This is a genomic window from Ruegeria sp. R14_0 (assembly GCF_017743975.1).
Classification (GTDB): Bacteria; Pseudomonadota; Alphaproteobacteria; order Rhodobacterales; family Rhodobacteraceae; genus Ruegeria.
In genome coordinates, this window is record NZ_JAGHRC010000011.1 from 1 (window position 1) to 57671 (window position 57671).

A 57671-nucleotide genomic window follows, 5' to 3' on the forward strand; every position below is an offset into this window, starting at 1 on the left:
ACTGCTTATGCTCACCCATAATCCCCAAAGGATACTGAACAGGCATCTCCCACCCAGCAAAATCAACCAGCTTACCGCCCAACTCAACATGCAAGTCGTACAATGGCGTGCGTTTCAATTCGGTCATAATTCTAGCCTTTCAATCAGCGAGACTGGTCGCGAACGACCATGACGGTGCAATGCGCGTTACGCACGACACGGGCGAGGTTCGGGCCAATCTCATAGTTCGGGAAATCGCCCTTGGTCGACGCCATAACGATCAGATCGAAGCCGTCCTTATAGGCGAGCTTCAGGATTTCGCGGTAAACGCTGCCTTCTTCGACATGCACAGGAACGTCGGAGGCATTGGCGTGATCCAGAATGGCCTGCACTGCATTGCGCACGTGGTCTTTCGCGCCTGCGCCATAGTTGGCGGGCAGGTTCGGCAGCTGGATAATCTCGGGGATGACGGCGACCGTGTGCAGCTCCGCGCCATAGAACTTGGCCTGTTCCAGCGCGAGCGGCAGGGCGTTCTTCCACGAGCGGTCGTCAGTGTGGTCAATCGGCAGCAGAATTTTCGTGGCCATCTCGTCTCTCCTAGAGATATGAAATTTGTTTCTAAGCAGGGGGGCCGAGTCGGCCCCCCGTTTGTCTCAGGACCGGATCATTCGGCGGGCTTGCCGCCGGGTTCTTCGGACTGACCGTTCGATGCAAAGAACTCTTTCGTCAGTTTGAAGACGATCGGGCTCAGCAGGGCCAGGGCGATCAGGTTCGGGATTGCCATCATAGCGTTCAGCGTATCCGCCAGCAGCCAGATGAAACCCAGATCCGCAGTTGCGCCGAAGTAAATCGCGATGATCCAAAGCACGCGATATGGCATCAGCGATTTGACACCCAAAAGGAACTCGACGCATTTCTCGCCGTAGAACGACCAGCCGAGGATTGTGGTGAAGGCAAAGATCGACAGCGCGATTGCGATCAAGTGACCGCCGCCCGGCAGTGAGGTCGCAAAGGCCAGCGAGGTCAGCGCCGCGCCGGATTCACCCGACGTCCATGCGCCGGTCGAGATAATTGCCAGACCGGTGATCGAGCAGACGATGATGGTGTCGATAAACGTACCAAGCATCGCGATCAGGCCCTGGTTGACCGGGCCTTTTGTCTCGGCTGCGGCATGCGCGATCGGAGCAGAACCCAGACCGGCCTCGTTCGAGAAGACACCACGTGCCACACCAAAGCGGATGGCGGCCCAGACTGCAGCGCCTGCAAAACCGCCTTCGGCTGCCGACGGGGTGAAGGCATAGGTGAAGACCAGCGACAGAGCGTGACCAATATTGCCGATGTTGATCAGCAGCACCAGCAGGCCGGCGATGATGTAGGCGATCGCCATGAACGGAACCAGCTTACCGGCAACTGCGCCGATGCGGGTGATGCCGCCTAGGATAACGGCTGCGGTCAGGACCATCAGAACAATACCGGTGACCGAGGTGTTCACACCAAAGTTCGATTCCAGCACCTGCGCCACACCGTTGGCCTGGACGCCGTTGCCGATGCCGAAGGCCGCAATTGCGCCGAACAGAGCGAACGCTACGCCCAGCCAGGCCCATTTCGCGCCGAGGCCGTTCTTGATGTAGTACATCGGGCCGCCGACATAGTTGCCCAGCTCGTCTTTTTCACGATATTTCACCGCGCAGACAGCTTCGGCATATTTGGTGGCCATGCCCACCAGGGCGGTCATCCACATCCAGAACAATGCACCCGGACCGCCCAGGAAGACAGCAGTGGCCACACCGGCGATGTTACCCGTACCGATGGTCGCCGACAGCGAAGTCATCAGCGCGTTGAACGGGCTGATCTGGCCCTCGCCCTGACCTTCGCGGCCTTTGAACAGCAGGCTGAAACCTGTGCCAATGCGCAGGATCGGCATAAATTTAAGCCCCACCTGCAGAAAGAAGCCAACGCCCAGAATGAGAACCAGCATCAGCGGCCCCCACACGACGCCATTTATGGCCCCTACGATTGAATTTAACGCTTCCATGGTTTCCCTCCCATTTGCGTTTGGTTATGCCCCGGCGGCGATGGCCCGCTGACGGGCCTGCTTGAGGGCGGCAAAATCTTCGTCCGCATGGAACGACGAACGGGTCAGCGGGGTCGCCGACACGTGCACAAAGCCCTTGGAACGCGCGATCTGTTCCAGTTGGGCAAATTCTTCGGGTGACCAGAACCGGTCGATCGGATGATGCTTCGCAGTCGGCTGCAGATATTGGCCGACGGTCAGAAAATCGACCTGTGCCGCGCGGAGGTCGTCCATAACCTGCCGCACGTCATTCAGGCTTTCGCCCAAGCCAACCATCAGGCCGGATTTGGTGAAAATCTCAGGCCTGGCGCGCTTGGCATCGTCCAGTAACCGCAGCGAGGTGTAGTAGCGCGCACCGGGGCGCACCGTTGGATAAAGGTGCGGAACGGTTTCCAGATTATGGTTGAATACGTCGGGGGCAGCGTCAAAGACCAGATCAGCTGCGTCCCCTTTGCCCAGAAAGTCGGGGGTCAGAACTTCTACCGTTGTGCCCGGATTCTGGTGACGCACGGCACGGATGGTTTGGGCAATATGTTCGGCACCTCCGTCGGCGAGGTCATCGCGGTCGACCGACGTGATGACCACATGGCGCAGGCCCAACTTTTTCACTGCAGCCGCCACGCGGCCCGGTTCAAACGCGTCCAGCGCGTCGGGGCGTCCGGTGGCGACGTTACAGAAGGAACACCCCCGCGTGCAGACCTCGCCCATGATCATCATGGTGGCGTGGCGCTTGGACCAGCATTCGCCGATATTGGGGCATGCAGCCTCTTCGCACACCGTCGCCAGATTGTGGTCGCGCATCAGGCGGCGGGTTTCATAGTACTCAGGCCCGTCGATCTTTTTCTTGCGAATCCATTTCGGCTTTCGCGGGATGACGCTGTCTGCCTTTTTGGCCTTTTCCGGGTGCCGGGGGCGAAGCTGGATGGTCATCTGGCGTTTCCCTCTTATGCGTGAATTGCGCGGCCCAGGGCGTCAAGGCAGGCCTCTTTGACCGCCTCACCTATTGCCGGGTGTGCGTGGCAAGTTGCGGCAACCTCGGCGACAGTTGCGCCTTTGGTCATGGCCAGAACAAGCTCGGCGATCAGATCGCCACCGTGGGCACCACAGATATGCGCGCCGAGGATTTTACCATTGGGGTCAGCAAGTACCTTGACCGCGCCGTCCGTCTCTCCGGTCGACCGCGCGCGTGAGTTGGCCATGAAAGCAAACTTGCCAACTGAGTACTCGGTTTCAGTCTCTTTCAAGGCTTCCTCGGTCAAGCCGACCGAGGCGACTTCGGGGTCCGTGTAAACAACGCCGGGAACGGTGTTGTAGTCGACATGACCGGCCTCCCCGGCCAGCATCTCAACACAGGCAACGCCGTCCTCTTCGGCCTTGTGGGCCAGCATTGGACCCGGGATACAATCCCCAATCGCGTAGATGCCTGGTACCGATGTGCGGAAGCTACCGTCGACTTGAACAAAGCCGCGCGGGTCTAGGGCTATCCCCAGTTCTTCCAGCCCCAACCCGCGCGTTACAGGTCGGCGTCCGACGGCGATCAGGACCTTGTCGGCCTCAATCACCTCTTCCTTGTCTTTGCCGACCCGATCCAGTGTCAGCGTCAACCCGGTATTGGTCTTGTCGATGGTTTTCAGGGCGCGTCCAAGCTGGAACTTCAGCCCGCGCTTCGACAGGGCACGCTGCGCAAGTTTCGCGATCTCGCCGTCAATTCCCGGTAGAACCCGATCCAAGTATTCGACCACGGTGACCTTGGCACCCAAGCGGGCCCAGACCTGCCCAAGCTCCAGTCCGATAACCCCGGCACCGACGACAACCAGATGTTCGGGCACCGCATCCAGCGCGATCGCACCGGTCGAGCTGAGAATGTCCTGTTCGTCGATTTCGATCCCGTTCAGCGGAGTGGGCTCGGAACCGGTCGCGATCAGGATGTTCTTTGCCTCATAGACATCATCACCAACTTTGACCTGACCATCCGCAGGAATGCTGGCCCACCCTTCGATCAACTCGACACCGTTCTTTTTGAACAGAAAACCAATGCCCTTGGTCAGATCGCCGACGATCTTGTCCTTACGACCCATCATCGCGCTCAGATCAACGCTGGCCCCCTCGACCGCAATGCCATGGGAGGAGAGGTGTGCAAGTTCGGCATACTTGGCCGAGGAGGTCAGCAGCGCTTTGGAGGGTATACACCCCACATTCAGACAGGTTCCGCCAAGAGCACCGCGTCCTTCCACGCAGGCCACTTTCATGCCTAGCTGGGCCGCGCGGATTGCAGCGACGTATCCGCCGGGGCCACCCCCGATGACGATAAGGTCGTAGATGCTCATTGGTTGTTCTTTCAGTAGATCGGATGGTTGGCGCACAGGGCGCGCACTTTTTCGCGGGTTTCGGCTTCGACGGTCGCGTCCCCCTCGGAAGAGTTCGCCAAAGCGTCCAGTACGTTGCCGATCAAGTGGCCGATTTGCTTGAACTCTTCCGGTCCAAACCCGCGGCTGCAGCCCGCGGCGGTACCCAGACGGATTCCGCTGGTGACCGTTGGCTTTTCCGGGTCATGCGGCACGCTGTTCTTGTTGCAGGTGAACCCGGCACGCTCCAGCGCGGCTTCGGCGTCTTTGCCGGTCACGCCCAAGGGCCTCAGGTCGACCAGCATCAGGTGGTTTTCAGTACCACCCGAAACGATGTCACACCCCCGCGCCATCATGACGTTTGCCAAAGCCGTCGCGCTGTCGACAACGCGCTGCATGTATTCCTTGAACTCAGGCTTGAGCGCCTCGCCAAAGGCAACGGCCTTGCCAGCAATAACATGCATCAGAGGACCACCCTGCAAACCCGGGAACACGGCCGAGTTGATCTTTTTCGCCAGCGCTTCGTCGTTGGTCAGGATGATCCCACCGCGCGGCCCGCGCAGGGTTTTGTGAGTGGTCGAGGTAACCACATGTGCATGACCGATTGGAGAAGGGTGCAGACCGGTCGCAACCAGACCTGCGATATGGGCCATGTCGGCCAGCAGCCAAGCGCCAACCTCGTCAGCGATATTGCGGAACCGCGCAAAGTCGATCTTTTGTGAATAGGCTGATGCGCCCGCGATGATGAGATTGGGCTTTTCAGACTTGGCCAATGCTTCGACCTGGTCGTAGTCGATCAGCCCCTCCTCCGTCAGGCCATATTGAACCGGGTGGAACCATTTCCCGGACTGGGCTGGCTTGGCACCATGGGTCAGGTGACCACCGGCATCCAGTGACATGCCAAGGATCGTATCGCCGGGGCTGAGCAGCGCCAGTTTGACGGCTCCGTTCGCCTGAGCACCAGAGTGTGGCTGAACATTCGCGAATTCGCAGCCGAACAGTTTCTTGAGGCGCTCGATCGCTTCGACCTCAACCTCATCCACGTACTCGCAACCGCCATAGTAGCGGCGGCCGGGGTAACCCTCGGCGTATTTGTTGGTCAGTACGGAACCCTGCGCATCGATCACTGCCTGCGAGACGATGTTCTCGGACGCGATAAGCTCGATCTGCTCGGCCTGACGCTTGCCTTCACGATCAACCGATGCGGCGATAATGGGATCTGCATCCATGAGCGGCTTTGTAAACAAGATTTCCTCCTCCATACTCGAATCCCAAGTACGAAATTTTGTTTCCTATAGTGGAATTCGATCCCTTATGGCAACGGATATCTCGAATTTGTGAAGTTGTTTAAGTATGGGGAAATAGGTAACCTGCGGAAAATCAGGGAGATTTCTATGACCGATGACAATCTGAACGACGCCATCGGACCGGAAGATCAAGACGAAGGCGCGGCTTTGGGGCGATCGATCCGGGACGCGCGCCGGGCAAAAGGGTGGACCTTGGAAGAAGCGGGGCGGGCCGCGGGAATCGGTCGCTCGACGCTTTCCAAGATCGAAAACAACCAGACGCGCCCCAGCTTCGATATCGTCCGAAGGCTGACGCAGGCGCTGGACATGAGCACTCCGCAATTGTTCCTGCAATCGGGTCAGACCGGCATATCAGGACGTCGCGATTTCACGCCCAAGGGTGCGGGTGAAATGCGAGACACATCCACCTATTTGCACGAGTTGCTGTGCCCTGAACTGACCAGCAAACGGATGCTGCCTTACATCGCCACGATAAAAGCGCGCGATGTATCCGAATTTGAAAACTGGATCCGGCACACCGGTGAAGAGTTCATGTACGTTATCAGCGGCGAGTTGATCTTTGTCTCGGAACACTATCGACCTTTGCCGATGAAGGCCGGTGACTCGCTGTATTACGACAGCGGCATGGGGCACGGCTGCCTTTCGACCAGCAAGGAAGACGCGCGGGTTTTGTGGGTGTCGCTAGAGTAGCTGTTTGCTTGAGACTTCCAAAGACCACTGACAAAAGCAGGACCCCAAACGGGTGCTGAGGGTTGAGCCAAAACCGCAGCTCGCGCTTATTCGACCATTCAGCGGCATGCCGATAGAGCCTCAAACTTTCTACCCACAGCAGGTCGGGTGAACTAAAAAGTCCGGAAAACCGGATACTTCCGAATTAATTCACCAAATGCTATGTGTTGATGCATCAATCGGAAGAATGGTGCTATGAACTCATTAACCAGAATAACCCGAGGGATAGGCGTCGCGCTGCAAGATGGCCGGGTGAAGGGACTTCTGGCCTTTACGACGGGCATGATCTTGTGGGCGTCGATCTTCTATCACTATGTCGAAGGATGGAGCTGGCTCGATTCCATTTACTTCTCGGTCGTGACGATTTCGACGGTAGGGTTTGGCGACTTTTCACCTGAAACGGCAGCAGGGAAAATTTTTACGATGGTGTATATCATCGTTGGCCTCGGCATTTTCGTGACCGCAGCAACCACAGTTGCGGACACGATCCTGTCCCAGGACGACGAAAAAGCCGAAAAATAAATCCGAAACGCGTTCACACTTAGACCCTCCATCGGCTGCGCAGTTCAGCGCCGCGGCCGGGCATAATGCGTGTGTTCAGGGAGCTAGCGCCCTCTACAATATATATAATATACATATCGTGTTTTTTGAGTGTAACATTCAGAAAACAAACACTGGAGGGATGGTATGGAAAAGACCCAGGACGCGAAGATTGTAGATCTCGCGATAAGATTGCTGTTTCTCGGCTTATTCCTCTACAGCGCTTTGGTAATGGTTGCGCCGCTGGCAAGCGTGGTCATTTGGGCGACGATCCTGTGCGTTGCACTCTATCCGGTTTTCGATTGGCTGCAGTCCAAATTGGGCGGGCGCAAGAAACTCGCCACTACGATACTGGTCCTGCTGGGCCTTGTTCTGACCTTGGGGCCAGTCGCAACGGCGGTATCCGGAGCCGCGGAACTTGGGTCAGAATTTGCGGAACAGGCAGACAAGGGTGAGCTGAAAATCCCGCCGGCACCTGAAGGCCTCAATGAACTGCCGTTGGTCGGCAACAAGATTGCGGAAGTCTGGGGCTTGTTCGAAAGAAACCTGGATGGCGCGCTTGCCAAATATGGCGCACAGATTCTTGAAGTCACCAAATCCCTGTTCGGACGGGTGCTGAGCATCGGACTTGGGCTTTTAGCCTTGGCCCTGTCCGTCTTGATCATGGGCGCACTGTTCAGCCCTGGGCCCAGTCTGGTGCAAGGCCTTCAGCGCTTTGCCAACCGGGTCTTTGCGCCCCGTGGCGGCGAATTCGTGACACTGGCTGGCGCGACGATCCGCAATGTGACAAAGGGTGTGATCGGTGTGGCTGCAATTCAGGCGGTCGTCGTTTGGATATTGCTGGCGCTGTTCGGGATCAACTCGGCCGCCACGCTGGCATTTATCTGTCTGATCCTCTCGATCATCCAGATCGGGCCCGGCTTGGTTCTTTTGCCCGTGATCATTTACGCTTGGAGCACAATGTCCGGTGGCACAGCGCTGATCTTTACCATTCTGGCCGTTCCGGTCACGATCATGGACAGCTTCCTAAGGCCTGTGTTCATCTCGAAAGGGCTTGAGACTCCGATGCTCGTCATCCTCATTGGCGTTCTTGGCGGCATGATGGCGTACGGATTGATCGGCATCTTCATGGGCCCGGTTCTGTTCGCTGTATTTTATGAGCTGTTCAAAGTCTGGATCGACGCCCCCGCAGAGGCCGATAGTGCTGCCGAAGGAGCGGCGAAATGAGAAAGACCATTTGGACCACTCTGGCCGTCATTCTTGTCTTTCTGGTCTGGTACCTGGTCGCCGATCGAAAAACGCCGTTTACCGGGAACGCCCGCGTAAAAGCCATTGCGACCCAGATGGTGCCACAGGTCACCGGAACAGTGACCGAGGTACTGGTCGAAAACGGTCAGGTCGTCTCGGCCGGAGATGTTCTGGTTCGGATCGACTCCAGGCCTTACGAAATTGAACGCGACAAGGCTGAAGCTGATCTTGAAGCAGCCACGCAGGAGGTGGGCGCATCCTCGGCCGAGGTGAGGGCCGCACAAGCCAAGCTGGCGCGGGCTCAGAGTGATCTGGACACGATACGCATTCAGACCGAGCGCGTTTTTGCGCTGGAAAAGAAGGGATTGATCGCCGTCTCGAAGGCCGATGATGCCCGGGGTCAACTGGCAGAGTCTGAGGCAAACTATGAGAACGCCAAAGCGGATCTTGAAAAGGCAAAGCAGAGACTGGGCGACGACGGGATTAAAAACCCAAAAATCCAGCGGGCCCTGGCGGCATTGGCAGATGCCGAGCTGAACCTTGAATGGACGGAACTGCGCGCTCCGGCAACTGGTGTCATATCCAATCTGCTGATTGCCCCCGGAACCTATGCGCGATCTGGTCAGGACCTGCTGACGTTCCTAGATGCAACAGACGTTTGGATCGAGGCTTACTTTACCGAAAACAACCTCGGCCGGGCTGCGGTGGGGTCTCCTGTCGACGTCGTTCTGGACATGCATCCGGGCCAGATTGTTCCGGGCGTGATCGAGAGCTTCAGCGCGGCTGTATCCCTGAGTGGCGGAGATGAACCCGGCCAGTTGGCGAGCCCGCCAAGCACTAAAGGGTTTCTGCGCGAGCCAGAACGGTTCCCGGTTCGTATCGTCCTGCCGGGATATGAGGCCGGAAGCGCCGAAGACGATCTGCGCTTTCAACTCAATGGGCAGGCCGATGTGATCATGTACCTGAGCGACAATTCCCTGCTGAACGTGGTTGGTCGGACCTATATCCGTTTGGTCTCAATCCTGTCCTATGCCTACTGAGGACCAAAAATCCATTTTTCGGCTCGCGCTGGGGGTGACCGGCGTTTTTGCTTTGGGCTTGTTTCTAGGGTGGCCGTTGGCGGTTGTGGGGGCGGTTTTCACAGCGCTGTTCCTTCAGGCCCCCGCCGCGCTGCCGTTGGCGGCATTCGGAAAGCTGTTTGTTTTCTCAATAGGATTGATGTTCATCGCGTTTCTATTGTCGTCGGTATTTGCGCCCTACCCGGTGGTCTTTCTGATTTTAGTAGCGATCGGGATCATCCTGTCTTTCACATGGTCCGTTTCCGGGGCCGGTGTCTTGCCCGGCGTCATAGCCCTTATGGGGGCGTTGATGATCCCAAACCTTGTTTTGCAATCGCAGGATTTGGCGCTGGTTTTGGTGTTCTGGATACCGTTGAACCTGCTGTTTGCAGGTTTCATATCGACTCTGATGTTTGTGTTGATACCGGCGGAACCTCAGACAGCCGCTCAGAAGAAAGCTGACGCGCCACCAGATTATGACCCCTTTCGGCGGATCGTCAGAATGTCCCTGGTGACGGTTCCATTTGCCATGGCTTTTTTTGTGTCCGGCGCGTCAGCCTTGTTGGTTCTGTTCTTTGTCGCCCTTTTGAGCCAACAACTGGCGGCAATGCCGTCGATGGGGAAAACGGTCGCCAAATCCATGCTAACAGCAAACCTGCTTGGGGCAGCGGTGTCGATCGTCTGTTACGAGATTAACGTGATCGCGCCGGTTATCCTGACACCCATTTTGTTGAGTTTGTTCGTCTGTTTCTCACTTGGAGCACTGGGAAAATCAAAAATCCCGCTCGCTGCAGCCGCCGGATCAGCGCTGACAACGGTTCTGATCGTGTACGGCGGGTCGATTGCACCTTTTTCGGACGAAGCGGACGTCAAAAGCATCACGCGTGTACTGCAGGTCGCAAGCGCCGCCTTTTTTGTGATTGTCGCCTATGTGATCGTTGACGAGTTCTGGCCTGAGAGAAAGCGCGAGCTCGCGCACTGACACAACAAGAACTGTGGCATTGAATCGAGGACGACGGAACGCCGCCTGGGGCACCTTGGACCGCCACACTCCTGTTTCATTGATCAATCCGTAGTGCAAAACCTGTTCAGCACATTTCGGGTAATCCGCTCTACCTGTTGGTCCTTGGAAATCAGGCCCATGACCCATTCGCATGTGCCTGCTGTGAAAACCTCTCCCTTGCCGCGTCGCCAATGCAGGATAACGCCGTTTCCGCGCTTGCTGCGATCCAGATTGTCTGGCGTAACAGCTCCGAATTGCGCCGCAGCTTTGAACCGCGCGTCCTCGTCACCGATGTATATGGTCTCACCCCAAGTCCCGTGGTCAGGTTCGATGTTTGTCGCCAAGCCCATCGCCAGGATCACCAGGTTCGGATCTGCACCGTCTTTTCCGGTGGCAAAGGGCAGGCCATCCTCCATTTTGTAATCTACCCCGTCCACCTCGTAACCGAATATGCGTGCGCCGGCCCCCAGCTGGTCACCATATCCCAGCTCGGTTCCTGCCAGCGCCCAGTGATCGGGCCGGTACACGGTGAAACCGCAACTGCCCTGCCCCACGCAGCGCCCTAACCCTGCGTAGACTCCTTTTAGGCCGTTCGCGCCAAAGGTTTCCGCCCCGGGCCAATTGACCGGGGGGACTTCCCATGCGGCGGTGACCAGATGCTCTTGATCCGTTCCAAATAACGGGTCCTGATTGGCCTGGTACTTGTAGCAGACCTGAGTGCGCCCCTCATCTTCGATACGCGTTTGCCATAGGAAGTTCCCCGCAAACCGCGCCACTCTGCCCCCATTCTCGGTAAAGCGGTCCACTGAACGTCGCATGTTGGCAGACCAATACTCATCATGCCCAACGAAGACCGCGCATTTGTAGCGATCCAGAAGATCAGGTTGGGCTTCCAGATCATGCTGCGTGGCGATATCAAATTCGAACCCCTCCGCCTCGAGCCAGCGGGCGAAATGCCGTTCGTAGCTGGCCCAGCCTGCAGACGCGTATTTCTTTGAATAGCCATAGGCATAGGCCCACTCCATATATGGGTAACGCACTATGTTGCCGGGGGTATGAGGCGCCTCGGGTACGGCCCGAGGCGCACCGTTTGGAAGTTTACAAAAGCCGCGGCTCCAAGGGCGTTGGGTCGAGACCACTGGCGAGAACGCGTTCCCCTCCGGTCCGGTGATCCCCTCGTAATGGTTCGAGCCGCCCCAGCAATTGTAGGCGAGCCAGGTACCCGTGGCGCAAATCAACACCATACGCGGTAATGGGGTATTAATTTGGCTACGGATTAGGATCAGGTGATGCTCCTCGACACGATCGCCGTCCCGCTCAGCGGATAGTGTGATCAGGTACCCGCCGGGGCGCCAGTCTGTGGGGATGGTTAACTGATGACTGACCTGCCAATCGCACCCTTTGACCGAACAATCATCGGGTGTCTCCTGATGACATCCAATCAAACTTTCCTGCCGCAATAGCGGCTCATAGACCAGTCCGTCACGACCGACTTCAAAGTCCCATTTCTCGGCAGTGGTCGAAACATGCAGCGCCACGTTTTCGCCCGGCGCATAGGTCATGCGGGGCGTGTAGCCCCAGATCTCCAGCACAGCTTCGTCCCGAGCTGGCCCGATGTAATAGTTGTCGACGATATGCCGCGCCTTGGCGCGGGTGCGGGGTGTCGTGGCGGGCGATGGTCCTTCTGAAGACGTCATTTTCAACTATTCCGGCAGGTACTTTTCCGACCAGCTTTCGCTGGCCGCACCGGTTTCGATCATGGTCGCGATACGATCCTCGGAGAAGCCCAATTCCAGAAGAATCCGACGGGTATCTGCACCATATTTTGGCATCGGGCGTGGAATGGTGATCTTTGCCTTGGAGGGGCGCACCGCGTTGGGCGCAACCAGATCGCACCAGCGGCCCATCGGATGCTGATCATGGCGGATGGCGCTGAACGTGCTGCAGTTCAAATCGACCTCGCCTTTGCTTTCAAGTTGCAAAGCCGCGTCGCGTGTCTCGTGCAACGACCCGAGCGGTATCACCGTGGACGAAGAGCCGGCAAAGGCATCAGCCCAATATGCAGCGGGGCGCGTGGCGAAACGCTCGGCCAGCGATCCGGTCAAGCTTCCGTCGGGCAGATCAGCTAGGTCCGTAAGCTCGGCAACCGCACGCAAAGCGCCCTGCTTTTCCGTCGGCGCGGCGAAAAACATCCAGCCATCCGCCGCCCGGTAGCAGTGATAGAACGGCCCCCAGCCCAGCGCCTCTCTGCCCGAGGGTTCGTCAAAGGGCGCGCGCCCGTCAAAATCGTACATCAGCTGTGCCTGGATCAGATTGCCAGCACCCGCCAAAGCCGCCCGGGCAATACCGCCTTTGCCGGTACGTTCCAGTCGCAGCAGCGCAGCCCCCAGCGCGACACAAGCGCAGTATCCGGTCAGAACGTCAATGGTTCCGAAATGAGCGTGTTCTTCTGGCGTTTGCATGCCGCCCCCAAATCGGACCATGACCCCGGTCGCCGCTTGCGCAAGGTCGTCATAGCCCAGGTGGTCCGACTTTGGACCACGCGCCGGGCCGCCAAAGGCATCCAGCTGGACCAGTATCAGACGCGGGTTGAGTACGGCCAATCGCGCCTCGTCCAAACCCAGCGCATCGCGCTGTTCGTCCGTCCCATTCAATGTAATGACATCGCTTTCAGCAATCAGACGGCGCAATGCGTCCTGTCCATCCTCACTACGCAGGTTCAACAGAATGCTGTCTTTCCCACGGTGGGCGTGCAAGCCAAAAACCACGGTGTTCCAAGGGTCAACCGAAGGGTCAACGGGCTGGACAGACGTCACCTTGGCTCCGAACCGGGCAAGGGTCGAGCCAATGGTGGGCCCAGCGATCACGTTGGTCAGATCCAGAACCTTCAGCCCGTCAAGCCAGCCTCTGGTTCCTGTGCCGACGACGCCCGATCGTTTCGGCTCGGCCAGAATATCCGCAATCGGCGCGCTGTCTGGTATAGCGCCTGGACGCTTATCGACTGCCGCCGCGTCGCCCGCAAGCCAGGCTACATTGCCCATCTGTCGCATCTTTCCGTGGCGCGGATCCTCCACTTCAACGACCAATCCCGAGGCCAAGGCATGTGGGTCGGCCAACCATTCCTGACTGTATCGTTGGGCGGTGGCCGGTGCTTTGGCCGCACCAAACAGCGCCTCCCACTCGCCCGAAGGACGCGTCAGAAACGCTGCTTTTATTGCCGAAGATACGCGCTCACGGTCCTTGTCGCCCACGGGGTAATTCCGCAACGACCATTCGTCCGGCCATTCAGCTTTGTCCAGATAGGCGTCGAAATCGGGCAGCTCGTCGGCCAGTTGTCTTAGTCCCAACGTCTCTAGCACACGACGCGGGTGTGTCTTCACGCTGCCCGCAACGACATAGAAACCGCGCCCGTCAGCGCAGGTATAAGTGCGGTAGAACGGGTCGAGAAACTCTTCCAACTCGGCAAAGCTCAGATCCATCGGCAACCCTTCGGCGAAGCGTCGATCCAGTTCCACTTCGCGCGGGGATTTGTAGCGATCAGGATAGTCTTCGATCTGCTCGCAATTGTAGACAAGCCCTTCCAGCAACGCCGAGGCCAGCGGCACCTCGATATGCTCGCCGCCATTATCGTCGCGGGCAAGCAACGCGAATTGAACCGCCATGGCCCCAAACGCCGATCCGTAAGCCGAAGCCAAGGTCAAAGGTGTGAACGAGGGGTTGATCCCCATCAGGCGGCGGTTCAATCCCATGTCGGTGAATTGTCCCGTGCGGGCGGCAATGATCGCTTCCCAAGCGGGAAGATCGGCCAGCGCCGGGTCCGTGGATGCGAAACCGGGCAGCGACAGCGACACTATACGTGGGTTAATCGCACGCAGGTCCTGCGGTCCAAGCCCTAACCGCTGCATAACGCCAGGGCGAAAATTCTCGATCACCACGTCCGATCGGGCGATCAGATCCTGTGCGGTGGCTAGGCCCGCTCGCGTTTCAAGATCCAGTGTAACAGCGGTTTTTCCACGTGACAGCATGTCAGTCGCAGGCTCTTTCAGCCTGGGCCCACCGGGCGGATCAACGCGGATCACTTGCGCCCCCATATCGGCCAGCATCATACCAACAAGCGGTCCAGCCAAGTATTGTCCAAAATCCAGAACCCGGATGTGCTCCAATGGGCGAGTATTCATTTCGATCTCTCTAATCGCGGGAGCAATTCTCCCTGTTTAGATCAAGACTAGGAGCGTAACTGTGACCAAAACTGCGCCAATCCCGACAAAAATGACGCTGATTTGACATTAGGTTTGCTTGGGTTTCATTGCCTTTTGTCTGCTGGTCTGCGGACCAAGTCGCATGCAAGACCACCAAGGGAAAATGCCCAAATTCGTTGGTGGTTTGGTGCGCACAATCAAAATGCGCGCACCACGATCAACCAGATCATAGCTCTATGACGACTTTGCCAACGGCCGAACCGCTCGTCAGGTGAGCATAGGCTGCGCCCACATCGGACCACCCGAACCTTTGCTCGTCCACGATCGGCTTGAGCCCGCCGGCATCTGCGATGCCCGCCAAAACACTCAGGATATCTCCGTGAGTTTGCCGCCCGAAATTGTGCATCATTGGGATCAGCATAAAGACAACATGCAGAGACAGGCCTTTGAAATGCGCTGGCGTCAAATCGATCTCGACCATCGCGACAGTCGAGGCAACTTGGCCGTTGAGCTTTGCCGCCTCGAACGAGTTCTTCATGTTTGGCCCGCCGACGCTGTCAAACACCATATCAAAACCCACCCCACCTGTGTGGTCAGCCACATAATCTTCGACCTTTTGTGTCGTGAAATCCAAGGCGCGCGCGCCCAGTCCTTCGATTAGGGCCATCTGGTCAGCACCGCGACCCGTCGCGGACACTTTTGCACCAAAGTGACGGGCAAGTTGCACGGCGACATGTCCAACGCCGCCAGCACCGCCCTGAACCAGCACAGTCTGCCCCTCGCCAACACCTGCACGGGTCAGCCCTTCGTAGGCAGTAATACCGACCAGCGGCAGCGCAGCGGCTTCGCGCATGGTCAGCGACTTGGGTTTGTGCGCAATCAAACGAGCATCCGCACTCATGTACTCTGCCAGCGCCCCAGGCAGGTCCATCAAACCACCCGCGCAGCCGTACACCTCATCGCCTATTGCGAAATCTGTCACGCCGTCGCCCAGCGCAACGACCGTACCGGCAAAGTCCATGCCAAGCACGGCAGGTAATGCGGGGGACAAAGGCAGGTCTGCGCCCATCGTTCGGATCATCGTATCAACGGTGTTGACGCTGGTGGCGGCCATTTTGACAACTACATGCCCCGATGGCGCGACCGGGTCGGGCATTACCGAGGTTTCAAACTGCGCTTCAGGCCCATAACTATTCAGAAGCATTGCTTTCATTGGATTATTCCTATTCTCACCTGAAGTCGGGGCGTTTTTACGACAGGCACCCCGACGAATTCCACGGGTTGGGGTTAGTTGATGTCCTGAACCTGCATCACCAGATCGCCCCAATTGCGCTGGTTTTCGATGTCGTGTTCCAGACCCTGTTCATCCGCAATGGTGAACCGTTTGACGGCAGGCGTTTTGCTGGAGGCCTGATAAAGCCAATAAGCTTCGGCCTTCAGCGCCTTATCGATGGGCTTGTCGATGGATTCATATACCATCTGCTTGCAGGCATTGATCGACTCGGCCGGGAATTTTGCGATCCGTTCGGCCAGCGCGGTCACATAAGGGCCGATTTCATCCGGCTCCAGTGCTTTGTTGATGGTCCCCAGGCGCTCGGCATCATGCGCGTCATAGTCTTGCGCGCTCAGGATGATCTCAAGCGCTTTGCCAAGACCGGTTTGGCGCGCCATGCGCGAAGCGCCGCCACCGCAAGGCAGGATACCCATGCCGACCTCCATCTGCATGAACTTGTACTTGCCCCGTGCGGCAAAGCGCATATCGAGCGCCAGGGCCAATTCGTGCCCGCCGCCGCGTGCAAACCCCTCCAGTTTTGCGATGGTGGCCTGTGGCACCTTGCTGATGCGTTCGCAAACCGATTGGAGGTCCAAAAGGTGCGCATCTTCGCGGGACACGGCCTCGGTCGACATGTCCTTGAGCAGTTCGGTATCGTAGTGGCAGACCCAGATTTCCGGGTTGGCAGACTGGAAGATCACGACCTTGGTATCGCGGTCCCGCTCTAACCGCATGGCCAGGCTGTTGAGATCGGCCAGCATTTCCTGACCCTGTACGTTCACAGAGCCAAAGTTGAATGTCACCGTGGCGATACCGTTTTCGACGGCTACGTCAAAGGTCTGAAAGTTCTCGTATTTCATCAGGCAGTCCTTTCTTGGGCCTCGACGCGGAACGCGTGAGGAGTGGAGGTTACTAAAGCTGTATGGATTGGGCGGGCGCGCCGCTTGGATCAGTCCGGCTGGCCGATCATCCCTCTGATCGCGTTCATGACGTCGGCTGCGTGACCTTTGTCGAGCGCGGCCGCGTGCGGATCTGAGAATGCTCTGCTGTCATTGTCAAAATAGGCACCAGACGCGTCAGCGAACCGTTCACCCAATGCCGCATCAATCAGGATATCAGCGCCGATGTTCATGTCGTTGCCCGCAAGGCCAAAACCTTCTTTCACCATCTTTGACGCCAAGAGCGACCCTGGGTTTACTGCGACCATGACCCGCGCATCGGATAGCAGTTTTGCCCATTCCCGGGTCCAGATGGTAATCGCCAGCTTGCTTTGCGCGTAGGCTTCCATATCCGCCAGCGGGACGTTGCCCTGCATGGCACGGATATTGACCGGGGCCTGCGCGGCGGATGACAGGTTCACGACGCGCCCGTCGACAGGGATGATCGGCAGCAGCAACTCGGTCAAAAGGTAAGGTGCGAGGGTGTTCACGACAAAGCGGACGTCCTGCCCGTTCTCAAGCACCGTTTTCGGAGCTTTCAGCACACCAGCGTTGTTAATCAACACATCCAGGTGGTCATGTTTGGCTCGTACGTTTTCTGCCAGCTCTCGAACCGCAGACAGATCACTCAGATCCGCGACATAGGTTTCGACATCCCCGCCGATTTCGGCGGCCGCGCTCTCCAATTTGGATTTACTACGTCCATGAAGCAGCACCTGGTGCCCTTCGGCGGCCAGTTTCTTTGCCGTAAGCAAGCCAATGCCGTCAGTTGAACCCGTGATTAGAATAGTCTTGGTCATCTGCATGTTCCTTTAGGAAAAGTCGGGCAGCACGACGTCCGCCAGATGTTTGAGGGTTTCGTCGATGGGGGCTTGATTGAACCTCAGATTCAGCGCGACATGATTGATCCCGAGCGTTTCAATCTCGCGCAGATAGCTGCGCAGGAAATCGGTGCCAGACTGAAACCCAAGGTGGATCGGGCGCGGAGGTGCGGCAGGCTCGGCAACAACATCGACATAAAGCGATTGCATGACGGGCTTATCCGGTTGACCCGCCGCCTTCACACGCCGCCGGTAATCCGCGATGACCCGTCCCTGAGCCGCCGCATTGCGCGGATAGGTCATCCAACCGTCCCCGTTCTGCGCCACCCAATCGGGTGTTTGCTGGCTGCCACCAGTGATGAGCATTGGTAGTCGCGCGCCATGCGGCTTTGGCAAGAGATCGATCCCACCAGTCAATGTGCCCTGAGCGCTTTCAAGCCTAGGATAGTCCGATCCAACTGCACGGATGTAGTCGACGCTGTCGCGAAAACGAGCCCCCCGGTCGTCAAAGCTCTGGTGCATCGCCGGGTACTCTTCGGGCCGATCGCCGGAAGCAACACCCAAAAGCAACCGTCCGCCCGACAGTACATCCGCTGATGCGGCGGCCTTGGCCACATGGGCAGGGTGGCGCAACGGCAGGATCACACTCGCGGTTCCCAGCGCAATCCGGTCAGTCGTTGCAGCCAGCGCACCCAGATAGACAAATGGGTCAAAGACTTGTCCGGGATCGCCGAAGCTTGGAACATTGAATGGCACGTCGCGCAACCAAAGTGCTGGAAAGCCATGATCTTCTGCCTTTTTCGCCGCCTCCAGATGACCCCGCAGCGTTGGCTCTGCGCCGACTGCGTAGGATTCCAGCGGCAACACAAGACCAACGCTCAGGTGCCCGGGACGGAACACACGGTTGTAGGCCACGTTTATCTGGGCAAACTCGGCAGGTTGCATTTCATCCAACATTTCCACCCCCTTCAGTAACGCACCAAAGTGCGGCTCTCGATGCTCTTGCGAATGGTCGTGACGCTTGGATCCTCGACCATATCGAGCGCACTATGTGCAATCGATGGTAGCCCTTGGTTGTCATAGATATTGAAAACCGCGACCTCATCCGGCGTCATTTTGGACCTATACACCCACTCATGAGCCGGGTTTTCCACCAACCCCATGATTTGCCCTTTCCGGTCAGGATAGATCAGATCCAACATAACCCAGTCAGACGGGTCTACCGAGGACGGGCGAACAAAGCCCAGGGGCGCCGAATTGATCGGTTTTTCCACAGGTCGCCATACATTCACAAAGGCATAGTGGCCCCGTGCCCATTCAGCAGCGACCTCGACCCCCAACAGATCGACAAGGCGCTTTTCGGCTCCGTCCTTGCTGTAGTCGCTATGGACATTGCGCGCCGGTTTGCGCGTTGCATCAGGATCATCTGTTCTGACGGTGTGGTCGAAAATCACGATCTCCTGTGCCCCTAGCTTGTCTGCCAGCGTCCCCGTCAGCTCGGTATTGTATGCCTGTTTCCAGTCATCACCGGCAAAGTCGCGAACCTTCGTTTTCAGCGATGTGAATTCAACGGCATCAGATGCAAATGAGACCGGCCTATTCGTCACGCGATTGTCCGTCAGCGAAACGGTTGTAGGGGCCAATTCGGGGGAAATCAGATTGCCTGCAATCCCTCCGGCATCAAGTTCAAAGGCCTGCCGAAAGGGCTTGTGAACATGGTAATTGACTGTGGCGATCCGTGTCATTTGCGCCTCGTGCCTATGCCCTGTTTCGTTCATGAAAGGGATTTAACTTCAATTCAATTACAGATAAACTGGGCAATCAGAGATTAATAATTCGGATTTCATATATAATGGGCCTTGATACAGACGCGCTTCGACTATTTGTAAGGGCTGCGGAATTGCTGAACATCAGCGCCGCGGGGCGCGGTTTGGGCATGGCTCCGGCTGTTTCCAGCGCAAAACTCGCCAAGTTGGAACAGACATTGGGATCCGAACTTTTGCACCGCACCACGCGCAAAGTGTCCCTGTCAGTCGAAGGAGCCGATTTCCTGCCCTTCGCGCGCGAGATCATCGCGCAGGAAGAGGCCGCACTTGCCGCCCTAGGCAAGCAAATGACAACGATCAAAGGCACTCTACGCTTTGCCGCGCCAAGTACCTTCGCGCAACTGTACATCGTGCCGATCTTGCCGGGGTTCCTTCAGAGGCACCCCAACCTTACGCTCGACCTGCGTCTTTCGGATGTACAATTCGACCTTATCGACGGCAGCTATGACCTTGCACTCAGGAACGCGCCACTGGTCGACACGAGCCTGAAGGGCCGCAAATTGGCCGATGACCGACGTATTCTTTGTGCCTCGCCGCAGTACCTCGCCGCACACGGCACGCCTGCAACGCCTGCGGACCTGACCAGCCATAACCTGATCGCATTTCAAAATCGCCAACCCCGCCCGCTGATCGGACCGGCGGGCGAGAACGCCGTATTCGATCCCGCGTCTGCCAAAGGTCAATTGATTATCGACGACGGCCAAAGTCAGGTTGGCGCCACGCTGGCCGGGGCCGGTATTTCCTTGAACGCTCAGTGGAGTGTGCATGACCAACTAAAGTCTGGCCGCTTAACGCGCGTGCTGCCGGAATATGAGGCGGCAGAGGATAATGTCTTGTGGCTGATCTATCCAAAATCCAACGTGTTATCCCCAAAAGTGAGGGTATTCATGGACTTCCTGATTGCGGAAATTGGCACAAAGCCACCTTGGGATATGTGACCCCGAAAGGCATCCCACGCGACTTGAGTCCTCAAGCCGCCCAGTCGGAAAAGGCAGGTTGTATCAAAATAGCCCGCAGGGATTCTGGAATAGAGCCCTGTTCCCACAACAGCCGCACCGCATGTTCTCAACAGGTTTGAGCCACCGCTTTCAGCCCTAAAATGCCCCGCGCCTGTTCAACCGTCGCGACCGGACGGTCGTACCGGGTGCAGATATCGGCGGTGCGCCGGACAAGCGCTGCATTTGAAGGTGCCAACGTGTGCCGATCCAGCCGAACATTGTCTTCCAGACCGGTTCGCGCATGGCCGCCTGCAGAAATCGCCCAATGGTTCAGAACCTCTTGTTGCGCGCCAATCCCCGCGGCGCACCACGGCGCACCCGGAAACAGCCGATTGACTGTTTTCACATAAAACTCAAAGACCTCCTGGTCAGCTGGCATCGCGTTCTTCACACCCATAACGAACTGCACATAAGGCGTGTCTTTGATCTGCCCGTTCTTGTGCATCTCGGCGGCCTTCAAGATGTGGCTCAGGTCAAAGGCCTCAATCTCTGGTTTGACCTCGTAGGTCACCATCTCTGCAGCCAACCAATCGACCAGATCTGGCGGGTTTTCGTAAACGCGTGTCGGGAAGTTGTTCGACCCAACAGACAAAGACGCCATGTCGGGCCGCAAAGGCAACATGCCACCGCGAGTTTTGCCCGCCCCGGAACGACCGCCAGTTGAAAACTGGATGATCATACCCGGGCAGTGTTTCTCAAGCCCCTCTTGCAATCGCGCAAACTTCTCGGGGTCGCTGGACGGCGTTTCGTCATCATTGCGCACATGGGCGTGGCAAATCGTGGCCCCTGCCTCGAACGCGGCCTGCGTGCTTTCAATTTGTTCCTCGACGGAAATGGGCACTGCGGGGTTGTTGGCTTTGGTCGGCAATGACCCGGTGATCGCAACACAGATGATACAAGGCTTTGTCATTTCACGCCTCTTTTGAGGCCAGAACGAAATCGAACTCGACATCCCAATAGGGACCGTCAAAACCGACTTCCTGTGACCGCACCAGGTCATCGACGCGTTTGAATTCTGCGATCAGGCTTTCTTTGACTCCGAAGACAGCATCCGAGTTGATGTATTCGTCATCGGGGTCAAAGATATGCGTGGTCAGATCATCAAACCCCTCTTTCGAAACAATGTAATGCAAATGGGCAGGTCGGTAGGTGTGCCGCCCGAGGCGGTGCAGCAGATCAGCGACTGGACCGTCATCCGGAATCGAGTAGTTCTTGGGACGTACGGCGCGGAACCAATAGGTGCCGTCCGCTCCGGTCGTGAAAACACCACGCAGATTGAAATCAGGCTGAATACCTTTCTGCTGCACGTCATAAAACCCGTCATCATTGGCTTGCCAGACATCAATCTTGACGCCTTCCAGCGGGTTTCCATCCACGTCGGTGACGCGGCCACGCACGACCATATCCTCACCTTTCTGGTCGAGGCAGATATTGTGACCCATCTCGTACTCAGGTGCGCCACCCACATGGAACGGGCCCAGCACCGTATTTTCAGAAGCCCCAGTCGGGCGACGCGAGTTCACGGCATCCACCAGCATCGAGACGCCCAGAACATCGGACAGAAGGATGTACTCCTGCCGCCAATCATCGCACATGTGCCCAACCTTGGTCAGGAACATGATTGTTTCGAACCACTCTTCTTGCGTCGGCTCGATTTCTTTCACGGCTTCATGCAGCTTGCGGGTGATGACCTCCATCACCTCTTTCAGCCGTTCGCTTTCAGCATTCTTGTTCCGCGCAGCAACGACCTCGGCCGAGTTTTTCTCGGTGAAGTATCCCATCTCATGCGAGTCCATTGTGACCTCCTAACCTGTACAAGTGTGATCGGGATTCGCTTATCGCGAAAGGATTTTGGTCAGAGCCCGACGCAGCTCGGCCCCGGCATCCGCGACCATGTCAGCTGAACGCCAGGCGACGTGCTGATCTGGCCGAACGAGGAGACAGCCTGTATCCGAGATCTCGGATGCCCGGGCCCAATCACCGGCATGATCGACATAGGTCTGGCGAGGGCCAATGACATGGCAACGAATGGGTATGCCGAGTTCCTTCGAGGCGGCCTTCGCAGCGGCCACCCACGCTTCGCCCCCTATACCGGTGAGCACGGTGAACTCTCCACGACCACAAATATCCAGCGTCGAATGCTTGTTGCCCGTGTCATGATCAAAGACCCAGACATGCGGGATGCGTGCGCCGGGCCATGTTGTCGGCTGATAATGCAATTCGGCGTCCTGATCGAAACCCGGGTTGGGTTGACCATCTGTTTCAATCGCGCCGGACTCGTACCGCTGGTTCATTTCGACACCATGGGCGTCAAACTCATACTTTTTGTACGCAATCGCCTCACGAATAGCCTGTCGTTGCGCCGCAGCTTCGGGTGTTGACCCGGTGCGGGCCTCGAGGTTGCTTTGCATGACTTCCGGGTCGACACCTTCGGCCATGCCCAGCGCTTCAAAGATCGGGCCAAATTCGCCGATTGACTGGTTGGCCCGCGTTACAATCTGTTTTGCGACTGGTGCGCGCTCTTCGCTGTAGCTGTCCAACAACTGTTCCCCGGCGTGGCCTTTCAGCACGGCCGCCAGTTTCCAGGCGAGATTAAAGCTGTCTTGTATCGACGTATTCGATCCCAACCCGTTGGACGGCGGATGGCGGTGTGCGGCATCCCCCATGATGAACACGCGGTCCTTTTGCATATGGGTCGCGTACATGTTGTTGACGGTCCAGGTGTTGGCGCTGATGAGTTCGATCTCAAGCTCTGGGTCGCCGACAAGCTGACGCGCAACCTGCGTCGCCATGGCTTCGTCAACTTCGGGGGCGGGTTGGTTGATGTCGTAGCCCCAGACGATAAGCCATTCGTTCCAAGGGCGGACCATGCGGACCAGCCCCATGCCGATGCCGCCCACATTCGCGCCGGGCTGCATCACCCAATACAGGACCGAGGGACGATGCGCGACGTATTTGCTGAGGTCCGCTCGGAACAGGATATTCATCGACCCGCCAACGCCCATCTGGCCTTCGAAAGGCAGCCCGGCATGTTCGGCGACCAGCGAATTACCACCATCTGCGCCGACAAGGTATTTCGACCGGATAGTGATTTCCTCACCCGACAACCGATCCAGGCATGTCGTCGTGACACCGTCCGCGTCTTGTTCATGGCGCAAGTATTCGGTGCTCATCCTCGCCTGCGTGCCTCGGCGGCAGGCCGTACCGAACAGGATCGGTTCCATGAAAGTCTGGGGCAGATCATTCATCATAGTCGGGCTGGACAGCAGGTGTTCAGCTTTGGACAGAGGATGGTTGCCCCAGCTTTTCATGCGCCCGATTTCCTCGCCCGCCAGGCTTTCGCAGAATACATTCTCACCCATCAGGTCCTGATGCGCGGCGTGCATGTAGGCTTCGGCCTCGACCTCGTGACCCAGATCGCGCAACACCTCCATCGTGCGCTGGTTGGTGATATGCGCCCGTGGCGTGTTGGCCAGCCAACGATAGCGGTTGATAACCATGTTCTCGACGCCATAGCTGGACAGCAAAGCCGCCGTTGCAGACCCTGCTGGTCCGGTTCCGATTATCAGAACATCTGTTGTGATGGTGGCCATGTTACGCCTCCCTCTGTTTGTCAGATTGAATTGAGTTGGAGCCGTCTTTTGGGTTCGTCAGCACAAGGCGACGGCGCACAGGGAAAATCTGCAGCCCGGTCTTTTCCGAAATCAGCCCCCACAGACCACGTGGCGCAAACAGCATGACCGCAATCCCGATCAGTCCAAGCACCATAAGATACCAGGAGCCGTAATCCGCCAGCAGGCTCTGCAAAATAAAGAAGATCAGCACGCCCAGGATCGGGCCTTCGATAGTACCGATACCCCCGATCACGACGATGAAGATCACATAAGCCGTCCAGTCGGTGACCGAAAAGGCCGCATCAGGCGAGATCCTCAACTTTTGAACGTAGATCAGCGCCCCGGTCAGGCCCGTCCCGGCGGCTGAGACAAGATAGACCAGCCATTTCATCCGCACGGCATCCACGCCCACGGATTTTGCTGCTTCGACATTGTCGCGGACCGCAGCCAGCGCCAGTCCACGCTTTGTTCTGAGCAGCCAGTATATGCCCGCGATTGTTGCGATCACCAGCGCCAGGGCCAGCCAGTAGGTCAGAATATCCCGCGCCGCCGCACCGCGAACGTCAAACGTGGTTTGGATCCATTCGGTCGCCCACATCTCACGCGTTGCTGTGCGCGGCAGTGAGGTCCCGGTTCCGCCACCCAGAACTTTCCATTGGGCCACCAGCAGACGCATGACTTCGGCAATCACCCAAGTGCCGATCGCAAAATAAGCCCCTTGCAGGCGGAAGGCGAAAAAGGCCGTGGGGATGGCGACGATCAGGGCAGCAACGCCGCCCAAGAGGATCGCAAAAACTGGATCCATGCCCCAAAGGATGACGCCGCCAAACATGGCGTAGGCGCCCATACCCACGAAAGCTTGCTGACCGACTGAGACAAGGCCTCCATACCCTGCCAGCAAGTTCCAGAATTGCGCCAGAACAAGCATTGTGAAGATAAAGAACAGATCCTGGATCAATCCCCGGCCGGCGAAGGTGGGCAGCAGGATGAACAGGATGATCAAAGCGATGCAGACGGCTCCGGCGCTGTAGGACGCGCGGGTCTGTGTCTGAACACGGTACATCGAAGTATCAGCCATCAGTCCACCGCCCTTGGAAACAGGCCTCTGGGTTTGATCAGAAGCACGATGAGAAAGGCCAGGTGCCCGGCCAGGATTTGCCATTCTGGATTGATTGCAGCACCAACAGTCTGTGCGACCCCGATGATGATCCCACCCACCAGCGTGCCCCAAAGGCTGCCCAGACCGCCGATAATCACCGCCTCAAAAGCATAGATCAGGCGCGCGGGGCCGATATTGGGATCAAAGTTCGCGCGCATTCCCAGATAAAGCGCAGCCAAAGTCACAACGAGCATCGCGATGGCCGTCGCGGTGGCAAAGATACGCTCGGGTCGAATGCCCATAAGGCCCGCAGTCACTGCATCATCCGAGGTTGCGCGAAAAGCCCGGCCCAATTCCGTGCGATAGAAAAGCTGGTTCAGCCCAACGATAACAAGGATCGCCGAGGCGAAAGTCAGCAGCGGCAGAACACCGAGGTTCAGCCCACCCATTTGCACCGAGGCGGTGGTAATTTCGCCCGCTGGCAGACGTTGGCTATCGGCCGAGAACCCTTCGAGAAGGGCGTTTTGCAAGACGACCGACAGACCGAAAGTTACCAAAAGCGGCGGCAGGATATCCGGCCCCAGCACGCGGTTCAGAACGTGCCGTTGCAACGCCCAACCGACGCCGAACATGATTGGCGCCGCAATGATTGCCGCCAGAAATGGCGACAGTCCCAACACTGAGACCAACAGAAGGATCAAATACGCGGCAAACACGATCAGGTCCCCATGGGCCAGATTGACCAGCCGCATGATCCCGAACACAAGGCTCAGCCCCGCGGCGAAGAGCGCATAGAGCCCGCCCAGCAGTACGCCCTGAATGATGGTGTCGATCCAAATCATGCCGCGGCTCCTCCGAAATATGCGTCGTGAATGGCCTCGCGGCTGAGCGTGTCAGCAGTACCCTCCAGCGTGACGCGACCCTCCATCATGCAATAGACGCGGTCTGCGACCTTCATGGCCTGGCCGATGTCCTGTTCGACCACAATCAGGCTGGCTCCGGCCTCCTGAATGCGTGGGACAGCGGCGTAGATGTCTTTGATGACTACAGGAGCCAGCCCCAGACTGATCTCGTCACAAAGCAAGACACGAGGGTTGCTCATGAGGGCGCGGCCAATGGCCACCATCTGCTGCTGCCCGCCCGACAATGCTGTTCCCGGGTGGTTGCGGCGTTCCTGCAAGATGGGAAACAGGTCGTAGACGGTTTGCAACGACCAATGCCCCTGAACTTTCCGACCATAGGTCCCGATCAGAAGGTTTTCTTCGACGCTCAAAGACGGGAAAAGCCTGCGTCCTTCAGGCACCATGGCGACGCCGCGCCCCATGATCTCATCCGCCGGAAGATCGCCAATGGGTTTGCCATCAAAGCGTACTTGGTCGGAGCCGTTGGTCAGGACACCTGAGATCGAACGCATCAGGGTCGATTTACCGGCCCCGTTCGCTCCGATGATGGCAACTGTTTCGCCTTCTTCCAGGCGGACATCCACGCCAAACAGGGCTTGGAAATCTCCGTAATGGGCAGTCAGCCCTTGGGTCTCTAGCAAACTCATCAGACTTCGATCCCCAGATAGATTTCTTTGACTTCCCGACTGTTCATGATCTCGTCCGGGTCACCGAGGCCAATGACCTTGCCAAAGTCCAGAACCAACAAACGTTCGACCACAGACGTCAGGGCGTGCAGGACATGTTCGATCCAGATGATCGTAACCCCGCTGCTGTGCAGTCCTTTGATCGTGTCGATCAGGGCGGTGCATTCCGCGTCGGTCAAACCCCCGGCGATTTCATCCAGAAGCAAAAGCTTTGGATTGGTCGCCATGGCACGCGCCAGTTCCAACCGCTTGCGCTGCAGTAATCGCAGACCACCGGCCGGGTTGTTCGCCGCATCGGCCAATTCCGTTTGCTCAAGGATGCGAGCGCAGTCCTGTTCGACCTCTTGTTCGGATTTCCCTTGCCCGTGCGTTGCCGCCACCAGCAGATTCTCGAAAACGGTCAAATGATCAAACGGCTGCGGAATCTGGAATGAGCGCCCTATACCGGACAAGCACCGCTGCATCGGTGGAACCCGGGTAACGTCCGTTCCATCAAAATGGATCGTGCCCGCGTCCGAGGTCAGATTGCCGGTAATCAGATTGAACAGCGTCGACTTCCCGGCCCCGTTCGGACCAATGATCCCAAGCGCTTGCCCCTGTTCGACATCAAAGCTGACGTCGTCCGTGACGGTCAAAGCACCGAAGCTTTTTGAGACATTTTTGAGCGATAGAATTGTCATGCCAGGGTCCCTGCCCCGGACTTGGGTCCGGGGCGTTGGTTTCATTGCGATCAGGTGATTTCTTCCATCACACCCGCGGTCGGGATTTCGGGCGCAGAGGAGTTATCGACGATCACCAGGTCATAACTGCCGTTATCGAGCAGCCGCCACTGCCCCCCAACCAAGGGCGTCTTGGCGACGTTCTGAGCGGCGAATGGCGGCAAGCCCGCACCGTCAAAGGCGATCCGACCGACGATTGAATCCAGCTGCGTTGCCGCGATTGCCTCGGCCACTGCATCCCCGTCACCCGCGTCATCCACACGGCCCATGACGTTGGCCGCCATTTCGAACAACGCGTGCACGAAGCCGATCGGTTGAGTCCATTGGCGGCTGGTGGCTGCTGTGTACCCTTGCGCCAATTCGGCCGAGCTTGCACCCGTCAGCGAGGAAGAGAACGGGTGCGTTGGTGACCACCAGACCTCAGAGCTCAGGTTGTTGCCTGCGCTGCCCAAAGCCTCGACCGCTTGCGGGAACAGGATCGCTTTACCGATGCTTGCTGCCTTGGGCGTAAAGCCCTGCTGTTTGGCCTGGCTCCAGAACGTGGTGAAATCCGGCGGGATCGGGACGCCGGTTACGATTTCGACATTCGCCTGGCGGAACGCGTTGATCTGGGCCGAGAAATCATCGGTCAGGTTTTGATACCTCCCCGGATCCGTCAGGTTATACCCCAACTCGGACAGGACCGGGGGGAAGCCGACATTGGGGTCGCCCCACGCATTGCCGTCACCGTCATTCGGGAATAACGCGCCAACCTGTTTGTTGGTGTCCAACTGGCCCCACATTGCAGTGAAAACCGAGATCACATCCTCAAGGCCCCAGAAGAAATGAAAGGCGTAGTAAAACGGCTCCCAGCTTGCCGGGTCGCCGGGATTACCCTGCTGACCGATGAACCATGGCTGCCACGGCGCGACGGTTGAAATGCAGGGCACTTCCTCGGCCTCACAGGTCGAGGCAACCGGATTCGTGGTTTCGGGAGTCGAGGCGACCAGCATCAGGTCGATCTCATCATCCACGATCAACTCGCCCGCCACGTCTGCTGCCCGGTTCGGGTTCGACTGGCTGTCCTTGACGATCACTTCGAAATTCGCACCCGCCTCGGACGCTGCGAAGTTATCCAAAATGTACTTGTCTGCTTCGGAAAATGCAGCCAACGGCCCTGATTGCGGGCTGACATAGCCCAGCTTGATCTTTGCTCCCTGGGCTATAGCGGGTGCAGCGAGGGCACCGGCGGCCAGTCCCAGGCCGGTTGCGGCGCTGGATTGCAGCAATTTGCGTCGTGTGATCATGTGTCCCTCCCTTGACACGGTGAACTCAATCGCTCGGGGCGTTTCCCGCCCAGGCGTTTTGCAACAGGACCCGCAACCCATCCGCCGTGATCGGTCGAGGGTTCCAATACGGGTTCTTCAGTGCGATTTCGGTGGCGCGATCCAGGTCGGCCTCAGCCAGCCCAAGGTCTTTCAAAGCCATCGGCGCGCCCATTTGTTCGGCGAAACTCCAAAGCGCCTGCCCGGGGTTGGTACCGCCCAAAACCTTTGAGATCGGTGCAAGCAACTCGGGCACGTCCTGTGCGTTGTAAGCGATGGCATGGGGCAGAACGATCGCATGGGTTTCGGCATGTGGCAGATTGAAGGACCCACCCAGCGTGTGACAAAGCTTGTGGTGCAGCGCCATTCCGACCAGGCCAAGCACCGTGCCGCAGGCCCACGCACCTTTCTGTGTTTCAGCACGCGCGGTCAGGTCACCCGGCTGTTCGATGACTTTTGGCAAGCCAGTGGCAAATGCCTTTAACCCATCGATCGCAAGTTCCGTTGTCTGCTCTGTGCGGTCCTTTGCGTACAAGGCCTCGGCCGCATGAGCCATTGCGTTCAACGCACTTGTTACGGTCATCGCTGGCGGCAATGACGCAACGAGTTCAGGGTCATATAAAATGACCCGCGGCAAAACCTTCGGGTCCGTAAGGGTGGTTTTTATGCCGCCTTCGGTCTGTCCCAGTATCGGGGTGGCTTCGCTGCCAGCGTAAGTGGTCGGAACAGCGATTTGCGGCAGTCCGGTGCGTAGGGCAATCGCTTTGCCTAGACCAATCGTCGAACCGCCGCCGATGGATACGATGCTATCCGCCTGAACAGATTGAGCGTGCTCTACGGCCTCTTCGGTCACATCGACCGGCGTGTGCATTGTTGCCCGTGTAAAAACGCCTGCCGCGCGATCCCCGATCGTCGTCGCCAGCTCCATCGCCATATCCACTTGCTGGGGTGTCGACAGCACCAGGGCTTTTGCCGATCCCAACTCGGACAACTCAGCGCAGATATCATTGCGCAAGCCCTGACCAAACCGGACTTTCTGACCGTTGATGCTTGTGGTGCTGGAGGCCATGGGGCGCGTTCCTCGAATGCATGTGTATGCGGATTGAAAGAAACGCTAGCAGGGCGGGAATGCGTTCTTGATCGAATTTTCAGCAACCAATATAACTTTGCGTTATGAAGTTGGATCCGAGACATCTGGAGATTCTTGCCGCGATTGTCGAAGCCGGCGGTCTGACCGAAGGCGCTGCTTTACTTGGCAAATCTCAGCCGAGCGTTTCCAGAAGCGTCTCTCTGCTCGAAGATCGGGTGGGCGAGCCTCTGTTCCAGCCAACCCGCCGGCCGCTGCAACCGACCGAACTAGGCCTTGCCCTTGCTCAGGAAGGTCAGAGAATTCTGGATGCCGGTCGGCAGGCCAGCCGCTTGGTTGACGAATACCGCCAGGGTCTTGCGGGTGCGATCCGAGTTGCCGGGACTCCGATCTTTATGGACGGAGTTATTTCGAGCGTAATTGCCGAATTCCAAACAGAGCACCCAAATATTCGGATCGACCAGTCCTATGGGTACCCGACCGAGCTATTGTCCAAACTATCCAGTGAAGCGCTGGATGTTGCCGTTCTTCCCATACGGCCAGCGGACGTTTCCGCCGAATTCGAGTTCCGCCAGATCCTGCCGGGCCGAAATGTCATTGCCTGCCGGGCCGGGCACCCACTGGCGCGCAAAAAGACGGTAAAGCTTGAAGATATTACCGACTATTCCTGGATCGCACCGCCCGCAAACAGCCCGCTTTTCCGCGATTTGCGAAACACCCTTGATGGTATCGGCGTTCGCGACCTGAAGATCAGTTTCACTGGCGGGTCGCTGAGTGCGGTTGTGAATGTTCTGACGGGTTCGGATTCTCTGACAGTTCTGCCCTATTCAGTGGTCTTCATGATGCAACGACAAAAGACGCTAACGGCATTGCCTATCAAAATAGGCGATCCAGATCGTCATTTGGGATGCGTCACGCTGAGTGGGCGCGGCATGTCAGCGTCAACGCACCGGCTGCTTGAGTTCATCAAACAGAAGTTTGAAATGCTTGATCGATTGATTTGCGACGCGTGAAAAGGTTTCAGGCGGAGGCGGCCGCAGTAACACCCGGCCGGGAGCAACATTCTAGCTTTCATGGTGGCCCTCGGACACCTCGAGCACGAGCTCCTGCCGATACGGGTTTTCGGGCGTATAGATAATCGAGGGAAAAGAAGAGATATTGGGGGCATTGGGATAGCCCGATGGTTCAATGCAAAGACCACGCGAAGCGCCTACGGGTCCCGGCGTCCGATAGCCCGAATATACCTGCGCACCGGGCTGGTCAGAGCAGACTGACAAAGCAAGACCAGTCGGCGCGACGAGTTCTGCCACTGGCCTATTGCGGTCGCGATCCTGATCAAAGCAAAAATAGTGATCGATTCCCTCAGAAGCACTGCCAATCGTTTTGGGTTCCGAGAAATCGAGTTCGCTTTCTTTGGTCGCCCGCACCCTGCCCGTCGGGATGCCTCGATCATCAATCTCAAGAAACCGGTCTGATGCAAGCCCGAGCGTATGCTGGTCTACGCCGTCCGAGGCCCCCAAGGTATAGTAATTGTGCTGCGCTATGCTAATTGGCGTTGGTTGGTCCGGCATTGCAGTTATCGAATAGACCAAGCGTGGAAAATGCAGGCTAATCCTGACCTCGAACCTGACCTCTCCGGGAAAGCCACTTTCTCGGTCGTGCGACACATAGCGCAGCAAGACCGCGTTCTGAGCACTCTGCTCAAGGTCCCAGAATTGCTTTGAAAGTCCTTCCGCGCCACCGTGCAGCGTGTTTTTGCCTTCGTTGGCGCTCAGCTCAAAACTTTGCCCTTCCAGGTCAAACCTTGCGCCATCAAGCCGGTTCGCAACACGACCAACGATTGCGCCCAAATACCGCGGGTCGGTGAGATAGGCACTCGGGTCTTCAAACCCAAGAATGAGAGGGATACCTTTGAACCACCAACACTGTGTAATGGCTCCATAGTTCAGAACCGAAACACTCATATCACCGTCAGTCAGGATGGCTTTTCTAATCTCAGAAGGTTTGTCCATTTCAGGCTTCACTTCACTGCCAATGGCGCAAGCGCCCACGCGTTCGTCAGCTATGCTCTAGTACTAACCGGCACCCGTCGATGTTTGAAACCGCGGCTGATTACAGTTAGCGCGCGCCTTGCACATCGCGTCAAACACCATTCACTCATTCAAAAGAGCCGAAAGTTCGCTGGCCCCTTTTTGAAGTACAGCCAAAAACGACATCAGGCTTTTGACGTCATGACGTTGTGTTGGGGCGTGTACTGAAAGTGTGGCCACCAACCTGCCCTGCCCATCCAGAACGGGCACGGCAAGTGCCGTCATGCCAGCCATAAACTCTTCATCATCGGTGGAAAACTGCTTCTCGGCGATCTTCAGGATTTCCGCTCGCAAAACTCCGGGATCCGTCAGCGAGCGTTCAGTTTGCGGCTTTAGATTCCCTGCGGCAAGGAACCCATCGAGCGTTTTCTGCCGCAGAGTGGACAGGTACATCTTACCGCTGGCGGTGCAGTGGAACGGCACCTGCGTGCCGACCGGCAGTTGAATTCGCAGCGGCCATTTTGTTTCCACCCTATCAAGATAGATCATCCCCTCTCGGTCCGGGATGGCAAGGTTGCATGTTTCGCCAACGTCTTCAGCTACGCTGCGCAGAATTGCCAATCGCGCCGTGCGCAGGTGCTCGGAAGACATCGTGTTGACCGATAGCAACCGCAGACGAGGTCCCGGGCCAAACGAGCGACCATCAAGATCGCGTTGCAGGAAACCTTCGGTTTCTGCGGTTTGTAGTAAGCGGTGAACAGTTGGTTTGGCCAGACCCAATGCCTCGACAAGTTCCGATGGTTTGACGGCGACCCCCCGCCGCGCCACCTCCTCAAGGATGAGAAGAAGGCGCAAGTTGGTCGGAATCTGAGTTTCCTTATCCTGTGAATCCGTCTCTGCCATCGCGTAACAGTCTAGTTATTTGGCAGCAGGATCAAGGCCAGATCGGGCACAAGAGACACCAAAATCCATACGGAAAGCAACGACACCAGATAGGGCACCGTGTATCTCAGCAGTCGGAAATATGGCACGCCGGTCACGCCCGAGGCCACGTAGAGGTTCAACCCATAAGGCGGGGTAATGAATCCGATAGACGCCCCCACAAGGAAAATCACCGAGAAATGGATCGGGTCAATGCCCACCGAGGCCGCAATCGGCGCAAGGATCGGAGCCAAGATGATCGTAACCGGCAGGCTTTCCAGCACCATGCCTGAGAAGAACACGATCACCATCGAGGTGAACAGGACAGCGTGATACCCGCCCATCGAGGTCACAAAGTCCCCGATGGTTTGCTGTGCCCCAAGCAGAGACAGGATTTGCTGCATCACCACAGAAATGGCGATCAGCGGTGCAAGGATGCCAGTGATCTGTGCCGAACGGATCACGATCGAGGGGATCTCAGGGATTGTGAACCCTTCGACCACGAACATCTCGGCATAGCTTTTATCGGTTGGAGAAATGTCGTTGCGCGCGCCCATGATCCGGTTGATCGGATAGCTGACCAAACCCGCGATCACGCAGAACCCAACGGTTACGCCCGCCGCCTCGGTCGGAGAGAACTTGCCCGTATAGATGCCCCAAAGCACCAGACCGATAGCGAAGAATCCCAGCCATGCGCCGAAGGCCGTTTTCAGCACTCGGTTCAGTTGCAACGGGATCAGGTGGCCCCAGCCGTTCATACGGCAGATGATCCAGCAGGCGAACTGCATGCCAAAGACCATTAACGCGCCCGGAAGGATACCTGCTACGAACAGTTCGGAAATCGGCAGGTTCATCAAGAAGCCGTAAACGATGAAGATGATAGACGGCGGAATGATGATCCCCACCGTGCCGCCCGCCGCCGCTGTGGCAGCGCTGAAGCGTTCGTCATATCCACCTTTGACCATCTCGGGGTGCAACATCGACCCAATCGTGGCCGTCGTCGCCGAGTTCGATCCCGAGATTGCCGCGAACAATCCGCAAGCGCCAAGCGATGCCATCGCCAGCCCGCCGCGTATCCAGCCCAGACAGGCATAGGCGAAATCGCTGAGCCGCCTCGCGATTCCAGATTTGTTGATCAGGTCGCCGGTCAGAATGAACAAGGGCATCGCCAAAAGGGCGAACCCCTTGTTGAACACGTTCAGCAACTCGGCGCCCATGTTGTCCAGCGTCAGGCCAAGGACAAAGGAACAGCCAATGACCCAATAGCCGATCACCAGCAGCACTGGCACGCCCAACATGAATAGGAAAGTGACCCCAAGCGAGATCAGTGTGACCATGGTTCCGTCTGTCATCAGTCTGCTCCGATCACGGCCTGCTTGATCAGCGGCTCGCCTGTTTTCCAGTTGTGCAGGTCATCTGCCAGGTTCTGAAACACGCGCCCGACCATGAGAAAGAAGGACAAAGGCGCGGCCAGAAGGAACCACCACTGCATGATATTGTCGGTGCCCAGAACGATCTGAAAGTTCGATGCCGATAGTGCGACCAGTCGGGTCGTGGTCACGATGACGATCACCGCAAAGATGAACCACAGAACCGCGTCGAGCATCAGGCAGGCCAATTGCCCGCCGCGCGGCATGGCCGTGCGAAACTCGCTAAAGCTCAGATGAGTGCGCAGGCGGACGTTATAGGACGCTCCGAACCAGGCCATGACCATGAACAGAAGGGGCGGAATGGTGGTTGACCAGGGCTCTTGATCGTTGAACACAAACCGATCAATCACGCCCCAGAAGATGATCAAGGCGATCGCAAGGTAGGAATATACCATCACCGACCGTTCCAGGTGGCGTTCGACGAAGGGCACTGCCCGATAGATCAGCATGATCAAGAACCCGCCGAGGGCCGACACAATCGCGCCCCAAACCCAAGTCGCATCGGACTCCAATGCCGATTGAATCTCAAACGAATCCTGGCTGAGAAAGGCGCTGAAGATCGCACCTGTATCTGCCCAAAAAGACATGAACCCCGTCCTCCCAGTCGGTGTTGTGTGGAACCGGCCCAACCAGGGCCGGTTCGATAGAGACTAGATTAGGCCTGGCCCATCCACCAACGGCGCGGCTCGACATTTTCGGGCAGCGTATCCGCTGGGATTTCGCGCGCGATGTCGTAGATCTCTTGATAGGTGTCGATACCACCGGCCCATTTGTTCAGACGCTCGCGCCACTGGGCCCAGGGTTCCGGGTTGTAGTTCGGGGCACACATCTCTTCGGCCAGCTTGATCTGATCATCCGGCAGGAAGGCCGGACGAACGCCGTTTTCAGCGAAGATTGTGTTGGGAAGCTGGGGCTCAGAGAAACCGACCGTGTTCAACAGCGCGGCTTCGTTTGCGCCCTGGATGAGGGCCTGCGTGAAATACGAGGACTCCATCACCGCATCCTGCAACTCTCCGCCAAGGCCGTCGAACACCTCGGCCGACATCGACGTATGCTCGGTGCCGCAGAAGAACTTGAGGTTCACCGATTGCGAAACCACCGGCGCCATGTTCGCATATGCAACAGCCGATGCCCATGTTTCGGCACCGTCGATCAGACCGGTTTTCAGTGCGTCCAGCGTCTCTTCCCATGCCACCGGCACGGGGTTGAGGTTAAGCAACTGCATCGCAATCCGGCCCAGCTGCGTGCCCGTCACGCGGTTCTTCGTGCCAAACAGCTCTTCCAGCTTTGTCACCGTCGGCTTGTCAGCAAAGGTCGAGCCCATTTGCAGGCCACGCAATTCGCAATGGGTGAACAGGAATTTAAGCCCATGCCGCTTTTCCAGCGGGTCGCGCAGAATACGCTGGCTCGCGGGACTATAGAAGAAGTGATACTGCGCCGCCCGGCTGGGGAACATGTAGGCATAGTCCAGCACGTTCAGGTAGGGCGCGCCGCCAGCAGAGTTCTGGGTCGATGCCGCGTAGATGTCGACGATACCCTGTTGGGTTTTCTCGACACAGCTCAACTGACCACAGATCTGGTTGTCGCCGATGAATTCGATCCGAATTTCACCATCTGTACGTTCTTCCAGATCCCGAGCGAACTCGATCGCACCGGCACGCTCGATCAGCAGGTTGCGCGTATTAAAACCGGATGCGCCGAACTTCAACGTGTGCTTGGGCTCTTTCGAAAAGCGCTTCTCATAAGTTGATTCGGCAGCCTGAGCCAGATTCGCCAGACTCATCGCGCCACCGAACCCGCCTGCCGCCAATAGCGTCGAGCTCATGCCGTAACGGCCTGCCACACGGAAGAAATCCCTCCGTGAAATACCACTTAGTTTCCGTCCGATCTCCATTGCTTACCTCCCTGTTCGCAAAAAATGAGACGTTTTGTATCAAAAAATGCTAGTGTATTTCTTCTCTTTTGGCTAGAACTTTTTGCAACCGGTTTCAGGGAGGTGATCATGGAAGTAGACTATGCAGTTGTCGGGGCCGGGTCTTCGGGCTGTGTGATTGCCAACCGCCTCAGCGCCGACCCCAATGTGACTGTCGCACTGCTTGAAGCCGGTGGCCGGGATACAAACCCATGGATTCACATCCCCGTGGGCTATTTCAAAACCATGCATAACCCTTCGGTCGACTGGTGTTACCGCACCGAGCCCGATCCGGGGCTGAACGGGCGGTCTATCGACTGGCCGCGTGGCAAGGTGCTGGGCGGATCGTCGTCACTGAACGGGCTGCTCTATGTGCGCGGTCAGAAAGAGGATTACGACCGCTGGCGGCAAATGGGGAACGAAGGTTGGGGTTGGGACGATGTCCTGCCTCTGTTCAAACGCTGCGAAGATCAGGAGCGAGGCGAAGACGACTACCACGGTGTCGGTGGACCCTTGTCTGTGTCCAATATGCGGATTCAACGCCCCATCTGCGATGCCTGGGTGGCGGCAGCACAGGCCGCCGGTTACCCGTTCAACCCGGACTACAATGGTGCTGAACAAGAAGGCGTGGGTTACTTCCAATTGACCACCCGAAATGGACGCAGGTGCAGCGCAGCCGTGGCTTACCTCAAACCCATTCGAGGACGCCAGAATCTGAACATCATCACCAACGCACTGGTTTCGCGGGTGGTTCTGGACGGGAAAAAAGCAACTGGTTTGGTTTACCGCGACCGCACGGGCGCTGAACAAACACTAAAAGTTCGGCGAGAAATCATACTTTCGGGCGGGGCAATCAATTCTCCTCAGATTCTGATGCTGTCAGGTATCGGTGACCCCGATCATCTGAAGGAAAATGGTATCGACCCCCAGCATGCCCTTCCCGGAGTTGGCAAGGGCTTGCAGGACCACCTGCAGGCTCGACTGGTGTTCAAATGCAATGAGCCGACGCTGAATGATGAAGTGCGCAGCCTTTTCAATCAGGCGCGCATCGCCCTGAAATACGCCCTGTTTCGCGCGGGCCCAATGACCATGGCCGCCAGCCTTGCCACAGGCTTCATGAAAACCCGACCCGATGTTGAAACTCCGGACATTCAGTTCCATGTGCAGCCATGGTCTGCTGACAGCCCCGGTGAAGGCGTCCATCCGTTTTCAGCCTTCACGATGTCGGTCTGTCAGCTGCGCCCGGAAAGCCGAGGTGAACTGCGTCTGGATGGCCCTGATCCGTCTAAGTATGTCAAAATCATACCAAACTACCTTTCTACGGAAACGGATTGCCGAACGATTGTTGACGGTGTGAACATCGCGCGCAGAATTGCCAAGCAGAACCCTCTGGCCTCGAAGATATCAGAGGAGTTTCGACCAACATCAGAGCTGAGTAGCGACGATTATGAAGGCACACTGGATTGGGCCAGATCCAATTCGACTTCAATCTATCACCCAACGGGAACTTGCGCGATGGGAAGCAGCAAGATGTCTGTTGTCGATGCAAAGCTGAAGGTACATGGCATAGCTAACCTGCGGGTGGCGGATTGCTCGATCATGCCGGAAATCGTCAGCGGCAACACCAACGCGCCAGCGATCATGATCGGCGAAAAGGCAAGCGATTTGATAAAGGCGGGCGTCTGACACGCAACCCGGCGCCCGTAAAGCCAAGGAGACTTAAGCGGATCGCAGTTTACGATCAGCCAAGCTTTGCAGAAAAATCTTTTGGACACTAATTGACGTCTTTGATGGCGGCATAGAGGCGGCGAAATCGCGCGAACCGCTCGAAGAGAGCTGTCATTTCGGCTGGCTCGAACCCATCGGTAGTTGCGGGCTGAAATGCAAGATCGGCTATGGCAACGGCACCATCGCCGCAAGCCGCCAGACGAGCCGCACCATATGCCGGACCAGATTCAGCCCCTTCCGAGCGCACTAACGGTTTATCAATCGCTGTCGCGATCAGTTTGAGCAACAAATCCGATTTACTCCCCCCTCCGATGACAGCCAGTTCCGACAAGGTGCCCATAGTGTCCCCGAAACTCTGCGCTGCATCGGCAAAGCAAAATGCAATGGACTCCAGCACGGAACGGCAGATGTCGGCGCGTGTGGTTGAATCCTCCAAGCCAAAGAAACACGCCCGGATATGTGGATCGCCAAGCGGGCTGCGTTCGCCAGTCAGATACGGCAGGAAAATCGGCACGCGATCCCCGGTAACCGTTTCGGCAAGCGCGACGACTTCGGCAGCGGACAGCCCAAGCTGACCGCCTATCCATGAAATCGGCCTGGCCCCGTTCAGCATCGCTGCCATTTGATACCAACGGTCGGGCAATGTGTGGGCAAAGGCGTGCACATAGCGGTCTGGGTTCGGCTTGTATTCTTGATCCGCCACGAACAGTTGGCCGGATGTCCCCAACGAAATGAAGCCGCGCCTGGGTTCGGTGGCACCCAGAGATACAGCTCCGGTTGCCGCATCTCCTCCTCCGGCCACGACGGATACACCGGCCTTCAACCCGGTTTCAGCCGCTGCTTTCGCCGTCACGATCCCAACGACGCTGTGACCGTCACAAACCTGCGGCAACCAGCTGGGCTTAACGTCCGTTGCTTCGGCCAGTCCCGCATCCCAGTTTCGCAACGCCTGATTCAACCACAGCGTCCCAGCAGCGTCTGAGGTATCGGTTGCCAACTCTCCGTGCAGGCGTAATCCGATATAGTCTTTCGGCAGCAGGATATGGGCAAGCCGGGCATAGCTTCCCGGCTCATTTCGTTTCAACCAAGCGATCTTGGGTGCAGTAAAACCCGGCAAAGGGGGCACACCCGCGATTTGACCAATTTGCGGCTGGGCGGCGCGCAATTCATCGCATTCCCGTATCGCCCTGCTGTCATTCCACAAGATGGCTGGCCGGATCGGGCATAGATCGCGGTCCAACAAAACCGCGCCATGCATTTGGCCGGAAAGCCCTATGGCTTTCACCTCAGACAACATGATCTGAGCTGCGATCTTGTGCAACGCCTCGCGTGTCGCCTGCCACCAGAGGTCCGGATGCTGCTCTGACCAGCCGGATTGTGGCGACGACGTCTTTAGCTCTACCGAAGACGTTGCAAGAATGCGATCGATGTCCGCACAGACAACTTTGACCGCTGACGTTCCGATATCGATACCGAGATACATTCAAACCCCTTGCCTACAGAAACGCCCGGACAATGACCGGCTATTGATTTTTTAGCGCGCGCAAAGAATATGTAAAAACATGATAAGATCAAGGCGGCTAAGATCCGCAGGCAGACTGGCATGACCAAGATAAAGAATATGGAAGAGTTTGCGGCCCTCAGCGGGATCTCTCGGCCCACGGTGTCCAAGTACTTTCACGATCCCGACAGTGTGCGCCCAACGACGAGGGCCCGCATCGAAGAAGCGCTGGAACGGTTTGACTATCGCCCGAACATCTATGCTGTGAACCAGAACAGAAAATTGACCAAGAATATCGGCATCGTCGTCCCCTATTTGGCCGATCCGTTTTTTGCCGAAATCGCACGCTATCTTGAACAGAGCTGTATCGCAGCGGGGTATCGCCCGTCCTTGTTCAGTTCGCATGGCGAACAAAAGCTGGAAAACGAAATTTTGGACGGCCTGCAATCCATGAAACCCGCAGGCGTACTGTTGGCACCTTTAGGGCGCATCTCGGACAGGTCCGTGATCGAGAAGTTCTGCGCCCGCGTGCCAACCGTTTTGTTTGACAGTAATCTTGATGGCCTAGGGGCTGCGTTCGTAGGCTCAGACAATTTCAGCTTTGTGTCACAAACAGTGGAATACATGACGCGGACAGGCGAGCCCCCGTCTTTCTTTGAAATGCGCACACCTGCAAACCCAAACGCCAACAAGCGAAGAAAGGCCTATGTCAAAGTGATGGAGCGCCTGGGTTTCGAGCCGCACATTATCAAAGTCGATGGCAAAGGTTGGGCTTTTGAAGAGATCGGGCACAGGGGTGCCCTTAAAACTCTGGAAGAGCGTCAGCTGAAGACGGACTCGGTTCTGTGCAGCAACGACCGGCTTGCAATCGGCTTTCTTGCGGCCTGTTACGAACAGGGGATTCGCGTCGGGCGAAAAGAAGACTGCGCGCTGCGCGTCGCCTCAAACGACGATCATCCGTTCGCCAAATTCACGTGCCCTTCGCTGACGACGGCTGCCCACGACTATGACAATGTGGCTGCACGAAGCGTCGAAACACTGTTCGAACTCATTGAAAATGGAGGGAAATTCGAAAACAGAACCGAAACGCTCTTTCCGGCACGACTGGTGTTAAGGGACTCTGCCTAGGTCATTAATTTTAACGCGCGTAAAGTTTTTATTGACGGCGCGACAATTTACACTCTAGGCTCCCTGCACGACATCCAAGCTCAGGGAGGACAGGGATGTATCTGAAGCACGCACTTCGTGCGGCGACTGCGTTGACTTTCGTCGCCACGGCAGCAGCCCACGCGCAATCCATCACGATCGCTACTGTGAACAACGGCGACATGATCCGGATGCAGGGCTATACCGACAAATTCACCGAAGCGACCGGCATCGACGTCGAGTGGGTGACGCTGGAAGAAAACGTTCTGCGTCAGCGCGTTACCACCGACATCACCACCAAGGGCGGTCAGTTCGACATCATGACCATCGGCATGTACGAAACGCCGATCTGGGGGGCGAACGACTGGCTGGTGCCGCTGGAAGGCATGTCAGCCGAGTACGACGTTGATGACATCTTGCCCGCAATGCGCAACGGTCTCAGCAACGACGGCACGTTGTACGCAGCGCCGTTCTATGGCGAAAGCTCAATGGTGATGTACCGCACCGACTTGATGGAACAGGCCGGTCTGGAAATGCCCGAAGCACCGACCTGGCAGTTTATTCGTGAAGCCGCGGCAGCAATGACCGACCGCGATAACGATATCAACGGTATTTGCCTGCGCGGCAAAGCCGGTTGGGGTGAAGGCGGGGCCTTCATTACCGTGACCGGAAACTCCTTCGGCGCGCGCTGGTTCGACGAGGACTGGAAACCTCAGTTCGATCAGCCCGAGTGGAAAGAGGCGCTTACATTCTTTGTCGATATGATGAATGAATCCGGCCCAGCGGGATATGCCACAAACGGCTTCAACGAGAACCTGTCGCTGTTCCAGCAAGGCAAGTGCGGCATGTGGATCGACGCCACCGTTGCGGCGTCATTTGTGACCAATCCAGACGACTCGACTGTGGCGGACAAGGTTGGTTTTGCTCTCGCACCAAATTCGGAAGGTGTCGACAAACGCGCCAACTGGCTCTGGGCCTGGGCACTGGCCATTCCGGCGGGCACACAACAGGAAGATGCGGCCAAGCAGTTCATCGAGTGGGCAACTTCGAAAGACTACATCGAGTTGGTGGCCGAGAATGAAGGTTGGGCCAATGTGCCTCCGGGTGCGCGGACGTCGCTCTATGAGAACCCGGAATACCAGAAGGTTCCATTCGCCAAGATGACGCTGGATTCGATCCTTGCGGCTGACCCGGATAACTGCTGCGCGCAACCGACGCCCTATGTTGGCATCCAGTTCGTCGCGATCCCGGAATTCGCTGGCATCGCCACACAGGTGAGCCAGGAGTTCTCGGCAGTCTATGCCGGACAGCAATCGGTAGACGAGGCGCTTGCGAAAGCACAGGCCTTCACTGCTGAAGAAATGGAAGCCGCAGGGTACTGAGGCATCCCTCCCCGGCGGGTGGGCAGCGCTCTGCCCCCCGCTCACCCCTTCCACAACCCACGTTTTTCTCGCAGGCTGCGTTACGCCTGATCAGAGAGGGTTTGCTCAATGGCTACTCAACATTCCCGATCCGTTGCTCGCCTGATGATGGCACCCGCAGTGGTCCTGCTGCTTGGCTGGATGCTCGTGCCGCTGACGATGACGCTGTATTTTTCCTTCAAGAAATATCTTCCGCTGCGCGGCGGTGATCTGGGCTGGGTCGGGTTCGACAACTATGTCCGGTTTGTCTCGTCGAGTTCATTCTGGCCCGCGGTACAGGCGACACTGATGATCGTCGGCGGCGTGCTGATCATTACGGTCATTCTGGGCATCCTGCTGGCAATGCTTCTGGATCAACCCATGTGGGGCCAAGGCGTCGTCCGTATTCTCGTGATTGCACCCTTCTTCGTCATGCCCACCGTATCCGCGCTGGTTTGGAAGAACATGTTCATGGATCCCGTGAACGGCCTGCTGGCGCATCTGTGGCGCTTTTTCGGGGCCGAGCCTATCTCATGGCTGTCCGAGGCGTCGATGACCTCGATTATCATGATTGTCTCGTGGCAGTGGCTACCTTTTGCAACGCTGATCCTGCTGACCGCAATCCAGTCGCTGGATAGTGAGCAGTTGGAAGCGGCTGAGATGGACGGCGCGCCGGTTCTGAAACGCTTTTATCACATCATCCTGCCGCACCTAAGTCGCGCGATTACCATCGTGATCCTGATCCAGACGATCTTTCTTCTGTCTATCTTCGCCGAGATCTTCGTGACCACCGGCGGCGCGTTCGGCACCCGCACACTCACCTACCTGATCTTCCAGCGTGTGCTGGAAAGCCAGAACGTTGGCCTCGGATCGGCCGGAGGTGTCTACGCAATCATCTTGGCCAATATCGTTGCGATCTTCCTGATGCGCATCGTCGGCAAGAACCTGGACGCGTGAGGAGGTAAGACCATGGCCCGCGCTGTCACAACCCGCCGCAAATCGCTGAATACCGTTCTCGCCTGGGCAGTAGGATTACTGATCTTTTTCCCGATCCTCTGGACCATCCTGACCAGCTTCAAGACCGAGGCACAGGCGATTGCCAGCCCACCGCTGTTCCTGAATTTCGACTGGACGCTCGAGAACTATGCCATTGTGCAGGAACGCTCGGACTATATGCGGTTCCTTTGGAATTCGGTCATCATCGCGGGTGGTTCAACCATTCTGGGTGTCATCATCGCGGTGCCCGCCGCTTGGGCGATGGCCTTTGTTCCGTCCAAACGCACCAAGGATATACTGCTGTGGATGCTGTCCACCAAGATGCTGCCAGCAGTGGGCGTTCTCTATCCGATTTACCTGCTGTTTATCCGTCTGGGTCTGCTGGATACCCGCGGAGGGTTGGTCGTGGTGCTGATGCTCATCAACCTGCCGATCATCGTCTGGATGCTTTACACTTACTTCCGCGAAATCCCAGGTGAAATTCTGGAAGCCGCACGGATGGATGGAGCGACATTGAAAGAGGAAATCCTCTATGTGCTGACACCCATGGCCATCCCCGGTATCGCCTCGACCGTTCTGCTGAACTTCATCCTGGCGTGGAACGAGGCATTCTGGACGCTCAACCTGACGGCCGTTGACGCGGCGCCCCTAACGGCTTTCATCGCCAGCTATTCCAGCCCCGAGGGCCTGTTCTTTGCCAAGCTCAGCGCAGCCTCGACCATGGCAATCGCACCAATCCTGATCCTTGGCTGGTTCAGCCAGAAACAACTTGTCCGCGGCCTCACCTTCGGCGCTGTGAAATAAGGAAAACGACGTATGGGACGCATTCAACTCAAGTCCGTGACCAAGAGCTTCGGCGACGTCGAGGTCATTCCCCCGCTTGATCTGACCATCGAGGATGGCGAGTTCACAGTTTTCGTCGGCCCGTCGGGCTGCGGTAAATCTACGCTGCTGCGCCTGATCGCAGGGTTGGAGGATATCACGTCGGGCTCTATCGACATCGACGGGGCGGATGCCACCGATGTGCCACCCGCGAAACGCGGTCTGGCGATGGTGTTTCAGTCATATGCGCTCTACCCGCATATGACAGTGCGCAAGAACATCGCTTTCCCACTGCGCATGGCGAAGCTGGATCAGGCCGAGATCGACAAGCGCGTTGAAGGTGCCGCCGGCGTCCTGAACCTGACCGACTATCTGGATCGCCGTCCCGGCCAACTGTCCGGCGGTCAACGCCAGCGCGTTGCCATCGGGCGCGCCATCGTGCGTGAACCCGCCGCGTTCTTGTTCGATGAACCGCTTTCGAACCTCGACGCAGCGCTGCGCGTCGGCATGCGGTTGGAGATCAGCGAACTGCACGAGCGTCTGGCGACAACCATGATCTACGTGACCCACGATCAGGTCGAGGCCATGACCATGGCTGACAAGATCGTGGTGCTTCAGGCCGGTGTGATTGAACAGGTCGGCAGCCCGCTAGAGCTGTACCGGACGCCCCGAAACTTGTTTGTCGCGGGTTTCATCGGCTCACCCAAGATGAACTTCATCGAAGGGCCCGAGGCCGCAAAACACGGCGCTCAAACCATCGGAATCCGACCCGAACATATCGCAGTTTCGGAAACCGAAGGTGAGTGGTCAGGGGTCGTCAGTGTCTCGGAACACCTCGGCTCGGACACCTTTTTCCATGTTCATGAAACTGGTCTGGCCGAGACGATCACCGTCCGTGCGGACGGCGAAGTTGGCTTCCGCCACGGGGATCGCATCCACCTGACACCGCGCGCGGACGTTATCCACAAGTTTGACGCGAAAGGCTTGCGGATCGAATGACGCGTCTGGCTGGCAAAACCGCCCTGATCACCGGGGCTGCGCGAGGCATCGGGTTGGCCTTTGCCAAAGCCTATGTGGCTGAGGGTGCGCGCGTCGCCATCGCCGACATCGACGCCCAGCGCGCGCAGACCGCTGCAGACGAAATAGGCGAGGCGGCGGTCGCGATTGAGATGGACGTGACAAACCAGCAGAGCATAGATGAGGCCGTCGCCAAAACGGCCTCTCTTCTCGGCCCCATCGACATACTGATCAACAACGCCGCCATCTTCACTGCAGCCCCAATCGTCGAGATCGAGCGTGCAGACTATGACCGCGTGTTCGAAATAAACGTCGCTGGCGCATTGTTCACAATGCAGGCGGTCGCGCGCCAAATGATCGAAAACGGAACCAAAGGCCGGATCATAAACATGGCGTCTCAGGCCGGACGGCGGGGCGAGCCGTTGGTCGCGGTGTACTGCGCAAGCAAGGCGGCGATCATATCCCTGACGCAATCGGCTGGGCTGAACCTGATCTCACATGGGATCAACGTGAACGCGATTGCTCCGGGCGTTGTCGACGGCGAGCACTGGGACGGTGTTGATGCGTTCTTCGCAAAACACGAAGGCAAACCGCTGGGCCAGAAGAAAAGCGAAGTGGCGGCGGCCGTCCCTTACGGCCGGATGGGTCGCGCCGAAGATCTGACCGGGATGGCGGTGTTTCTGGCCTCGGATGACGCCGAATACATCGTCGCACAAACCTACAATGTCGACGGTGGAAATTGGATGAGCTGATGGACCCTGTGGCGAACGCAAAACCTCCGGTGCGGCTGCGACGCGGTAACCTGTCTGGTCTGCCGAAATCGGTAAGGACCCCTGCGTATGAACGCTCGGAGCTTACGCCGGGCATCGTTCATATCGGGCTTGGCAATTTTCACCGCGCGCATCAGGCTTGGTATCTTCATCAACTGATGCAGCAAGGGCAAGCCCATGATTGGGCGATCATCGGCGCGGGTGTGCGAAGCTACGACGCAGATATGCGTGAACGGTTGCTGGCGCAGGACTGCCTGACAACACTGATCGAACTGGACCCAGACGGAATGTCCGCCGAGGTCATCGGCCCGATGATCGATTACCTTCCGATCCAGGAAAACAACGCAACGCTGATCCGGACAATGGCCGACCCCGCCATTCGGATTGTTTCACTGACTGTCACCGAAGGCGGGTATTTTCTGGATGCCAACACGGGTGCCTTCGACATCGGCCACGAGGATATTCGCCATGATGCGACAAACCTCGATCGCCCTCGGACAGCCTTTGGTGCAATAGTTTCGGCTCTAAACCAACGCAGGGAAAACGGGTTAAAACCCTTTACCGCGCTCAGCTGCGACAATCTTCAGGGAAACGGCGCGATCCTGCGAAACTGCGTTGTCGCATTGGCGCGGTTGTCCGACCCAGAACTGGCCGACTGGATTGACCAAAACGGCGCGTTCCCGAATTCGATGGTAGATTGCATCGTTCCTGCAACGACGGATCAAGTGATATCGCAATGCCTCGCGCTGGGTATCGACGACCATGCCCCGGTCTCTCACGAGAATTTTCGTCAATGGGTGATCGAGGATGACTTCTGCGCCGGGCGACCGCCGCTCGAACAGGTTGGAGTCACACTGACCCACGACGTTCACAGCTATGAAACCATGAAGCTGCGTATTTTGAATGGCGGGCACCAATTGCTTGCAAATGTCGGGGAAATTCTGAACGTCCCGACGATTTCGGAATGCATGAAGGACCGGGACATCGTTGCTTTTTTCAGAAAAGTGCAAGCCGAAGAGATCCTGCCACATGTCGAAGCTGTGCCCGGAACGACAGCGAAGGAATACCTTGGGTTGGTTGAGCGTAGATTTGCGAATACCGCAATTCACGACACAACACGCCGGGTCGCATTCGACGGTTCAGCGCGGCACCCTGGCTTTCTGCTGCCTACGCTACGTGATGCACTCGCGACAGGTGCTTCCATCGACGGGCTCGCATTGGCAGAGGCGTTCTGGTGCAGGATGTGTGCGGGCATTCGAGAAAATGGTTCGGAAATCGAACCCAATGACCCGCAGTGGGAAAACCTGCGTGCAACCGCGTTGGCGTCGAAAGATGATCCCAAACTCTGGCACCAACAACGCCAGTATTATGGAGAGATTGGTGACAGTACCCACTTTCCCGCCGCTTTCGCCTTCTGGCTGAACGCGATCTGGTTGAATGGCAGCCGGGCGGTCATTGGGGAGTATGTTTCTAACGGCTCGGAATCGCGCTAGCCGCTTATGCTAAGCAATCATGCGCAGGTTCACCTTGCCGCGTTCAAATGTTGGAACCGCAGCCTGGACTTGCTGCACTCCGCCCCCAAGCAATGCAGATGCGGCGTGCTTCTGCAGACCGGGCATCATTGGTTTGAATACGCTCTCGGCTCGGGACTCATAGCCTCAAATTTAGACGTTCTTTCCAAAGGCAGCCTCCAACCGAGACTGAATGACTTGAAAAATCCGATTTGAGCGTGAAACTTAACACATGGGTGAGTATTTTGATGAAATGTTCAACGGCGACGGGTCCCTCAAAGGCCCATATGAAGAGATTGGCCGTTGGTTCGACGCTGAAGATGTTTCCCGGCTAAGAGCCAAACAGCGCGAAGCGGAAGAAGTCTTCAGGCTGACGGGCATCACTTTCAACGTTTACGGCAAAGCCGAGGCTGAGGAACGGTTGATACCGTTTGATATCGTTCCGCGTGTCATTTCGGCACGAGAATGGCAGCGGCTGGAACGCGGCATCGAACAGCGGGTTCGGGCAATCAACGCCTTTCTTCACGACATCTACCACCGTCAGGAGATTGTCCGCGCGGGACGCGTACCAGCTGAAATGATTGCCGGAAACGAAGCGTTCCTGCCGCAGATGCTTGGCGTCTCGCCTCCGGGTCAGGTCTATACGCATATTGTCGGTGTCGATCTGGTACGCACCGGACCGGACGAGTTTTTCGTGCTGGAGGACAACGCGCGTACACCATCCGGGGTCAGTTATATGCTGGAGAACCGGGAAACGATGCTTAAGATGTTCCCCGAACTCTTTAGCGCGACAAATGTTCGGAATGTTTCGGACTACCCCCGCAATCTGAGACGATCTCTTGCAGCCTGCGCGCCAGCTTGCGCAGACGGAGAACCCACTGTCGCGGTATTAACGCCGGGTATCTATAACTCGGCTTATTACGAACACGCATTCCTTGCAGATCAGATGGCCGTGGAATTGGTCGAAGGTCACGACCTTCGGGTTGTTGATGGGCGCGTCTGCATGCGCACCACCAGAGGCTATAAGCCAATCGACGTACTTTATCGCCGGGTCGATGATGATTTTCTGGACCCCCTGAATTTCAACCCGGACAGCGCCTTGGGCGTGCCAGGTATTCTGGACGTCTACCGCGCCGGAGGCATCACAATTGCCAACGCACCGGGAACGGGTATTGCCGATGATAAGGCGATCTATTCCTACATGCCTGAAATCGTTGAATTCTATACGGGTGAGAAACCCTTGCTGCAAAACGTCCCGACGTGGCGCTGCAGCGACCCAGAGTCCCTGTCTTACGTGCTGGACAACCTCTCCGAGCTTGTCGTGAAAGAAGTGCACGGGTCTGGCGGCTACGGGATGTTGATCGGCCCGACCGCCAGCAAGAAAGAGATTTCGGCATTCCGCGACAAGCTTAAATCGCGGCCCGGGAACTATATTGCTCAGCCGACGCTATCGCTTTCGACAGTTCCGATCTTTGCGCGCTCGGGGCTGGCCCCCAGACACGTTGACCTGCGGCCTTTCGTTTTGGTGTCGCCCGAAGGGATCAAGATCACGCCCGGCGGTTTGACCCGTGTGGCCCTGAAGAAAGGGTCACTGGTCGTGAACTCAAGCCAGGGTGGCGGGACCAAAGACACCTGGGTTCTGGAGGACTGACCATGCTAGGAAAAACTGCTGGCGGGTTGTTCTGGATGTCCCGGTACCTTGAGAGGGCGGAAAACACGGCCCGGCTGCTGGAAACGGGCCAGAGGATGGCGCTGACCCGCACCAAAAACTCTGCCGAGGAATGGGGTTCGGTTCTGAAGACGGCCGGAGTTCTGGATGGATACCACGCCAAGTATGACGTGATTTCCAAGGACAATGCGGTCGATTGGGTGCTACGTGACGCGGAAAACTCATCCTCGATCAAGTCGGTCATCAAGCAAGCCCGCGACAACGCGCGTCTTGTTCGAACCGCGCTGACCCATGATGTCTGGAGTGCAGTAAACTCGACCTGGATGCAGATCGATGAGGTGATGAAGCGGCGCGTGAACGAGCGGGACTTGCCCGCGACGCTGGAGCTTATTCGCCACCAGGCCGCTTTGGTCCGTGGCGCCACATTGGGAACCATGCTGCGCAACGACATTTTCGACTTCACCCGTATCGGGACGTTTGTCGAGCGAGCGGACAACACCGGGCGAATTTTGGACGTGAAATACTATGTTCTTCTGCCCACAGCCTTCGCGGTCGGCTCGTCACTGGACAACATCCAATGGGAAAGCATCCTGCGTTCCGTCGGCGCTGGCGGCGGGTATCGAATGACCCATGGCGAGAAAACGCGGCCGTCAGATATTGCGCAGTTTCTGATCCTGGATCAGCGGATGCCGCGCAGTTTGCACTTTTGCTGCAGAAAGATTCAGGAAAACCTGTCTTACCTAAAGAAAGACTACGGCTTTGCCGGGCCTTCTTGTGAAGCTTCAAATGCCTTGTACGAGAAATACCTGGACCAGAATATCGCCGATATCTTTGAATTCGGACTGCATGAGTACATTCAGGATTTTCTGACCGATCTCGGCAATTTAAGCCGTCAGATCGAAATTGATTACCGGTTCTACGAGTAGCCAATGAAACTACACATTCGACACGAGACACGATACGATTTCGACGCGCCGGTACCCTTCGGCCTCCAACAGCTGAGGAAGACACCAAAGTCATTTCGAAACCAAAGCATTGTAAGTTGGAGCACCGACATAACCGGTGGGCGCAAAGAGCTGGCATTCGAAGACTACCACCGCAACACCGTGGAGTTGATCAGTTTCGAGGCAAACACTCAAAGCATCTCGTTGATCTCCGAAGGCGTTGTTCAGGTGGAAGACACGCATGGCGTGCTGGGGCGTCACGAAGGGTCGACGCCTCTGTGGCTGTTCAAAAGAAGCACCCCGCAGACAACGCCGGGCAAACGGGTCGCCGAATTGATAGGCGCGTTGCCCGAAGGCGAACCGCTGGAACAGATGCATGCCCTATCCGAGAGAATTCGAGCTCAGGTCGCGTATGAAATTGGAGCTTCGCACCCGGGCTGGAGCGCGGAAGACGCCCTCAAAGCTGGGCGCGGTGTTTGTCAGGACCACGCGCATATCTTCATTTCGTGCGCACGACAGATCGGAGTGCCCGCACGCTATGTGTCGGGCTATTTGATGATGAACGAAACGGAACTTCAGGACGCAACCCATGCCTGGGCCGAGGTGCATTTGGACGGCTTGGGATGGGTCGGGTTTGACGTGTCAAACGGGATCTCACCAGACGATCGGTATGTGCGCGTCGCAACCGGGCTGGACTATGCCCAAGCCGCACCGGTAATAGGGAGCAGAATTGGGACAGCGGGCGAGCAATTGACAGTGCAGTTGCAGATCGCACAGCAGTAACGGAGAATTTGATGACCTATGCTGTGGGCATGCGGCTGAACCGCGGACTGGTATTCATGTCCGATACGCGCACCAATGCTGGCGTCGACAATATTTCGACCTTCAACAAGATGTTCAACTGGACCGTAGAAGGCGATCGGTCGATCACTATTCTGGCGGCCGGAAACCTGGCGACCACTCAGGCCACAATCAGCCTTTTGGAGGAGCGCACGAAAGCGCCCGCAGATCGTTCGCCATCGATCCTGGAAGCACCCACAATGTTTCAAGTCGCGCAACTGGTCGCGGCCACGTTGAACGACGTTATCGAAGAGCATGCCCGGTCAGGCCAGCAAGCCGACAGCGCCTTTCACGCCACACTCATTCTTGGAGGTCAGATTGAAGGCGGTCCTTCTCGCCTGTTTCTGATTTACCCCGAAGGCAATTTTATCGAAGCGGGAGACGACACCCCGTTCTTTCAAATTGGAGAGACGAAATACGGCCGCCCTATTCTGGTGCGTGCCTATGATCCGGAAATGAGCTTTCCGGAAACTGTAAAGCTACTGCTTGTCAGCTTTGACTCGACGATCAAGGCCAATCTTTCCGTTGGTGCGCCACTTGATCTGCTGCTCTACGATGAAGACAGCCTTACAAGTGGTGCGCGCTCCAGATTCGAGCACGACGATCAGTACTTTCGTACGATTTCCGATGGGTGGGGGGACGCCTTGAAATCAGCCTTGGCTAAACTTCCAGAATACAAATCGGAGCGGAAGCCAAACGATTGAGCGTCCTCTTTGTCCGCACCGCGGTCACCGATCGGTTGAGCCACGAATAACTAGGTAAGCCCCGGCCCCACGATCAGACCAGGCAACCCTTACAAAATTGTATATCAGCGGTGAGGTGGTTTTAAGTCCCGCACATCACTTCCTTTCGAACACACGAAAGGACAAGTCATGACCGCCTTAAATGCCACCCAACCAACAGTTTTCGACATGCTCGCTGCGGTGATCCTTACGCCATTTGCGGTCCTCTTGGGACTAACGATGTTGGGCTTTGCTTTCGGGTTAACACTGATGGCGGTTTGCCATGCGGTTGTGATGGGCAAGCGGCTCGAAGGCGAAAACCACAAAGCCCCGCTATCTACAATTTAAAAACCCAAAGCAAAGTGGACTTTTTGATGCCCCCCAAATCCCTGATCTTTGGCACCACTTTCGTTCTGGTGCATTTCGCGCTTGTCGCCCCGTTTGTGCCACTCGTGAACATATTTCCAGCTAGCCTCGGAGCCCTGTCGATGAGCTCGATGGCTTTGTCTCTGATTTTGGCGGCGCGCTGGCGGGTCGTTGATCGTTTGATGGGTGGGCCGGACAAATCATATGGCGCACATCGCTGGCTGGGATTTTTTGCTTTGGCTGGAGCCCTCGGACATTGGGCGACAGCAGAAACCTTTGGCGCCGGGGTCGTGCCGCTATTGGCTGAAAGCGGTGAAAGTGTCGGCTGGTATGCGGCGATGGGCCTGCTGATGCTGACCTGCGCTGCAATGGTCCGGGCAATCCCCTATCACGTGTGGAAGGCCAGTCACATGCTGATGGGCCCGGTTTTTCTGTTGGCTGCGTATCACACATTCTTTGTTGCGAGCCCACTGTCGGTCGGCGTTGCCCCCTGGACTTTGATGGCAGCGGTTTCGGCGGTTGGCCTGCTGGCTTGGGGCCAAACCCTGTTACGCAAGTTTGAGCTGTCGCGACTTGTGACCGTTGAGAACGCCGTTCCGTTTGATGGCGGTATGGATGTAACGTTTCGGTCTGACAAACCGCTGCCGGCGTTTCGACCTGGTCAGTTCGCCACAATCGCCCACAATTGGGCGCGCGCCGAAGCGCACCCCTTCACAATTGCTGGCGGTGACGAAACCTCACGGCGTTTCGTGATCCGCGCTGCCGGCGACTGGACCGATGAATTCGTCACTACCGTCACTGCCGGTGACCAGTTTCGGCTGGGTCGCGGTGTCGGTCGTTTCCTGCCGCAGGTTCAATCGACGCGCACGGAACAGCTTTGGGTCGCTGGTGGAGTTGGAGTTACGCCCTTCATGGCGGCGCTGGAGCGTATGGAGCCGGACAGCAACGCGCGCGTGAATCTGATCTATTGCATCAGATCCAGAGAGACGGCAGGAGCGATGGCTGACGTCGAACATCACGCCGCCCGGCTGCCCCAAGTTGATTTGTATGTTCTAAACGACATTGAAGGTGACAGGCTGACACCGGCTCGCCTGACACAGATCATGCGCGATATGAGCATGGATGCGCAGGTTTATCTTTGTGGACCGGAAGGGCTCAAACTGATGGTCACGTCCGCGTGGGAAACGCTTGGCAAAACCGGTCGTATCCACAGCGAGCGCTTTGACTTCAGAGGGGCCTACGGATTGACGGATCTCATATACATCGGCAGACCTGCTCTTGAGGCGGCACGAAATTGGATGGCCGGACGAAAGGAAATGGCCGATGCGGCTTCTGGTACTTGAAGACGACCCCAAGCTGGGCCCTTGGGTGGAACAGGGGCTGCGTGAGGCGGGTCATGTGGTTGATCTGTTTTCTGATGGCAAGGACGCTCTCTTTGCCGCGATCGATCAAGGCTATGACGTATTGGTACTGGATCGCATGGTGCCCGGTCTGGATGGTTTGTCCGTCCTCAAGGCATTGCGGCAGGCTAAAGTGACCACGCCCGCAATCTTTCTGACCGCTTTGAGCGAAGTAGATGATCGGGTTGAAGGTCTGCGAGCTGGGGGCGAGGACTACTTGGCCAAACCCTTTGCCTTCAGTGAACTTCTTGCACGGGTCGAGGGCCTGGCGCGCCGCCCCGGCACACCCGAGGAAACGGCCAATGAGTTGACCGCAGGCGATATCACCATCGATCTGCATAAACGCACCTGTGTACGTCAGGGCAAAGCTGTAGATTTGAACCCAAAAGAGTTCCTGTTGCTGGAAGTATTCCTGCGCTCAAAGGGGCGCGTACAAACACGCACCATGTTGCTTGAAAAGGTTTGGGATATGAATTTCGATCCTACGACGAGCGTTGTCGAAACCCACATCAGCCGCTTACGTGGCAAGATCGAAAAGCCATTTGGCGACACTGTAATCCGCAATATTCGCGGTACGGGTTATGTTTTTGAACAGGTTTAGGTCTCTTTTCAGGCTGTCTGCGTTACGCCAGGCACTGATATTGCTGACTCTTTTCTCAATGATCTCAGTCGCGGCGTGGGGAGGGACCTATTGGCTGGTTCAACGCGAAATGAGGCGGACGGTGGACGCAAGGCTGAGCGATCGGATGGAATTGGCGGTCAAAGCCCTGGCGGCGGGCGAGGCTTTGCCAACTCCCGATGATGGCGAAAGCGCTCGATTGACAGGGGATACAGGGCGTTTTGGATTCTGGACCGACCCGGAACAAGGTGCCGAAACACGCTATCTTCAACGCCAGACACCTCAAGGCGTGGTTTTGCTGGGTGAAAATACTGAGCGGCAAGAAGAACTTCGACATATTCTGGCGGCTGGGATGCAACTCAGCCTTTTGGGCAGTCTTCTGGCCGCAGGCTTGGCCGCCATGTGGATGGCTTTGCGGGCGCAAAAACGATTGAACATGATTACGGACGGGTTGGCTGACGTTGCTCGCGGGCAGCTGGATAGGCGCATCAATCTAGAAGGAAACGATGACCTCAACCTCTTGGCGGGTCGCATCAATGCGACGACCGCAAGGCTTGAACAAGCCATGACAGATATGCGCGTTCAGTCATCAAATATCGCCCATGACTTGCGCACGCCGCTGGCAAGATTGCGGGCAGAGATTGAGACATCTTTGACGAGATTGGTCGAGAATGGCCGTGCTGTAACAGAGGACGATCTTGGTGAAGCATTGGATCAGATCGATCAGATCACCGGCACGTTCGAGGCTTTGCTGCGGTTGGCCCGCATCGAAAGTGGAGCAGGACGCGCAAATTTTGTGCCGGTCTCTTTGGATGAACTCACTGATCGGGTGCAAGAGACATTCGACCCGGTTGTTGAAGAAGCTGGGCATAGACTCGCGATTGAAAAAGTAGCGCCGGCGTCGGTTCATGGCGATCCGGATCTGCTTATGCAGCTTTTGGCCAATTTGATCCAAAACGCCCTGCGCTATGGCCCCATGGGCCAGACAGTCACATTGCGGTGCCATCAGGCTCTGCTGTCCGTCAGCGACGAAGGGCCGGGTATTCCCTTTGAAGAACATGAGCGCGTGCTTCAGCCGTTGTATCAATTGAAAACGGACCGCCAGGACGAAGGGCTTGGTCTGGGCCTATCGCTGGTTCAGGCCATTGCCGAGCTTCATGAGGCGGAATTGTCATTGTCGGACGGACCAAATGGCCACGGACTGACAGCCACGATCCGTTTTCCATCCCAGGCCACATTGTAAATTCCCGGTAAATCACAGGACAGTTTGATCGGTGACACCTCTGCCAAAACAGGCAGGAGAATTCGGAATGTCATCTTTCAACAAACGCCACCTGCGCCACCATATTTGGCTGGTTGCGCTGGTCTCACTCGTCCTGGCGACCTCTTATCCCAGCGATATGGATGGTCATTATGCCGTGTCTCGGAACGGCCATGACAACGTTCTGGTCACAAGCGTTGAAGATTATGGGCGGCATTTGAACTCGGTCATTCCGATTGGAATGGCAATCGCGCTGCGGGATACAAAAGGCCTTTGGCAAATCGCGGCCGTGGCCTTGGCCGGAACCGCTGCAACACACGGACCTAAAAGGCTGCTCAATGACGTCGAGATATTTGGGACTCGATTGGGCCAAAGGCCAAATGGCGGTGATCACAACCTGCCATCGGGGCATTCGGCACTTGCCAGCGCCGGCGCGTATTTGGCAGTCAGGCGGTACTCACGATGGCTTGGTGTGATCGTCTGGCCGATCCTGCTTCTTACCATGTACGCGCGCTACATGCTGGATGCTCATACGGTATCGGCCACTATCGCAGGCGCAATTATCGGCATGCTTGTTGCCGATCTGTTTACCCGCCCATGTTTCCGTTTTCGGCGCCTATTGGCTGACGGGCTGGCCACTAAATTTCGCACGATCCTCAGTCGCGCAACTCCGGTTTGAGAGCACACGAGTCTGCGCCGCGTTCACTGACAAATCTGTATGTCTGATGAAAGTCCCAAGTGACCACCGGCAACTAGGTATTTGACATCAATGCCTGAAATTTGGAGCCCACGATGAGATACCTACAGATCACCGCACTCACCACATCGCTCAGCGTTCTCGCTGTTACCGTCTTTGCGCAAGGTGTTGAAAAAAAGCCTCTGACAATTGACGAAGCCATCGCAATCGCTCTTGCAGCCCAACCCGGTACCGTTGCCGAGGCCGAGCCAGACCAGTTCGAGGGGCGTCCAGTGATCGACATCGAAATCGTTAACGATGCAGGGCAAGAAGTAGAGTTCAAAGTCGACGTCGAAACCGGTGAGATACTGAATCAATGGGTCGATGATGACCCCTCTGACGACCCCGTCTCGTCAAACGTACAGTCAGGTCAGGCGAGCGCCGAACCCTATATTGAGCGCAGCATCCCGCTCGACTGGGCCCTGGCTGCTGCTACTGCCGCGCAAGAGGCGTGTTCGGACCTTGGTTTTGCCACAACCGTTACAGTGGTTGATCAGCGCGCCCTGCCCCGCGTCCAACTGATGCGCGAAGGTGCGTTCCCACACACCATCCATACCAGCAGCCGCAAGGCAATCACGGCCGCGTCACGCCGCGAAGCGACAGCCGTTATCGAGGCCGAGAATGAACACGAACCAACGCTTGGCGCCGTTTTCAACGAAATCGGCCTCATCACCTTATCGGGCGGGATTCCAATCGTTTACCAGGGTAAAGTTATTGGCGGGATCGGTATCGCCGGGTCCCCGGGCGAAGATCCGACTGGCAAAGAGTTCGACGATATCTGCGCCGAAGCAGGTATCGCCGCAATCTCTGAAAAGCTAAATTAGCAAAGACCTAAGCCAACCGAAGGCGTACGGCCCTCCTCGCGCCTTCGGCCTTAAAGAGCTGGCGTCTAAGGAACACTGTGCTTGATCTTATTTTGACGGATGCAGTGCCGCGGCTCACCACAAGCAGGCGCTGCACGGGGCTGCGGATTGCAAACGGACCAACGCTTATTCTGCAGACATCGCCAACGTTGACCCGTTACGAAAAACTGGCAACCGCCCCGACAAACTCGGTCCACCGTTCGCGATCCACAAACCCATAGTGTCCTGCGCCCGCCCACTCGTGCGCCGTACAGTGGGGAAGTTCGGAGCAAAGGTGCCTTGGCATTTCCGGTGAGATGATATCGTCCGCTGTGCCATAAAACATCTCAACCGGTTGCTGTATCTCTTTCGGCGAAAACCCCCAGTCCCAAAGCGCCATCGTCATTTCGAAAACGCCTTCTTCTTGCTGTTGAAAACCAAGACGAAAGTTTTCCTCGAACAGGGCTTTCCGCTCAGGATTGCGGAGAATTGTTTTTGCTTCGTTTGGCATTTGATCAACGACAGATTCCACATATGAAGGGATATCTTTCAATGCATCTTTAGCGCCCATACGCTCTGCCCAGCGGATCAGCAGGGTCAGATGACGCAGTTTCGCGATGGTTTTCAGGTCCTTCAATACCAGCATTTTGGTAACGCCGGGCTCATCGAAGGGGGCCACCGGTGACGCGAGCGCGACTTTGCGCACACGTTCGGGCATGTGAAATGCCACTGCCAAAGCGTGCGGCCCACCACCGGAATGGCCCGCTACGTTGAAGGTATCAAGGCCAAGATGGTCAGCCAAATCCTCCATATCAGCGCCCCAATCGACCATTCTCCGATCCTTCTTCGGGCTCGACCCTCCGACACCGGGCTGGTCTGCTGCTATCCATCGCACGCCAAGCGACGCGGTCAGGTTGTCGTCGGGTTGACGAATGACGTGAGAGTCCGAAAATCCATGGCTAAAAATTACCGGCGTTCCATCTGGGTCGCCGTACGTATTGAAAACAAGCGTTCTACCGTCTCTCAGAGTTATGTGGTTGGTCACGTTGTTCTCCTAAACTGAAATAACCTTGGACTTTTAGTTCATTGGACTACTGAAACCATCTGGATCCACCAGTTCTTGCATTCTGCGATAGTTTCCCGCGCTGCAGAGCATTGCGACCCAATTCAATCATTCGCGTTCAACGTACCGTTGCCACTTCGAAACCAAAAACAGCGCCTGGAACTGAAACCTTTCGCATCGGCTAGCGTCACAAAGCGTTTCGTCAGTATCTGTTCAGTGTTTCCAGTATCAAATTTCGTGTATTTTGATCATTTTGGAAAATCCTGCCAGCGAGAA

General features: G+C 57.0%; 54 protein-coding genes and 1 pseudogene (1 of these 55 running past the window's edge). 25 read left to right on the forward strand and 30 right to left on the reverse strand.

The genetic code is table 11. The features are described from left to right. The 6 genes and pseudogenes from gcvT to glyA all read right to left on the reverse strand — a co-directional run. A pseudogene (gcvT, locus tag J7416_RS20875) lies at window positions 1-127 on the reverse strand (glycine cleavage system aminomethyltransferase GcvT); the annotation flags it as partial. Between the two features lie 16 nt (window positions 128-143). Then, window positions 144-566, reverse strand: coding sequence for a universal stress protein (locus J7416_RS20880; RefSeq protein WP_209227482.1), 423 nt, complete (start codon window positions 564-566; stop codon window positions 144-146). A 77-nt stretch (window positions 567-643) separates the two neighbouring features. Then, window positions 644-2014 carry a sodium:alanine symporter family protein gene (locus J7416_RS20885; RefSeq protein ID WP_209227484.1) on the reverse strand — a complete coding sequence of 457 codons (1371 nt, stop codon included), beginning with the start codon at window positions 2012-2014 and terminating at the stop codon, window positions 644-646. Window positions 2015-2038: 24 nt separating this feature from the next. After that, a complete protein-coding gene (gene lipA / locus J7416_RS20890; RefSeq protein WP_209227486.1) occupies window positions 2039-2983 on the reverse strand; it encodes a lipoyl synthase in 945 nt (314 codons plus the stop codon). Window positions 2984-2997: 14 nt separating this feature from the next. Continuing rightward, window positions 2998-4380: a dihydrolipoyl dehydrogenase gene (gene lpdA, locus J7416_RS20895; RefSeq protein ID WP_209227488.1), complete on the reverse strand. Its 1383-nt coding sequence runs from the start codon at window positions 4378-4380 to the stop codon at window positions 2998-3000. Between the two features lie 11 nt (window positions 4381-4391). Beyond that, the gene (gene glyA / locus J7416_RS20900) at window positions 4392-5660 is read right to left on the reverse strand and encodes a serine hydroxymethyltransferase (protein ID WP_209227490.1); all 1269 of its coding nucleotides are present in this window, start codon (window positions 5658-5660) and stop codon (window positions 4392-4394) included. Window positions 5661-5792: 132 nt separating this feature from the next. On the opposite strand from glyA, the gene J7416_RS20905 reads away from it, so the two are divergent. From J7416_RS20905 to J7416_RS20925, 5 genes are all read left to right on the forward strand, one after another. Next, on the forward strand, window positions 5793-6395 hold the full coding sequence (locus J7416_RS20905) for an XRE family transcriptional regulator (RefSeq protein ID WP_209227492.1): 603 nt from the start codon (window positions 5793-5795) through the stop codon (window positions 6393-6395). A 234-nt stretch (window positions 6396-6629) separates the two neighbouring features. After that, window positions 6630-6956: a potassium channel family protein gene (locus tag J7416_RS20910; RefSeq protein ID WP_209227494.1), complete on the forward strand. Its 327-nt coding sequence runs from the start codon at window positions 6630-6632 to the stop codon at window positions 6954-6956. Between the two features lie 165 nt (window positions 6957-7121). After that, window positions 7122-8201 carry an AI-2E family transporter gene (locus J7416_RS20915; protein WP_209227496.1) on the forward strand — a complete coding sequence of 360 codons (1080 nt, stop codon included), beginning with the start codon at window positions 7122-7124 and terminating at the stop codon, window positions 8199-8201. Beyond that, window positions 8198-9262 (forward strand): HlyD family secretion protein, encoded by a 1065-nt coding sequence (locus J7416_RS20920; RefSeq protein WP_209227498.1) that lies wholly within the window; start codon window positions 8198-8200, stop codon window positions 9260-9262. The genes J7416_RS20915 and J7416_RS20920 overlap by 4 nt, the downstream gene beginning before the upstream one ends. Beyond that, window positions 9252-10262, forward strand: coding sequence for a DUF2955 domain-containing protein (locus J7416_RS20925; protein WP_280636879.1), 1011 nt, complete (start codon window positions 9252-9254; stop codon window positions 10260-10262). The genes J7416_RS20920 and J7416_RS20925 overlap by 11 nt, the downstream gene beginning before the upstream one ends. An 83-nt stretch (window positions 10263-10345) precedes the next feature. On the opposite strand, the gene J7416_RS20930 is transcribed toward J7416_RS20925, so the two are convergent. The 7 genes from J7416_RS20930 to J7416_RS20960 form a co-directional block, all read right to left on the reverse strand. Continuing rightward, the gene (locus tag J7416_RS20930; RefSeq protein ID WP_209227502.1) at window positions 10346-11980 is read right to left on the reverse strand and encodes a N,N-dimethylformamidase beta subunit family domain-containing protein; all 1635 of its coding nucleotides are present in this window, start codon (window positions 11978-11980) and stop codon (window positions 10346-10348) included. A gap of 6 nt (window positions 11981-11986) precedes the next feature. Next, a complete protein-coding gene (locus J7416_RS20935) occupies window positions 11987-14461 on the reverse strand; it encodes a CoA transferase (RefSeq protein WP_209227504.1) in 2475 nt (824 codons plus the stop codon). Window positions 14462-14708: 247 nt separating this feature from the next. Beyond that, window positions 14709-15695 (reverse strand): zinc-dependent alcohol dehydrogenase family protein, encoded by a 987-nt coding sequence (locus J7416_RS20940; protein ID WP_209227506.1) that lies wholly within the window; start codon window positions 15693-15695, stop codon window positions 14709-14711. 74 nt (window positions 15696-15769) lie between these two features. Continuing rightward, window positions 15770-16615 (reverse strand): enoyl-CoA hydratase/isomerase family protein, encoded by an 846-nt coding sequence (locus J7416_RS20945; RefSeq protein ID WP_209227508.1) that lies wholly within the window; start codon window positions 16613-16615, stop codon window positions 15770-15772. Between the two features lie 89 nt (window positions 16616-16704). After that, window positions 16705-17493 (reverse strand): SDR family NAD(P)-dependent oxidoreductase, encoded by a 789-nt coding sequence (locus tag J7416_RS20950; protein WP_209227510.1) that lies wholly within the window; start codon window positions 17491-17493, stop codon window positions 16705-16707. A gap of 12 nt (window positions 17494-17505) precedes the next feature. After that, window positions 17506-18471, reverse strand: coding sequence for an LLM class oxidoreductase (locus tag J7416_RS20955; RefSeq protein WP_209227512.1), 966 nt, complete (start codon window positions 18469-18471; stop codon window positions 17506-17508). A gap of 11 nt (window positions 18472-18482) precedes the next feature. Next, on the reverse strand, window positions 18483-19259 hold the full coding sequence (locus tag J7416_RS20960) for a CmcJ/NvfI family oxidoreductase (protein WP_209227514.1): 777 nt from the start codon (window positions 19257-19259) through the stop codon (window positions 18483-18485). 107 nt (window positions 19260-19366) lie between these two features. On the opposite strand from J7416_RS20960, the gene J7416_RS20965 reads away from it, so the two are divergent. Then, window positions 19367-20278 (forward strand): LysR family transcriptional regulator, encoded by a 912-nt coding sequence (locus J7416_RS20965; protein ID WP_209227516.1) that lies wholly within the window; start codon window positions 19367-19369, stop codon window positions 20276-20278. 127 nt (window positions 20279-20405) lie between these two features. On the opposite strand, the gene J7416_RS20970 is transcribed toward J7416_RS20965, so the two are convergent. From J7416_RS20970 to J7416_RS21010, 9 genes are read right to left on the reverse strand one after another with little or no spacing between them, the layout of a single operon-like run. Then, window positions 20406-21248, reverse strand: a complete 843-nt coding sequence (locus J7416_RS20970; protein ID WP_209227518.1) for a 3-keto-5-aminohexanoate cleavage protein — start codon at window positions 21246-21248, stop codon at window positions 20406-20408. A 1-nt stretch (window position 21249) separates the two neighbouring features. Further along, on the reverse strand, window positions 21250-22134 hold the full coding sequence (locus J7416_RS20975) for an intradiol ring-cleavage dioxygenase (RefSeq protein ID WP_209227525.1): 885 nt from the start codon (window positions 22132-22134) through the stop codon (window positions 21250-21252). 39 nt (window positions 22135-22173) lie between these two features. Next, window positions 22174-23931, reverse strand: a complete 1758-nt coding sequence (locus J7416_RS20980; protein WP_209227527.1) for an FAD-dependent monooxygenase — start codon at window positions 23929-23931, stop codon at window positions 22174-22176. Between the two features lies 1 nt (window position 23932). Further along, window positions 23933-25030 carry a branched-chain amino acid ABC transporter permease gene (locus tag J7416_RS20985; RefSeq protein WP_247744414.1) on the reverse strand — a complete coding sequence of 366 codons (1098 nt, stop codon included), beginning with the start codon at window positions 25028-25030 and terminating at the stop codon, window positions 23933-23935. Continuing rightward, entirely contained in the window at window positions 25030-25893 is an 864-nt protein-coding gene (locus tag J7416_RS20990) for a branched-chain amino acid ABC transporter permease (RefSeq protein WP_209227529.1), read from the reverse strand. The genes J7416_RS20985 and J7416_RS20990 overlap by 1 nt, the downstream gene beginning before the upstream one ends. Then, window positions 25890-26600: an ABC transporter ATP-binding protein gene (locus tag J7416_RS20995; protein ID WP_209227531.1), complete on the reverse strand. Its 711-nt coding sequence runs from the start codon at window positions 26598-26600 to the stop codon at window positions 25890-25892. Before J7416_RS20995 ends, J7416_RS20990 begins: the two co-directional genes overlap by 4 nt. Then, window positions 26600-27319, reverse strand: a complete 720-nt coding sequence (locus J7416_RS21000) for an ABC transporter ATP-binding protein (protein WP_209227533.1) — start codon at window positions 27317-27319, stop codon at window positions 26600-26602. The genes J7416_RS20995 and J7416_RS21000 overlap by 1 nt, the downstream gene beginning before the upstream one ends. A 50-nt stretch (window positions 27320-27369) precedes the next feature. Continuing rightward, the gene (locus J7416_RS21005; protein ID WP_209227535.1) at window positions 27370-28644 is read right to left on the reverse strand and encodes an ABC transporter substrate-binding protein; all 1275 of its coding nucleotides are present in this window, start codon (window positions 28642-28644) and stop codon (window positions 27370-27372) included. Window positions 28645-28669: 25 nt separating this feature from the next. Continuing rightward, window positions 28670-29731 (reverse strand): maleylacetate reductase, encoded by a 1062-nt coding sequence (locus J7416_RS21010; protein WP_209227537.1) that lies wholly within the window; start codon window positions 29729-29731, stop codon window positions 28670-28672. Between the two features lie 104 nt (window positions 29732-29835). Here J7416_RS21010 and J7416_RS21015 point away from each other — a divergent pair, with 104 nt between their 5' ends. Then, on the forward strand, window positions 29836-30762 hold the full coding sequence (locus J7416_RS21015) for a LysR family transcriptional regulator (RefSeq protein ID WP_209227539.1): 927 nt from the start codon (window positions 29836-29838) through the stop codon (window positions 30760-30762). A gap of 51 nt (window positions 30763-30813) precedes the next feature. On the opposite strand, the gene J7416_RS21020 is transcribed toward J7416_RS21015, so the two are convergent. The 5 genes from J7416_RS21020 to J7416_RS21040 all read right to left on the reverse strand — a co-directional run bounded on the left by J7416_RS21020 (window position 30814) and on the right by J7416_RS21040 (window position 36024). Continuing rightward, window positions 30814-31761 (reverse strand): aldose epimerase family protein, encoded by a 948-nt coding sequence (locus J7416_RS21020; RefSeq protein WP_209227541.1) that lies wholly within the window; start codon window positions 31759-31761, stop codon window positions 30814-30816. A 141-nt stretch (window positions 31762-31902) separates the two neighbouring features. Further along, window positions 31903-32682, reverse strand: a complete 780-nt coding sequence (locus tag J7416_RS21025; protein WP_209227543.1) for an IclR family transcriptional regulator — start codon at window positions 32680-32682, stop codon at window positions 31903-31905. Between the two features lie 11 nt (window positions 32683-32693). Continuing rightward, complete coding sequence (locus J7416_RS21030; protein WP_209227544.1) at window positions 32694-34052, reverse strand: TRAP transporter large permease; 1359 nt, start codon at window positions 34050-34052, stop codon at window positions 32694-32696. After that, a complete protein-coding gene (locus J7416_RS21035) occupies window positions 34052-34717 on the reverse strand; it encodes a TRAP transporter small permease subunit (protein ID WP_209227546.1) in 666 nt (221 codons plus the stop codon). The genes J7416_RS21030 and J7416_RS21035 overlap by 1 nt, the downstream gene beginning before the upstream one ends. Before the next feature lie 68 nt (window positions 34718-34785). Continuing rightward, a complete protein-coding gene (locus tag J7416_RS21040; RefSeq protein WP_209227548.1) occupies window positions 34786-36024 on the reverse strand; it encodes a TRAP transporter substrate-binding protein in 1239 nt (412 codons plus the stop codon). Window positions 36025-36132: 108 nt separating this feature from the next. Between J7416_RS21040 and J7416_RS21045 the strand changes: the two genes are divergently transcribed. Next, the gene (locus J7416_RS21045; RefSeq protein ID WP_209227550.1) at window positions 36133-37728 is read left to right on the forward strand and encodes a GMC family oxidoreductase N-terminal domain-containing protein; all 1596 of its coding nucleotides are present in this window, start codon (window positions 36133-36135) and stop codon (window positions 37726-37728) included. Window positions 37729-37816: 88 nt separating this feature from the next. Here the strand turns inward: J7416_RS21045 and xylB are convergent, their stop codons facing one another. Continuing rightward, window positions 37817-39253 (reverse strand): xylulokinase, encoded by a 1437-nt coding sequence (xylB, locus tag J7416_RS21050; RefSeq protein WP_209227552.1) that lies wholly within the window; start codon window positions 39251-39253, stop codon window positions 37817-37819. A gap of 120 nt (window positions 39254-39373) precedes the next feature. Between xylB and J7416_RS21055 the strand changes: the two genes are divergently transcribed. The 17 genes from J7416_RS21055 (at window position 39374) to J7416_RS21135 (ending at window position 56314) form a co-directional block, all read left to right on the forward strand. Beyond that, window positions 39374-40399, forward strand: coding sequence for a LacI family DNA-binding transcriptional regulator (locus J7416_RS21055; RefSeq protein WP_209227554.1), 1026 nt, complete (start codon window positions 39374-39376; stop codon window positions 40397-40399). A gap of 95 nt (window positions 40400-40494) precedes the next feature. After that, window positions 40495-41799, forward strand: coding sequence for a sugar ABC transporter substrate-binding protein (locus J7416_RS21060; protein WP_209227556.1), 1305 nt, complete (start codon window positions 40495-40497; stop codon window positions 41797-41799). Between the two features lie 108 nt (window positions 41800-41907). Next, window positions 41908-42774, forward strand: coding sequence for a sugar ABC transporter permease (locus J7416_RS21065; protein WP_209227558.1), 867 nt, complete (start codon window positions 41908-41910; stop codon window positions 42772-42774). Between the two features lie 12 nt (window positions 42775-42786). Further along, window positions 42787-43617 carry a carbohydrate ABC transporter permease gene (locus J7416_RS21070; RefSeq protein ID WP_209227560.1) on the forward strand — a complete coding sequence of 277 codons (831 nt, stop codon included), beginning with the start codon at window positions 42787-42789 and terminating at the stop codon, window positions 43615-43617. A gap of 12 nt (window positions 43618-43629) precedes the next feature. Further along, window positions 43630-44634 (forward strand): ABC transporter ATP-binding protein, encoded by a 1005-nt coding sequence (locus J7416_RS21075; RefSeq protein ID WP_209227562.1) that lies wholly within the window; start codon window positions 43630-43632, stop codon window positions 44632-44634. Next, window positions 44631-45404 carry an L-iditol 2-dehydrogenase gene (locus J7416_RS21080; protein ID WP_209227565.1) on the forward strand — a complete coding sequence of 258 codons (774 nt, stop codon included), beginning with the start codon at window positions 44631-44633 and terminating at the stop codon, window positions 45402-45404. The genes J7416_RS21075 and J7416_RS21080 overlap by 4 nt, the downstream gene beginning before the upstream one ends. Next, complete coding sequence (locus J7416_RS21085; RefSeq protein WP_209227567.1) at window positions 45404-46915, forward strand: mannitol dehydrogenase family protein; 1512 nt, start codon at window positions 45404-45406, stop codon at window positions 46913-46915. The genes J7416_RS21080 and J7416_RS21085 overlap by 1 nt, the downstream gene beginning before the upstream one ends. Window positions 46916-47165: 250 nt before the next feature. Beyond that, window positions 47166-48584, forward strand: coding sequence for a circularly permuted type 2 ATP-grasp protein (locus J7416_RS21090; protein WP_209227569.1), 1419 nt, complete (start codon window positions 47166-47168; stop codon window positions 48582-48584). 2 nt (window positions 48585-48586) lie between these two features. After that, window positions 48587-49528, forward strand: a complete 942-nt coding sequence (locus J7416_RS21095) for an alpha-E domain-containing protein (protein ID WP_209227571.1) — start codon at window positions 48587-48589, stop codon at window positions 49526-49528. 3 nt (window positions 49529-49531) lie between these two features. Then, the gene (locus J7416_RS21100) at window positions 49532-50329 is read left to right on the forward strand and encodes a transglutaminase family protein (protein ID WP_209227573.1); all 798 of its coding nucleotides are present in this window, start codon (window positions 49532-49534) and stop codon (window positions 50327-50329) included. 11 nt (window positions 50330-50340) lie between these two features. Further along, window positions 50341-51090 (forward strand): proteasome-type protease, encoded by a 750-nt coding sequence (locus J7416_RS21105; RefSeq protein WP_209227575.1) that lies wholly within the window; start codon window positions 50341-50343, stop codon window positions 51088-51090. 168 nt (window positions 51091-51258) lie between these two features. Further along, entirely contained in the window at window positions 51259-51456 is a 198-nt protein-coding gene (locus tag J7416_RS21110) for a hypothetical protein (protein ID WP_209227577.1), read from the forward strand. Between the two features lie 26 nt (window positions 51457-51482). Next, a complete protein-coding gene (locus tag J7416_RS21115) occupies window positions 51483-52817 on the forward strand; it encodes a ferric reductase-like transmembrane domain-containing protein (protein ID WP_209227579.1) in 1335 nt (444 codons plus the stop codon). Then, window positions 52798-53475: a response regulator transcription factor gene (locus tag J7416_RS21120; protein ID WP_209227581.1), complete on the forward strand. Its 678-nt coding sequence runs from the start codon at window positions 52798-52800 to the stop codon at window positions 53473-53475. Before J7416_RS21115 ends, J7416_RS21120 begins: the two co-directional genes overlap by 20 nt. Before the next feature lie 121 nt (window positions 53476-53596). Then, complete coding sequence (locus tag J7416_RS22875; RefSeq protein WP_209227584.1) at window positions 53597-54736, forward strand: HAMP domain-containing sensor histidine kinase; 1140 nt, start codon at window positions 53597-53599, stop codon at window positions 54734-54736. Window positions 54737-54803: 67 nt separating this feature from the next. Continuing rightward, window positions 54804-55433: a phosphatase PAP2 family protein gene (locus J7416_RS21130; protein ID WP_209227586.1), complete on the forward strand. Its 630-nt coding sequence runs from the start codon at window positions 54804-54806 to the stop codon at window positions 55431-55433. A gap of 113 nt (window positions 55434-55546) precedes the next feature. Continuing rightward, complete coding sequence (locus J7416_RS21135) at window positions 55547-56314, forward strand: heme-binding protein (RefSeq protein WP_209227596.1); 768 nt, start codon at window positions 55547-55549, stop codon at window positions 56312-56314. 196 nt (window positions 56315-56510) lie between these two features. Here J7416_RS21135 and J7416_RS21140 read toward each other — a convergent pair whose 3' ends face one another. Further along, window positions 56511-57377 carry an alpha/beta hydrolase gene (locus J7416_RS21140; RefSeq protein ID WP_209227598.1) on the reverse strand — a complete coding sequence of 289 codons (867 nt, stop codon included), beginning with the start codon at window positions 57375-57377 and terminating at the stop codon, window positions 56511-56513. Between the two features lie 220 nt (window positions 57378-57597). Continuing rightward, window positions 57598-57671, reverse strand: partial view of a hypothetical protein gene (locus J7416_RS21145; protein WP_209227600.1) — the 3' portion only. Its footprint extends 1294 nt past the window's final position; the window shows 74 of its 1368 coding nt (coding positions 1295-1368); its start codon lies beyond the right edge, outside the window; the stop codon is at window positions 57598-57600.

Excerpts from the sequence above, each read along its gene's own strand:
- J7416_RS20880 (WP_209227482.1), bottom strand. The coding sequence starts at position 566 with ATGGCCACGAAAATTCTGCTGCCGATTGACCACACTGACGACCGCTCG.
- J7416_RS20885 (WP_209227484.1), bottom strand. The coding sequence starts at position 2,014 with ATGGAAGCGTTAAATTCAATCGTAGGGGCCATAAATGGCGTCGTGTGG.
- lipA (WP_209227486.1), bottom strand. The coding sequence starts at position 2,983 with ATGACCATCCAGCTTCGCCCCCGGCACCCGGAAAAGGCCAAAAAGGCA.
- lpdA (WP_209227488.1), bottom strand. The coding sequence starts at position 4,380 with ATGAGCATCTACGACCTTATCGTCATCGGGGGTGGCCCCGGCGGATAC.
- glyA (WP_209227490.1), bottom strand. The coding sequence starts at position 5,660 with ATGGAGGAGGAAATCTTGTTTACAAAGCCGCTCATGGATGCAGATCCC.
- J7416_RS20905 (WP_209227492.1), top strand. The coding sequence starts at position 5,793 with ATGACCGATGACAATCTGAACGACGCCATCGGACCGGAAGATCAAGAC.
- J7416_RS20910 (WP_209227494.1), top strand. The coding sequence starts at position 6,630 with ATGAACTCATTAACCAGAATAACCCGAGGGATAGGCGTCGCGCTGCAA.
- J7416_RS20915 (WP_209227496.1), top strand. The coding sequence starts at position 7,122 with ATGGAAAAGACCCAGGACGCGAAGATTGTAGATCTCGCGATAAGATTG.
- J7416_RS20920 (WP_209227498.1), top strand. The coding sequence starts at position 8,198 with ATGAGAAAGACCATTTGGACCACTCTGGCCGTCATTCTTGTCTTTCTG.
- J7416_RS20925 (WP_280636879.1), top strand. The coding sequence starts at position 9,252 with ATGCCTACTGAGGACCAAAAATCCATTTTTCGGCTCGCGCTGGGGGTG.
- J7416_RS20930 (WP_209227502.1), bottom strand. The coding sequence starts at position 11,980 with ATGACGTCTTCAGAAGGACCATCGCCCGCCACGACACCCCGCACCCGC.
- J7416_RS20935 (WP_209227504.1), bottom strand. The coding sequence starts at position 14,461 with ATGAATACTCGCCCATTGGAGCACATCCGGGTTCTGGATTTTGGACAA.
- J7416_RS20940 (WP_209227506.1), bottom strand. The coding sequence starts at position 15,695 with ATGAAAGCAATGCTTCTGAATAGTTATGGGCCTGAAGCGCAGTTTGAA.
- J7416_RS20945 (WP_209227508.1), bottom strand. The coding sequence starts at position 16,615 with ATGAAATACGAGAACTTTCAGACCTTTGACGTAGCCGTCGAAAACGGT.
- J7416_RS20950 (WP_209227510.1), bottom strand. The coding sequence starts at position 17,493 with ATGACCAAGACTATTCTAATCACGGGTTCAACTGACGGCATTGGCTTG.
- J7416_RS20955 (WP_209227512.1), bottom strand. The coding sequence starts at position 18,471 with ATGTTGGATGAAATGCAACCTGCCGAGTTTGCCCAGATAAACGTGGCC.
- J7416_RS20960 (WP_209227514.1), bottom strand. The coding sequence starts at position 19,259 with ATGACACGGATCGCCACAGTCAATTACCATGTTCACAAGCCCTTTCGG.
- J7416_RS20965 (WP_209227516.1), top strand. The coding sequence starts at position 19,367 with ATGGGCCTTGATACAGACGCGCTTCGACTATTTGTAAGGGCTGCGGAA.
- J7416_RS20970 (WP_209227518.1), bottom strand. The coding sequence starts at position 21,248 with ATGACAAAGCCTTGTATCATCTGTGTTGCGATCACCGGGTCATTGCCG.
- J7416_RS20975 (WP_209227525.1), bottom strand. The coding sequence starts at position 22,134 with ATGGACTCGCATGAGATGGGATACTTCACCGAGAAAAACTCGGCCGAG.
- J7416_RS20980 (WP_209227527.1), bottom strand. The coding sequence starts at position 23,931 with ATGGCCACCATCACAACAGATGTTCTGATAATCGGAACCGGACCAGCA.
- J7416_RS20985 (WP_247744414.1), bottom strand. The coding sequence starts at position 25,030 with ATGGCTGATACTTCGATGTACCGTGTTCAGACACAGACCCGCGCGTCC.
- J7416_RS20990 (WP_209227529.1), bottom strand. The coding sequence starts at position 25,893 with ATGATTTGGATCGACACCATCATTCAGGGCGTACTGCTGGGCGGGCTC.
- J7416_RS20995 (WP_209227531.1), bottom strand. The coding sequence starts at position 26,600 with ATGAGTTTGCTAGAGACCCAAGGGCTGACTGCCCATTACGGAGATTTC.
- J7416_RS21000 (WP_209227533.1), bottom strand. The coding sequence starts at position 27,319 with ATGACAATTCTATCGCTCAAAAATGTCTCAAAAAGCTTCGGTGCTTTG.
- J7416_RS21005 (WP_209227535.1), bottom strand. The coding sequence starts at position 28,644 with ATGATCACACGACGCAAATTGCTGCAATCCAGCGCCGCAACCGGCCTG.
- J7416_RS21010 (WP_209227537.1), bottom strand. The coding sequence starts at position 29,731 with ATGGCCTCCAGCACCACAAGCATCAACGGTCAGAAAGTCCGGTTTGGT.
- J7416_RS21015 (WP_209227539.1), top strand. The coding sequence starts at position 29,836 with ATGAAGTTGGATCCGAGACATCTGGAGATTCTTGCCGCGATTGTCGAA.
- J7416_RS21020 (WP_209227541.1), bottom strand. The coding sequence starts at position 31,761 with ATGGACAAACCTTCTGAGATTAGAAAAGCCATCCTGACTGACGGTGAT.
- J7416_RS21025 (WP_209227543.1), bottom strand. The coding sequence starts at position 32,682 with ATGGCAGAGACGGATTCACAGGATAAGGAAACTCAGATTCCGACCAAC.
- J7416_RS21030 (WP_209227544.1), bottom strand. The coding sequence starts at position 34,052 with ATGACAGACGGAACCATGGTCACACTGATCTCGCTTGGGGTCACTTTC.
- J7416_RS21035 (WP_209227546.1), bottom strand. The coding sequence starts at position 34,717 with ATGTCTTTTTGGGCAGATACAGGTGCGATCTTCAGCGCCTTTCTCAGC.
- J7416_RS21040 (WP_209227548.1), bottom strand. The coding sequence starts at position 36,024 with ATGGAGATCGGACGGAAACTAAGTGGTATTTCACGGAGGGATTTCTTC.
- J7416_RS21045 (WP_209227550.1), top strand. The coding sequence starts at position 36,133 with ATGGAAGTAGACTATGCAGTTGTCGGGGCCGGGTCTTCGGGCTGTGTG.
- xylB (WP_209227552.1), bottom strand. The coding sequence starts at position 39,253 with ATGTATCTCGGTATCGATATCGGAACGTCAGCGGTCAAAGTTGTCTGT.
- J7416_RS21055 (WP_209227554.1), top strand. The coding sequence starts at position 39,374 with ATGACCAAGATAAAGAATATGGAAGAGTTTGCGGCCCTCAGCGGGATC.
- J7416_RS21060 (WP_209227556.1), top strand. The coding sequence starts at position 40,495 with ATGTATCTGAAGCACGCACTTCGTGCGGCGACTGCGTTGACTTTCGTC.
- J7416_RS21065 (WP_209227558.1), top strand. The coding sequence starts at position 41,908 with ATGGCTACTCAACATTCCCGATCCGTTGCTCGCCTGATGATGGCACCC.
- J7416_RS21070 (WP_209227560.1), top strand. The coding sequence starts at position 42,787 with ATGGCCCGCGCTGTCACAACCCGCCGCAAATCGCTGAATACCGTTCTC.
- J7416_RS21075 (WP_209227562.1), top strand. The coding sequence starts at position 43,630 with ATGGGACGCATTCAACTCAAGTCCGTGACCAAGAGCTTCGGCGACGTC.
- J7416_RS21080 (WP_209227565.1), top strand. The coding sequence starts at position 44,631 with ATGACGCGTCTGGCTGGCAAAACCGCCCTGATCACCGGGGCTGCGCGA.
- J7416_RS21085 (WP_209227567.1), top strand. The coding sequence starts at position 45,404 with ATGGACCCTGTGGCGAACGCAAAACCTCCGGTGCGGCTGCGACGCGGT.
- J7416_RS21090 (WP_209227569.1), top strand. The coding sequence starts at position 47,166 with ATGGGTGAGTATTTTGATGAAATGTTCAACGGCGACGGGTCCCTCAAA.
- J7416_RS21095 (WP_209227571.1), top strand. The coding sequence starts at position 48,587 with ATGCTAGGAAAAACTGCTGGCGGGTTGTTCTGGATGTCCCGGTACCTT.
- J7416_RS21100 (WP_209227573.1), top strand. The coding sequence starts at position 49,532 with ATGAAACTACACATTCGACACGAGACACGATACGATTTCGACGCGCCG.
- J7416_RS21105 (WP_209227575.1), top strand. The coding sequence starts at position 50,341 with ATGACCTATGCTGTGGGCATGCGGCTGAACCGCGGACTGGTATTCATG.
- J7416_RS21110 (WP_209227577.1), top strand. The coding sequence starts at position 51,259 with ATGACCGCCTTAAATGCCACCCAACCAACAGTTTTCGACATGCTCGCT.
- J7416_RS21115 (WP_209227579.1), top strand. The coding sequence starts at position 51,483 with ATGCCCCCCAAATCCCTGATCTTTGGCACCACTTTCGTTCTGGTGCAT.
- J7416_RS21120 (WP_209227581.1), top strand. The coding sequence starts at position 52,798 with ATGCGGCTTCTGGTACTTGAAGACGACCCCAAGCTGGGCCCTTGGGTG.
- J7416_RS21130 (WP_209227586.1), top strand. The coding sequence starts at position 54,804 with ATGTCATCTTTCAACAAACGCCACCTGCGCCACCATATTTGGCTGGTT.
- J7416_RS21135 (WP_209227596.1), top strand. The coding sequence starts at position 55,547 with ATGAGATACCTACAGATCACCGCACTCACCACATCGCTCAGCGTTCTC.